52 protein-coding genes and 2 pseudogenes (2 of these 54 cut by a window edge) are annotated in these 57,671 nt (G+C 36.6%); 39 read left to right on the top strand and 15 right to left on the bottom strand.

Features of this window, described 5'->3' with window-relative positions; translation table 11 throughout:
• Together BN1082_RS27305 and BN1082_RS04730 are read right to left on the bottom strand one after the other, a co-directional pair.
• Window positions 1–502, bottom strand: partial view of a hypothetical protein gene (locus tag BN1082_RS27305; RefSeq protein WP_176699649.1) — the 5' portion only. 5 nt of this gene lie to the left of the window's left edge; 502 of the gene's 507 nt are visible here — the first part of the coding sequence; its start codon is at window positions 500–502; its stop codon lies beyond the left edge, outside the window.
• 66 nt (window positions 503–568) lie between these two features.
• Window positions 569–931, bottom strand: coding sequence for a PepSY domain-containing protein (locus BN1082_RS04730; protein WP_090631585.1), 363 nt, complete (start codon window positions 929–931; stop codon window positions 569–571).
• Between the two features lie 182 nt (window positions 932–1,113).
• Here BN1082_RS04730 and BN1082_RS04735 point away from each other — a divergent pair, with 182 nt between their 5' ends.
• From BN1082_RS04735 to BN1082_RS04745, 3 genes are all read left to right on the top strand, one after another.
• The gene (locus BN1082_RS04735; protein ID WP_090631587.1) at window positions 1,114–1,542 is read left to right on the top strand and encodes a hypothetical protein; all 429 of its coding nucleotides are present in this window, start codon (window positions 1,114–1,116) and stop codon (window positions 1,540–1,542) included.
• A 113-nt stretch (window positions 1,543–1,655) separates the two neighbouring features.
• Window positions 1,656–2,984, top strand: coding sequence for a cation:proton antiporter (locus tag BN1082_RS04740; RefSeq protein ID WP_090631589.1), 1,329 nt, complete (start codon window positions 1,656–1,658; stop codon window positions 2,982–2,984).
• 172 nt (window positions 2,985–3,156) lie between these two features.
• Window positions 3,157–3,639, top strand: a complete 483-nt coding sequence (locus BN1082_RS04745) for an exosporium protein C (RefSeq protein WP_090631591.1) — start codon at window positions 3,157–3,159, stop codon at window positions 3,637–3,639.
• 391 nt (window positions 3,640–4,030) lie between these two features.
• Here the strand turns inward: BN1082_RS04745 and BN1082_RS04750 are convergent, their stop codons facing one another.
• The 5 genes from BN1082_RS04750 to BN1082_RS27310 form a co-directional block, all read right to left on the bottom strand.
• Entirely contained in the window at window positions 4,031–5,449 is a 1,419-nt protein-coding gene (locus BN1082_RS04750; RefSeq protein WP_090631594.1) for an amino acid permease, read from the bottom strand.
• A gap of 208 nt (window positions 5,450–5,657) precedes the next feature.
• A complete protein-coding gene (gene htpG, locus BN1082_RS04755; protein ID WP_090631596.1) occupies window positions 5,658–7,538 on the bottom strand; it encodes a molecular chaperone HtpG in 1,881 nt (626 codons plus the stop codon).
• Between the two features lie 408 nt (window positions 7,539–7,946).
• Window positions 7,947–8,144, bottom strand: a complete 198-nt coding sequence (locus BN1082_RS04760) for a C4-dicarboxylate ABC transporter (protein WP_090631598.1) — start codon at window positions 8,142–8,144, stop codon at window positions 7,947–7,949.
• Window positions 8,145–8,601: 457 nt separating this feature from the next.
• Window positions 8,602–10,026, bottom strand: coding sequence for a PAS domain-containing sensor histidine kinase (locus BN1082_RS04765; protein ID WP_176699650.1), 1,425 nt, complete (start codon window positions 10,024–10,026; stop codon window positions 8,602–8,604).
• Between the two features lie 289 nt (window positions 10,027–10,315).
• Window positions 10,316–10,483 carry a hypothetical protein gene (locus tag BN1082_RS27310; protein WP_176699651.1) on the bottom strand — a complete coding sequence of 56 codons (168 nt, stop codon included), beginning with the start codon at window positions 10,481–10,483 and terminating at the stop codon, window positions 10,316–10,318.
• Window positions 10,484–10,731: 248 nt separating this feature from the next.
• Here BN1082_RS27310 and BN1082_RS04770 point away from each other — a divergent pair, with 248 nt between their 5' ends.
• Window positions 10,732–11,043 (top strand): hypothetical protein, encoded by a 312-nt coding sequence (locus BN1082_RS04770; RefSeq protein WP_090631604.1) that lies wholly within the window; start codon window positions 10,732–10,734, stop codon window positions 11,041–11,043.
• A 64-nt stretch (window positions 11,044–11,107) separates the two neighbouring features.
• Here the strand turns inward: BN1082_RS04770 and BN1082_RS04775 are convergent, their stop codons facing one another.
• Complete coding sequence (locus BN1082_RS04775; protein WP_090631606.1) at window positions 11,108–12,316, bottom strand: MFS transporter; 1,209 nt, start codon at window positions 12,314–12,316, stop codon at window positions 11,108–11,110.
• A gap of 254 nt (window positions 12,317–12,570) precedes the next feature.
• On the opposite strand from BN1082_RS04775, the gene tnpA reads away from it, so the two are divergent.
• The 4 genes from tnpA to BN1082_RS04795 all read left to right on the top strand — a co-directional run bounded on the left by tnpA (window position 12,571) and on the right by BN1082_RS04795 (window position 14,958).
• Window positions 12,571–12,963 (top strand): IS200/IS605 family transposase, encoded by a 393-nt coding sequence (gene tnpA, locus BN1082_RS04780; protein ID WP_141650819.1) that lies wholly within the window; start codon window positions 12,571–12,573, stop codon window positions 12,961–12,963.
• Window positions 12,964–12,969: 6 nt separating this feature from the next.
• Entirely contained in the window at window positions 12,970–13,380 is a 411-nt protein-coding gene (locus BN1082_RS04785) for a hypothetical protein (RefSeq protein ID WP_090631611.1), read from the top strand.
• Complete coding sequence (locus tag BN1082_RS04790; protein ID WP_176699652.1) at window positions 13,374–13,697, top strand: zinc ribbon domain-containing protein; 324 nt, start codon at window positions 13,374–13,376, stop codon at window positions 13,695–13,697. Before BN1082_RS04785 ends, BN1082_RS04790 begins: the two co-directional genes overlap by 7 nt.
• 289 nt (window positions 13,698–13,986) lie before the next feature.
• Entirely contained in the window at window positions 13,987–14,958 is a 972-nt protein-coding gene (locus BN1082_RS04795) for an LCP family protein (RefSeq protein ID WP_090631617.1), read from the top strand.
• Window positions 14,959–15,116: 158 nt separating this feature from the next.
• Here BN1082_RS04795 and BN1082_RS04800 read toward each other — a convergent pair whose 3' ends face one another.
• Window positions 15,117–15,977: an SGNH/GDSL hydrolase family protein gene (locus tag BN1082_RS04800; protein ID WP_090631619.1), complete on the bottom strand. Its 861-nt coding sequence runs from the start codon at window positions 15,975–15,977 to the stop codon at window positions 15,117–15,119.
• Window positions 15,978–16,372: 395 nt separating this feature from the next.
• On the opposite strand from BN1082_RS04800, the gene BN1082_RS04805 reads away from it, so the two are divergent.
• The 5 genes from BN1082_RS04805 to BN1082_RS04825 all read left to right on the top strand — a co-directional run bounded on the left by BN1082_RS04805 (window position 16,373) and on the right by BN1082_RS04825 (window position 20,896).
• The gene (locus tag BN1082_RS04805) at window positions 16,373–16,705 is read left to right on the top strand and encodes a CotD family spore coat protein (protein ID WP_425412107.1); all 333 of its coding nucleotides are present in this window, start codon (window positions 16,373–16,375) and stop codon (window positions 16,703–16,705) included.
• 1,182 nt (window positions 16,706–17,887) lie between these two features.
• On the top strand, window positions 17,888–18,529 hold the full coding sequence (locus tag BN1082_RS04810) for a pyridoxamine 5'-phosphate oxidase family protein (RefSeq protein ID WP_090631622.1): 642 nt from the start codon (window positions 17,888–17,890) through the stop codon (window positions 18,527–18,529).
• Between the two features lie 200 nt (window positions 18,530–18,729).
• Complete coding sequence (locus BN1082_RS04815) at window positions 18,730–20,031, top strand: serine hydrolase domain-containing protein (protein ID WP_090631625.1); 1,302 nt, start codon at window positions 18,730–18,732, stop codon at window positions 20,029–20,031.
• Between the two features lie 98 nt (window positions 20,032–20,129).
• Entirely contained in the window at window positions 20,130–20,348 is a 219-nt protein-coding gene (locus BN1082_RS04820) for a PspC domain-containing protein (RefSeq protein WP_090631629.1), read from the top strand.
• A 146-nt stretch (window positions 20,349–20,494) separates the two neighbouring features.
• Window positions 20,495–20,896, top strand: coding sequence for an SRPBCC family protein (locus BN1082_RS04825; protein WP_281176998.1), 402 nt, complete (start codon window positions 20,495–20,497; stop codon window positions 20,894–20,896).
• A 32-nt stretch (window positions 20,897–20,928) separates the two neighbouring features.
• On the opposite strand, the pseudogene BN1082_RS28080 reads toward BN1082_RS04825, so the two are convergent.
• Window positions 20,929–21,081 (bottom strand): annotated as a pseudogene (locus tag BN1082_RS28080) (site-specific integrase); the annotation flags it as partial.
• Between the two features lie 165 nt (window positions 21,082–21,246).
• Between BN1082_RS28080 and BN1082_RS04835 the strand changes: the two are divergent.
• Window positions 21,247–21,906 carry a hypothetical protein gene (locus BN1082_RS04835; RefSeq protein ID WP_245640313.1) on the top strand — a complete coding sequence of 220 codons (660 nt, stop codon included), beginning with the start codon at window positions 21,247–21,249 and terminating at the stop codon, window positions 21,904–21,906.
• 1,045 nt (window positions 21,907–22,951) lie between these two features.
• The gene (locus tag BN1082_RS04840) at window positions 22,952–23,416 is read left to right on the top strand and encodes a GNAT family N-acetyltransferase (protein ID WP_090631637.1); all 465 of its coding nucleotides are present in this window, start codon (window positions 22,952–22,954) and stop codon (window positions 23,414–23,416) included.
• A 696-nt stretch (window positions 23,417–24,112) separates the two neighbouring features.
• On the opposite strand, the gene BN1082_RS04845 is transcribed toward BN1082_RS04840, so the two are convergent.
• Entirely contained in the window at window positions 24,113–24,874 is a 762-nt protein-coding gene (locus BN1082_RS04845; protein WP_090631639.1) for an SDR family NAD(P)-dependent oxidoreductase, read from the bottom strand.
• 272 nt (window positions 24,875–25,146) lie between these two features.
• Here BN1082_RS04845 and BN1082_RS04850 point away from each other — a divergent pair, with 272 nt between their 5' ends.
• The 6 genes from BN1082_RS04850 (at window position 25,147) to BN1082_RS04875 (ending at window position 32,641) form a co-directional block, all read left to right on the top strand.
• Window positions 25,147–25,626, top strand: coding sequence for a DUF6530 family protein (locus BN1082_RS04850; RefSeq protein ID WP_090631642.1), 480 nt, complete (start codon window positions 25,147–25,149; stop codon window positions 25,624–25,626).
• Between the two features lie 28 nt (window positions 25,627–25,654).
• Entirely contained in the window at window positions 25,655–26,011 is a 357-nt protein-coding gene (locus BN1082_RS04855) for a GIY-YIG nuclease family protein (RefSeq protein WP_090631645.1), read from the top strand.
• 197 nt (window positions 26,012–26,208) lie between these two features.
• Window positions 26,209–27,042: a hypothetical protein gene (locus BN1082_RS04860; RefSeq protein ID WP_245640314.1), complete on the top strand. Its 834-nt coding sequence runs from the start codon at window positions 26,209–26,211 to the stop codon at window positions 27,040–27,042.
• A gap of 250 nt (window positions 27,043–27,292) precedes the next feature.
• A complete protein-coding gene (locus BN1082_RS04865) occupies window positions 27,293–30,712 on the top strand; it encodes a BC_2427 family protein (RefSeq protein WP_090631650.1) in 3,420 nt (1,139 codons plus the stop codon).
• Between the two features lie 166 nt (window positions 30,713–30,878).
• A complete protein-coding gene (locus BN1082_RS04870) occupies window positions 30,879–31,652 on the top strand; it encodes a CsxC family protein (protein ID WP_425412124.1) in 774 nt (257 codons plus the stop codon).
• A gap of 191 nt (window positions 31,653–31,843) precedes the next feature.
• Window positions 31,844–32,641: a CsxC family protein gene (locus BN1082_RS04875; protein ID WP_245640315.1), complete on the top strand. Its 798-nt coding sequence runs from the start codon at window positions 31,844–31,846 to the stop codon at window positions 32,639–32,641.
• A gap of 230 nt (window positions 32,642–32,871) precedes the next feature.
• Here the strand turns inward: BN1082_RS04875 and BN1082_RS04880 are convergent, their stop codons facing one another.
• The 4 genes from BN1082_RS04880 to BN1082_RS04895 all read right to left on the bottom strand — a co-directional run bounded on the left by BN1082_RS04880 (window position 32,872) and on the right by BN1082_RS04895 (window position 36,842).
• The gene (locus BN1082_RS04880) at window positions 32,872–33,900 is read right to left on the bottom strand and encodes a YheC/YheD family endospore coat-associated protein (protein WP_090631655.1); all 1,029 of its coding nucleotides are present in this window, start codon (window positions 33,898–33,900) and stop codon (window positions 32,872–32,874) included.
• A 30-nt stretch (window positions 33,901–33,930) separates the two neighbouring features.
• Complete coding sequence (locus tag BN1082_RS04885) at window positions 33,931–34,953, bottom strand: YheC/YheD family endospore coat-associated protein (protein ID WP_090631658.1); 1,023 nt, start codon at window positions 34,951–34,953, stop codon at window positions 33,931–33,933.
• 74 nt (window positions 34,954–35,027) lie between these two features.
• Window positions 35,028–36,308, bottom strand: a complete 1,281-nt coding sequence (locus BN1082_RS04890) for an ATP-grasp domain-containing protein (protein WP_090631661.1) — start codon at window positions 36,306–36,308, stop codon at window positions 35,028–35,030.
• A 237-nt stretch (window positions 36,309–36,545) separates the two neighbouring features.
• Window positions 36,546–36,842 (bottom strand): hypothetical protein, encoded by a 297-nt coding sequence (locus BN1082_RS04895; RefSeq protein ID WP_090631664.1) that lies wholly within the window; start codon window positions 36,840–36,842, stop codon window positions 36,546–36,548.
• 242 nt (window positions 36,843–37,084) lie between these two features.
• On the opposite strand from BN1082_RS04895, the gene BN1082_RS27315 reads away from it, so the two are divergent.
• From BN1082_RS27315 to BN1082_RS04990, 18 genes and pseudogenes are all read left to right on the top strand, one after another.
• Window positions 37,085–37,402 (top strand): hypothetical protein, encoded by a 318-nt coding sequence (locus tag BN1082_RS27315; RefSeq protein ID WP_090631667.1) that lies wholly within the window; start codon window positions 37,085–37,087, stop codon window positions 37,400–37,402.
• A 46-nt stretch (window positions 37,403–37,448) separates the two neighbouring features.
• Window positions 37,449–38,207: a CsxC family protein gene (locus tag BN1082_RS04905; protein ID WP_425412125.1), complete on the top strand. Its 759-nt coding sequence runs from the start codon at window positions 37,449–37,451 to the stop codon at window positions 38,205–38,207.
• A gap of 224 nt (window positions 38,208–38,431) precedes the next feature.
• Window positions 38,432–39,313 carry a CsxC family protein gene (locus tag BN1082_RS04910; RefSeq protein ID WP_483814924.1) on the top strand — a complete coding sequence of 294 codons (882 nt, stop codon included), beginning with the start codon at window positions 38,432–38,434 and terminating at the stop codon, window positions 39,311–39,313.
• 202 nt (window positions 39,314–39,515) lie between these two features.
• Window positions 39,516–40,298, top strand: a complete 783-nt coding sequence (locus tag BN1082_RS04915) for a CsxC family protein (RefSeq protein ID WP_245640316.1) — start codon at window positions 39,516–39,518, stop codon at window positions 40,296–40,298.
• 290 nt (window positions 40,299–40,588) lie between these two features.
• Window positions 40,589–41,065: an arginine repressor gene (locus BN1082_RS04920; protein ID WP_090631675.1), complete on the top strand. Its 477-nt coding sequence runs from the start codon at window positions 40,589–40,591 to the stop codon at window positions 41,063–41,065.
• Between the two features lie 20 nt (window positions 41,066–41,085).
• On the top strand, window positions 41,086–41,787 hold the full coding sequence (locus BN1082_RS04925) for a Crp/Fnr family transcriptional regulator (protein ID WP_090631677.1): 702 nt from the start codon (window positions 41,086–41,088) through the stop codon (window positions 41,785–41,787).
• 694 nt (window positions 41,788–42,481) lie between these two features.
• Window positions 42,482–43,768, top strand: a complete 1,287-nt coding sequence (arcA, locus tag BN1082_RS04935) for an arginine deiminase (RefSeq protein ID WP_090631681.1) — start codon at window positions 42,482–42,484, stop codon at window positions 43,766–43,768.
• Between the two features lie 57 nt (window positions 43,769–43,825).
• On the top strand, window positions 43,826–44,836 hold the full coding sequence (gene argF / locus BN1082_RS04940) for an ornithine carbamoyltransferase (RefSeq protein WP_090631684.1): 1,011 nt from the start codon (window positions 43,826–43,828) through the stop codon (window positions 44,834–44,836).
• A 100-nt stretch (window positions 44,837–44,936) separates the two neighbouring features.
• On the top strand, window positions 44,937–45,896 hold the full coding sequence (gene arcC / locus BN1082_RS04945) for a carbamate kinase (RefSeq protein ID WP_090631686.1): 960 nt from the start codon (window positions 44,937–44,939) through the stop codon (window positions 45,894–45,896).
• A gap of 161 nt (window positions 45,897–46,057) precedes the next feature.
• A pseudogene (locus BN1082_RS28085) lies at window positions 46,058–46,159 on the top strand (hypothetical protein); the annotation flags it as partial.
• Window positions 46,160–46,270: 111 nt separating this feature from the next.
• Window positions 46,271–47,608: a putrescine-ornithine antiporter gene (gene potE / locus BN1082_RS04955; protein WP_090633161.1), complete on the top strand. Its 1,338-nt coding sequence runs from the start codon at window positions 46,271–46,273 to the stop codon at window positions 47,606–47,608.
• Window positions 47,609–48,140: 532 nt separating this feature from the next.
• Entirely contained in the window at window positions 48,141–52,139 is a 3,999-nt protein-coding gene (locus tag BN1082_RS04960) for a carbohydrate-binding protein (RefSeq protein WP_176699653.1), read from the top strand.
• Between the two features lie 114 nt (window positions 52,140–52,253).
• A complete protein-coding gene (locus BN1082_RS04965) occupies window positions 52,254–52,703 on the top strand; it encodes a hypothetical protein (protein WP_090631693.1) in 450 nt (149 codons plus the stop codon).
• A gap of 139 nt (window positions 52,704–52,842) precedes the next feature.
• The gene (locus BN1082_RS04970) at window positions 52,843–53,379 is read left to right on the top strand and encodes an HXXEE domain-containing protein (RefSeq protein WP_090631695.1); all 537 of its coding nucleotides are present in this window, start codon (window positions 52,843–52,845) and stop codon (window positions 53,377–53,379) included.
• A gap of 327 nt (window positions 53,380–53,706) precedes the next feature.
• Window positions 53,707–55,254, top strand: a complete 1,548-nt coding sequence (locus BN1082_RS04975; protein WP_090631697.1) for a spore germination protein — start codon at window positions 53,707–53,709, stop codon at window positions 55,252–55,254.
• A 4-nt stretch (window positions 55,255–55,258) separates the two neighbouring features.
• A complete protein-coding gene (locus BN1082_RS04980) occupies window positions 55,259–56,359 on the top strand; it encodes a GerAB/ArcD/ProY family transporter (protein WP_090631699.1) in 1,101 nt (366 codons plus the stop codon).
• On the top strand, window positions 56,356–57,450 hold the full coding sequence (locus BN1082_RS04985) for a Ger(x)C family spore germination protein (RefSeq protein ID WP_090631703.1): 1,095 nt from the start codon (window positions 56,356–56,358) through the stop codon (window positions 57,448–57,450). The genes BN1082_RS04980 and BN1082_RS04985 overlap by 4 nt, the downstream gene beginning before the upstream one ends.
• 202 nt (window positions 57,451–57,652) lie before the next feature.
• Window positions 57,653–57,671: the beginning of a hypothetical protein gene (locus BN1082_RS04990; RefSeq protein ID WP_090631706.1), read on the top strand. The gene runs 572 nt beyond the window's last position; only the first 19 of its 591 coding nucleotides appear in the window; its start codon is at window positions 57,653–57,655; its stop codon lies off the right edge, out of view.

A 57,671-nucleotide genomic window follows, 5' to 3' on the forward strand; every position in this document is an offset into this window, starting at 1 on the left:
CATTATCATTATTAAACCATTCTTCTTCCCATTCATCTTCCTCATATTCACTACACCATCTATAATTTCTCTTCTTAAATGTTAGAATATAGTTTTTCAACATTTTATACCGAAGAAGCTCTTGCTCTGGAGTTAATGCTCCTGACCATGCATATGTTTCTATTAATGAAACATAATCCTTATAGATTCGATGGTAAATTTGATCAAGACGTCTTTTTTGGGCAGGTGTAAAATGGATGTCTTTTGTACATGTTAAATCGGAATCAATAATCCTTTCCCCATTTTTTGGGGATTCTTTTTCCTCCTCAACATCTATTTTTCCATCTTCTTTATCTTTTTTGGAAAAGTCCGGTTTATCTTGTTTTATACCTTCTCGATTGTTGCTGTATTTTCCCTTCTCTTCCGCTTCTCTATTTTGTTTCAATTGTTCTGCATCAATATAAGTAGATAAAGACGAAAAACAGACGAAAAAAATGATAAACCATACTATTTTCTTTGTCATCCACTTTCTCCTCATATCTCAAGATGAAAAAAATTGCACATCAAAATGATATGCAATTTCAAAATATTAATCATCTAAATGGTCATCATCATGGTGATGATCATCACCATCATGGTGGTGGCCATCACCATGATGCCCTTCTTTTTCAACCTCTAATACTTGTCCTGTCATTGCATCAATTTCAATTTCATAGATAATTCCTGAGCTTTTTACCTTTACCTCGTAAACAGCTCTGCCGTCATCCTCTTCTAATACAACCTTTACGACCTCACCTTTTACTTTTTTCAATGCAATATTTTTTGCTTCATTCTCCGAAATACGTTTATTTCCCGGTTGCATAGGTTGAGCGGCTTTGGCAGCTCCCATATAAAAATTACTACCGAAACTAATTGGGAAAATGAACAAAAGCACTAAGATCCATTTTTTCATCTTTCATCCTCCTTTATCATTTGTTATTTTGTGTAAAAATAAGCAACTTATTCATTTTATTATTCATCTATTGAAGAAACAGACGCAGAAAATTTAGACAAGCTAGGATATCGCCGTTACGATTCTAAATCTTTATGAAAATAATAAAGTAACTTTAATTTTCTGGTTTAGGAGAGCAGGAGATGAAAAACCTATTTGGTTTACTAAGCTTATGTTTCGACAGGTTCTTTAGTCTATTCAGAAAAAGGAAACTAAATAAAGATCCGAGATATAAATATTTAAATTGGGGATTAGGTATAGATGGGCCATTTTTTTTCAGTAAAAAGTTTTCGATAGAAAATAACTCAATCACTATTTTGGGGACACAAATTACCCACGATCAGAAGTGGCCGGTAAAGTATTCAATCGTTAAATTAAGCAAGTTTGGCACTTCTATTCAATACTTTGATAGTGTAATTTTCCATGGAAATCAATCTGATAAAGAGTTCAAGCATACCTTCATAGTTCCCAGCGGTACCGATTATCAGCTGGAAGTTTTTAATTATTGCAGGTATATAACAACTGGAAAGTTTCATGTGATCCAAAATGAGGAATCTAAACATTCTAATTAGCGCCAGGATCTTAGAAAGCTTTATTTAATGATAATAATCAAATTGCCCATGTCCACTGGACAACTCAAGCATACCTTAAAAGGAGAATCACAATTATAAGGGGGGTTTGTGGAATGTTTAGTTTAACAGGAGCTGAAATCAGTCATTTTCTTTTAGCAATGGGCTGTTTGCTAGCAATGGCTCACTTATTGGGATATTTAGCGGAACGTATTTTCATCCCAAGAGTCATTGGCGAAGTTGCTGCTGGTTTGGTACTTGGTCCAACGATACTAGGGCACTTTCTTCCTGATACGTTTAAGTGGTTATTTCTAGGCTTTCCTACTGAGGATAAGTTGTTTGGGCTTCTTTATCAATTTGGATTGCTTTTGTTGATGTTTTGTTCAGGATTAAAATTCCAAACACGCTTTAATAGAGAGGATGCCAAAATCACCACCGCCTTAGTTATTGGTTCAACGATTCCTGCCTTTATCGTAGGCTGGTTTGCTGCCAACCTATTTAACATCACTCCATTAATGGGAACGGCAAATAATCCATTAGCAATAAAAATTATCATTGCAATTTCCATAGCGATTACATCGATCCCTGTTATATCAAAAATTTTTAATGATCTTGGAATTATGCATACTCGCTTTGCAAAAATTGTAGTTGCATGTGCAGGAATCCATGATGTGTTACTTTGGGTTGCTTTAGGATTTGCCACTGCCATTTCCAGCCAAGAGGGTATATTTACTATTGGTACAGCACTTAAAAGTATCGGTGTTTCCTTTGGTTTTATTATTGGAACCTTAGTCCTAGGATACCTACTATTTAAACGAATGACCATCATTAAACAAAACATTTTGTTTCGGTCTAACAATCTGGGATATTTCTTGTTTATCATGTTCATGCTTGCCTCACTCGCAGGCAACCTTCATGTTGAGACGATTTTTGGAGCACTAATTGCAGGAATTGTGGCGAAGGTTGCCCTGCCTAAAGCGGTATCTGAAAGGGTCGATCAAGGGGTATCACATCTTTCTTTTTCTTGGTTAATCCCCATTTACTTTGCAACAGTAGGATTACAATTAGACCTCGTAAGACACTTTGATCCCCTTTTCTTCCTCGCTTATTTAATGTTCGCAACCTTAACACAGACTGTAGCCGTTTATCTCACATCACGAATGGTTAAACAAGATCCATTTACAAGTTTTAACTTAGGATTAGCTATAAATGACCGGGGAGGACCAGGAATCGTGCTTTCTTCGGTAGCCTATACAGCTGGAATTATTAACCAAGAATTTTTCGCCATTCTTGTTATGCTGGCACTCGTGACATCTTGGATTCCAGGAACTTGGTTGCGGATTATTGTAAATAAAGGTTGGAGACTTATGCCCGGGGATGAAAACATGGTTCCACTTAGGAGAAATGATGAAGACAAAATTAAATCCATCAATAAAACACGATAAAGCTGGGGAAACCAGCTTTCTTTGTATTAACCTGCCTACAACTAAAAACAACGAAATTAACTAGTTTAAAATAACGATTTTTACAATTAAATCATAATACTATAAGAGTGTCCAAACACATTTCCATAAATTTCATATTTTATAATATAAAAAGTAAGGAGGTATATTAATAATGCTCAGAATTATTGATTATCAAGCAGTTGAACCAATTAGCAGAGTAAATAATAACAATCCGATCACTATTCCCCAATCTCCAAAAAAGCTGGTTTTAGCAACGATTCGTTTAATGATTCCACGAAGGGATGCACATAAAAACCGTGTTGAATTAATAGCAACAGTTGGTGTTCGGGGTATAACCGGAACATCTCAACTTTTATTTAAGATTTTCCGAGATGGAAAAGAAATTTTCAGAACCCAAGCAGGTGTTGAATCAGACCCTGCCTCGGAGGTAAACTATACCGTCACATTCCAGTCTATCGAGAGTAATCTTGGTCAGGGGACTCACACCTTTCGAGTGACGGTTGAAAATATAACGCCAGGTACTGAAGCAGCTGTCGTTGGACCCATTTCTTTTAGTGGTTTAGCGATAGCGATAGAACAAGAACGGGATCATGATAAAGACCATTCTAGAGACCGCGATAGAGAAAGCAGCTGAAATCGTAATACTAGATTTCGGACCAACAGATTTCGAGATGAAGATCGCAGAAGCTTTTAAAAAATTGGCTGTGTTAAAGGTCATTGTTGATTTTTAAAAATATGTTGATTGAAGCGGAAGGCGCGAGATCCTCGAAAATGCTATCGCATTTCCTTCGTGCGGTGTTGATTCAAGGAGGCTAATTCAACGTCCTGCGGGAGTACGGGGCAAGGGAGACCCCACAGGCGCTTAAGCGCCGAGGAGGCTCCCCGGAACGCCCGCGGATGCTCGCTTCTTGAGCGCAAATCAACAGGCAAGTTTAACACAGTCAAACATTTAACTTTTCAACCTATTTGTAAATTTTAGTACCAAAAAGGGCCTTCTGTGATGTAAATCAGAAGGCCCTAAAAATTTATGCTATTTTTACTTCTTTTGCTTTCTTTATTATAGGTTTTTTCATCACAAATGGGTACAGTACGAGTCCCACCGCAAACAATCCAATTCCTAATAAGAAGGTTTTTATATCAGATGTACCTGTCTTTACTACCCAAATAGAATAAATTAAGGCTAGAGCGGTAATGATACCATCTTTAATTCTAGATCCTTTTATTACATCATACGTTTCTCCTGTAATAATAAGCTTCAAACGATAAAGAGAAGACACCAAGTAAGGGATTAAATAGGCAAGCGTAGCTACCACGACCACGAAATTATAGGCTTGTGTTACTGAACTAGAAATAGTTGAAAATAGAAAAACTTGGGTCATGATATTAGTCAATGTCAAAGAGTTTATTGGACTCCCATTCTTATTGGTTTTAGCAAATAAAGCTGGGAACAAGTCATCCTTAGCTGCCTGATATGGAACCTCTGAACTAACCATAATCCATCCAACCGTTGAACCAAACAAGGAGATTAGAGCCAGCAATGCCATGATCATCCCGCCTTCAGATCCAACTACTTTCGTTAGCGCATCAACAAGTGGTTTTTGTGACATCTTCAACTCTGCCGCTGGAAGTGCCCCCATTGTTAAAAGAGTAATACCGATATAAATTAAGATTGATATGATTAATCCAAGAATTGTCGCCATTTTAACATCCTTTTGCGACCTTGCTCGGTTGGATAACATGACAGCTGATTCAATGCCAATAAATGCCCACAAGGTAATAATTGCTGCAGAATTGACTTGGCTCCCTAACAGAATGGATTGTCCTGTTTTATCAACAAAGGTCACGCCATTTCCAAGATTGGCATAATTAAAAATAAACAAGGTTAATACAATAAACATCGTGAAACCGAGAATCTTAGCAATTGTCGCGATGAAATTCATTTTTCCTGCACTATTATAGCTTTTTGATAAAATAGCCTGTATTCCCCATAACATGACGGTACAAACGATAAATGTAATCAATTTCCCCAATTCTAACGAAAAAGAACCAAAAGTAAGAAGGTTTTTCGTACTTTGCATAATTGGAAAAAAGGTTGATAAATATCCGGCAAATGTAATGATTACCGACGCTGTAGCAGCCCAGTTGGCTGCCCAGTATCCCCATGCCATACTATAACCGGCAACCCTTCCAGCTTTAGGGGATGAAAACATTGCTTGCGCATAGCTTTGTGGCCCAGCCTTCAATTCAGGTTTTCGAACCGATAAATCCCCAAAAACAAGTGCAATGAAGAGCACGCCTAAACCGGTTATCCCCCAAGCCACCATTGAGCCTAAAGGGCTCGATACTTGAGCTAGATTACTCGGTAGCATAAATATACCCCCGCCTACCATATTACCGACAACAAAAGTTGTTAAGATCCACAGTCCCCATTTTTTTGTTCCCATGATGCATTTCCTCTCTTATCTATCATTTCATTTCGTTCTTATATTGTTATTTCTTTGATTAGTATACTATGATATTTTAGTTTGGTAAAGTGATAAATTGATAAAATGTTAAAGTGTTAATTTACAAAACATTCACTATTTTATACATTGCAATTAAGAACAGAAAAAAACCGCACAAGTGAAAAATCACTGTGCGGCTTGTATTGGTTTACACCATTATTTTGCAAATATTATTCGTAAACTCTACCGGATCTTCAATTGGCAACCCTTCGATTAGTAGTGCTTGATTATACAACAAGTTGGTAAATAAATTTAACTTTCCTTTATCTTTTTCAAATGACTCTTTTAATGAGTGGAATACGTCGTGATGAATATTAATTTCCAATACTTTGTCTGCCTTAATATTTTGACTGTTAGGCATGGCGTTAAGTATTTTTTCCATTTCAATGGATACATCGCCGTCAGTCGAAAGGCAAACTGGATGTGTCTTTAATCTTTTTGAAGCTCTTACATCTTTAACTCTGTCTGACAAGATGTCTTTCATAAAATCAAAGAGTTCTTTACTGTCCATGTCTTCGGAAGCAGTGTCATTTTTATTTTCTTCTAAATCAATCCCTAAATCACCACTTGACACTGATTTAAACTCTTTCTCTTTGTAATTCATTAACATTCTAATTGCGAATTCATCGATATCATCAGTAAAATATAATATTTCATATCCTTTATCTGCAACTAGTTCCGTTTGCGGAAGCTTTTCAATTCTATCATATGTTTCACCAGTCGCATAATAAATATATTTTTGATCTTCAGCCATTCTCGATACATATTCGTCTAACGTAACCATTTTCTTTTCTTTGGAGGAGTAGAACATTAACAAGTCCTGCAATTCCTCTTTATGTGCTCCGAAGTCACTGTATACCCCATATTTTAATTGTCTGCCAAAGGATTTATAGAAGCCTTCGTATTTTTCTCTTTCATTTTTTACCAAACTTTGCAATTCACTCTTTATTTTCTTTCCAATGTTTTTGGCGATTAACTTCAATTGGCGGTCATGCTGTAAAATTTCTCTTGAAATATTGAGCGACAAGTCTTCTGAATCAACCATACCTTTGACAAAACTAAAATAGTCAGGTAAAAGGTCTGAACATCTGTTCATGATTAATACACCATTAGAATAAAGCTCTAGTCCCTTTTCATATTCAGGTGAATAAAAATCAAACGGGATATTCTCCGGAATATATAAAATGGCATTATATCTCACAGCTCCATCCACACTAATATGGATATGTTTGATAGGCTTGTCAAATCCGTAATGCTTTTCCGAATAAAAATTCTCATAGTCTTCTGGTGTCAGCTCATTTTTATTCTTTCTCCATATTGGAACCATGCTATTGATAGTTTGTTCTTCTAGAACATTTTCATATTCATTTTCGCTGCCTTCTTTCAGCTTACTGTCTGTGACATCCATTTTAATTGGGTAGCGAATAAAATCGGAATATTTTTTAATGATTGCTTTTAAACGATATTCGTCCAAATACTCGTCATAATTTTCATCCTCAGTATTCTCTTTGATTGTTAGGATGATCTCTGTACCAACGGAATCTTTTTCGCATGGCGTAATCGTGTACCCATCAACACCCTTTGATTCCCACTTATAAGCCTCATGGCTGTTTAAAGCCTTGCTAACTACTGTCACAACATCTGCTATCATAAAGGCAGAATAAAATCCAACCCCAAATTGGCCAATAATATCATGACCATCCTTGAGTTCATTTTCAGTTTTGAAAGCTAATGAACCACTTTTGGCAATCGTACCAAGGTTTGTTTCAAGTTCTTCCTTTGTCATTCCTATTCCGGTGTCAAGAATCTTTAATGTTCTGTTTTCTTTGTCTGCGACTATTTTTATGTAGTATTGGTCCTTATCAAAGATTAGAGTATCGTCCGATAAGGTTTTGTAATAAATTTTATCAATCGCATCACTCGCATTTGAAATTAACTCTCTTAAAAAAATCTCTTTATGCGTATAAATCGAGTTAATCATCATTTCCAAAAGTCTTTTCGATTCTGCCTGAAACTGTTTCGTTTCCATTTATCAATTTCTCCTTTCAAATTGAATCTGCCAAAACGTCTGCAAACTATTAGCACTCTCGAACTTCGAGTGCTAACATTATTTTTAATACCATATAATTTTTATTTCGTCAATATCCTTAGAAGGTAAGTAACGTTCAACTATTTATCGTTGGCGAATCCATTTCAGTAGCCCCTATTCAATTTTCAAAAACAAAAACCGCACAAGTGAATAAATCACTGAGCGGTTTTTGTTTTTTATACGATTCTTTTAAGAATACGTATACATTTAGCTTTTTGAAAAGCAATATTCGAAGAATGTGGAGAAAATGGTAGCACGAAGAATCTGAAAGAAGAAAAAGGTTAGAAGGTATAGAGACCTTTAAAGGTTAAACTCCTGAAAATTTTAGGAACCATATTCATTCCGCTGCTAACTAAAAAATTGAACTAGCAAGACAATTACACCAATTACCACTGCAACCCAACCTAAAACCTTTTGCGGACTACCTAAAGTGATTAGTCCAAGAATGATACCGATGGCACCTAACCAGACAGGGGCAACAAAAAAGCCGACTACACCAACAACAATTGCTATCCAACCAAGTATTTTACCTGTCAAATCGCTCATTTGTAACAGCTCCTTTCTAAATATTATAAAGTTGTTAACTTTACATTAACATATTATGCTAGGTTCAATAAGAATACCACTCCTTTAAGTAAGAACGTTTATAGAGTACTTTACTTATTTTTTCAGGCTGTGTTAAACTTGCCTGTTGATTTGCGCTCAAGAAGCGAGCATCCACGGGCGTTCCGGGGAGCCTCCTCGGCGCTTAAGCGCCTGTGGGGTCTCCCCTTGCCCCGTACTCCCGCAGGACGTTGAATTAGCATCCTTGAATCAACACCGCACGAAGGAAATGCGATAGCATTTTCGAGGATCTCGCGCCTTCCGCCCCAATCAACATAGTTTCAAAAATCAACAATGACCTTTAACACAGCCTTTTTTTAAGATAAAAAATAACAACAAATAAGGCTAATACACCTTTTTTGTTGTTATGGATAAGAAATTCCTCATTTTTTTTGTAACATTAACGTGTAAGAGGTAAAGTAACCTCTATTTTCGTTCCATTATTTTCGCTTGAGATATGAATGGTACCGTTATGTTTTTCAATAATTTTCATACTAATCATAAGGCCAAGCCCAGTTCCCTTTTCTTTTGTTGTAAAGAATGGCTGGCCAATCCGTTGTAAATTCTCTTCTGTTATTCCACAACCCTGGTCGATAAAGCGAATCTGCATTTGATTGGATTCGGTTGTATCTACCTCTACAGTAATCTTTCCACCATTATGCATTGCTTCAATGGAATTCTTGAGAATGTTAATAAAAACCTGTTTTAATTGATTTTCATCACATAATAATGTTTGTAAATTGGATAAATAGGTAATTTCTACTTCAATATTGTTCATTATAGCTTGCGTATCAATTAACGCTTTGACTTGATCAAAGATTTGCTTGATATTCTTTTTTTCAAATTTAAGTGCATGGGGCTTTGATAAAATTAATAATTCACCAAGAATTAGTTCAATTCTGTTCATTTCAGAATTTATAATATCAAAATACGTTTTTTGGGTGTCCTGCTCAGCTTCTATTAGTTGTAGAAAACCTTTAATTGCTGTCAGTGGATTTCTTATTTCATGGGCAATCCCAGCCGCAAGTTGACCAGCAACAGATAGCTTTTCAGATTGTAGAAGCAATGCCTCTGTCCTTTTCTTTTCAGTAACATCCCTTATTACACTAATAATTTCAGACACGACATTTTGATCATTTAAGATTGGCTTACAAAGCGCTTCCACCCAAATGTAATGGCCATTACAATGTTTCAAACGGAAAGTAATTCGCCCATTACCATGACCTGAACTAACAATCTCTTTATTATTTTCATAGTCATTGAGGTCATCAAGATGGATTAATTCCTTAACCGATTTCCCAATTAACTCGTCCGGAGTAAACCCAATTATCTCCTTTGAGTAAGAAGAAACGTAAAGAAATTCCCCATTAGGAGTAGACTTGGTAATTAAATCCAAGGAATTTTCCATAAGAAGCTGATAAAGCGCTTCATTTTCTCTTAACTTTTTTCGTTTTTGTTTTATTTCAGTAATATCTTTTGCAATCCCATAAACCCCAACAATATCATCGTTTATGACAATAGGATAATTAGTAATATTTAAATCCCGAAGCTCACCTATTTTTTGAATGATTTGACAATCAAAATTTTGCAGTTTTCCTTCTAAAGATTTGTAAAAAAGGGAAAGTGCTCTATCAAGATGCTCCAATGTCATTACTTTCATATAAGTCAGTTTTGAAAATTCCATCGAAGGGTAACCAAATAGGATCTCACAAGCTGGATTTAAGGGAATAAAATAACCATCTAAATCCATTGCATAAATTGCGTCTGAATCACATGCAAACAGGGATTTATAATGTTGCAGGCTATCCTTTAAAAGTTTGTCCAACAACATTCGTTTTTTTCTTTTGATAGTATAAGTAGAACTATTCAACTCAATATAAGTTTCTTTCATATGTCCTCAATTCCTTGCTATCAACTTCTCATTCTCTTATCTATATTAATATTAAATCAAATCTGATAAATTTCCAATAAATTCTTAAAATTGTCGAAAAAACTTATCCAAAATCAATTTCTATATTACAGATTTCAATCAGCGAAATCAATTTCAAAATATAATTAATCGTCAGTTTTATACTTTTCCTTATGTAAAAAAGAAAAAGCGCACTTAGCGCTTGTTAGTTTCCTTTATGGTATGTGCTTAAGTCTGTATTATCTTTTCCATATTGATGACCCTTTTCCGAACTCTCTCTCATTTTCTTATCCTTCCATTGATCGTAAGTCATTCCATAAGAACCCTCATCATTTAAGTATTTAATATAATCAAAGCCTAACGGATGTATCACATAATCCACCTCCCATGTTTATTATATATGTATGCGCTTTCAATGTTTTTACCAATAAAAAAACGCCCCATTTGAATGAGAAAGTTCCCAAGATTTCAATAATAATTAAGATTGGTTTTTTACATTTTCGAGCGAAAAAAATGAATTTTTCTTGATTTTTTTCAAATTTATGTTAATCTAATTATAATTTTTATAATATTCGTTATTTTCTGAATTGTTATCTTGAATTTTTTATTGGAGTTGATTAAATGTATAATTCTGAAAGCGATGTCGTTAAAACAAATTTTTGTCAAAGCTGTGGAAGGATGACCCATTCCTACGAGGAGACAGATTTTAGCAAAAAGACAGGAATTGCCTATGTCATTTTAGGCTGGTTTTTCTTTGCCGTCTCACTCCTTTTTATTCCAATCCTATTTGGGGCAGTAGCATTTTGCATGGGATTTTTAACTTATAGTGCGAGGAGCAAAACCCACGGTGTAATCTTAATGTTTTTTGCTGCAATGGGGTTGTTGCTTGGTTCAATGTTTAGCTTTATAGTGGCGGGAACGATGTTTATTTAACACAAAAAACCCTAAGGGAAACCAATAATTGGTTCTTGCCCTTAGGGTTTTTACTTTTTGAAAGTTATTCTCCAGATACAGCTTTTCTATTCATTGCACTGTTTAAATAATTGGCCTTCTTAAAAGCCATTCCCATTGCAGCTAAAAGTAAAATACCAGTTACAACAAATACAACTTTTACTGGGAAAGTTCCTCCAATATAGCCGCCAATCATTGGACCTATCATTCCGCCTATTTGGTTGGCGGTTTGGTTTAACCCAAAAGCTCTTCCACGAAAATCATCCGCAGTCGACTTCACAACAAGGCCATTTAAAGCTGGGTAAACTGCACAGAAAAATATTCCATAAATAAAGCGAATAATCGAGAATCCCCAAATATGGTTGAATAAAATTTGAACCAATGTTCCAATCCCGCCGCCCATTAACCCTACGGCTAGAACTTTCTGAAATCCTACCTTGTCTGCCTTCTTCCCCCAGTACGGTGCAAATAATGCACTGGCAATTCCCGGGAGTGAGAAAACAATACCAGCTAAAAATGAAGCTTTATCGGCAGAACCACCCAATTTTACAATATATAACGGAAGAACAGGTTCAATCGTCATGACAGAACAGCTTGTTATCATTGCTAATACAAGGACCAGCATTAAGGAACGATTTGTCCATGCCACTCTAAAATCATTTCTAATAGAGCCACGCTCTTTACTTGGAGTAAAATTTTCCTCTTTCACCCAAATAATAACCAAAATGGTTGCTATGCAAACGATAATTCCTGCACAGGCAAACGCCCATCTATTTCCTACAAGATCAGCAATTCCCCCTCCAAGTAATGGTCCAATGATCCCTCCTGAAGCTGAAGCAGTAGAGATCATGGACAAGGCATATCCAACTTTATCATTTGGAGTGTTTGTTCCAATCAAAGCGATAGATCCAGGGATAAATCCACTTAATAATCCTTGCAGGATCCGTAATACTAAAATCTGATAAGGATTCGTGACAAATGCCATTAGTGTATAAATTATAAAAAGAACAAAACCAGCCCGAATAATCATTGGCTTTCTTCCATATTGATCTGCTACCCTTCCCCAAAATGGTGCAGATATTGCCCCTGCAAAAAAAGCGGCGCTAAATAACAATCCTGACCACATTTCCGTATGTTGGTGGACACCAATTTTTATTAGAAAAAGAGGCAAAAAAGGGATTACCATAGAAAAACTTGCGGATGTAAAAAAAACACCAATCCAAAGCACCAATAAATTTCGTTTCCATACCATCATACTTTTCTCTCTCCAAAGGTATCATCAGCCTTTTAACCAATGATTATATTATTAATTGACATCATAACATAGAGTTAATTTATTTTCATTCTCGAAATATTAGTTATATAAAGTAATTTATCCCCTTTTCCAAAATGACCATAATTCAAACTAGCCCGCAAGCCCCCGCCTTCAGGCGTGGGGATAGGGCATTTTTTATCAAAAGTAGTTGATTAGATTTAGTTATATGGTATAATTTAACTATGAAAAGTTATATGAAGTACAAGTCAAATAACAATGTCGTTTATTCCTGCAAGTATCATATTGTATGGTGTTCAAAGTATCGGAGGAATGTTTTAGTTGAAGGAGTAGATGATAGACTCGAATCTATTCTTTTTGAAGTAGCCAATGGGGTGAAAGCGGAGATTATCGAATTAGAAGTCATGCCCGACCACGTTCAACTTTTAGTCGAGGTAGACCCTCAATTTGGTATCAACAAATTGGTTCGCCATTTAAAAGGGGTTTCTTCCCGTATTCTTCGCAAAGAATTTCCTTGGCTAAAAAGCCGTATTCCTTCTCTTTGGACAAACAGTTATTTTGTTTCCACCGTTGGTGGAACTACTTTGGATGTAGTGAAACAATACATTGAAAATCAGAAAGGAGTTTAAAAGGATATGTCAGAAGAAGAAAAACGAGAATCCACCCCTACTTTTACCGCTACGATTCGCTTAAAAACCCCTCCTAAACAAGTAAAACATCTTCTGATGCTATCCGATTGTGCAAGGCAATTGTATAATGCTTGTTTAGGAGAAGGGATAAAACGACTTCACCGCCTTCAACACACGACCCTCTACCGAGAAACAGTTCAACTCCCTAAAACAAAGAAGTTTAAAGCCCAGCGGTGTTATCAATTTAAATTTTTAAATGAAACCTTTGGATTTAAAGATTCGGCTATACAATCTTTTGGAATTAAAACGAAGAATGATTCAAAGTTTATAGTCGAACATCTTGGTACGCATGTTTGCCAAAAAATAGCGACAAGAGCGTGGGAAGAAAAGCCCCGAGTATGTTTGTCAAAATGTTAAAGCGGAAAATGATGGCTTATGGCGGAACCGTACAGGAATTTTTCACTTACTCTACCAAACTATCTCAAACCTGTTTATGTGGAACAATAAAGAAAAAGCGATTGAAGGACAGATGGCATGACTGTGAATGCGGAATCCAGGCCCAACGAGATTTGTTTAGTGCTTTTTTAGCTAAACACGTTACCAAGTCCCATAAGTTATCGTTAAAAGAAGCCAACAAGGATTGGGATAAAATCAAACCCTTGTTAGAAACTTGCGTCAGTGATTTAAAAGAAATGAAGAAAGAACGGAAATTAATTTCTACGTTTGGAGTCTAAAATAATGAACAACGGTGTAGACACGCTCCGTGGGTCAATAAGCTGTGAGATGGAAGGAAATCCAACCACACGAACGAAGTTCGTCAGAACGGTTTCGACCTAAAAAGTTTCATTTGGCAAAGGTGATGCCAAGCCTCTTTCTTTTCGCATTAGGTTTGGAGAGCCAAAGTTGGTATGAAATAGAACCCCCTGCCTTCAGGCATGGGGAGTGTCAGAGTTATCTCATATAGGAGTAAAATATTGCATATAATCAAGCTATAGTTAAATCAAAAGATGTAATGGAGGAATTATGAGAAGTAAAAAGAAAAGTAAATGGAAAGTTATTGGTTACAGTCTTTTAGGATTGTTTATTGTTATAGTGGCTGCAATTGGATTTGAATACTATCAGCTTCAGCCACACACTCACTTTAAAAACGTACCTGTTGTTGCTGGGAATGCTGATAAGACAAAACAGCAAAGCAACTCAAAACAGCAAAGCAACACGAATGCTCCTGAATTTAATATTTTACTCATGGGATCAGATGCAAGACCAGGTGAAACGATTGGGCATTCCGACACCATGATGTTGATGCATGTTGATTTAGGGAAAAATCAAATAAACGCCGTAAGCATACCGCGTGATACACGTGTTCATTTAGATGGTTATGGGTATACAAAGTTAACAAGTGCCCAGTATATTTTACAGGCAGATAAAGGGCCTAAGGAAGGAATCAAAGAAGCAGTAAAAGTAATTAGTGACTTTACAGGAGTTCCGATTAATTATTATGTAGAAACCAATTTCGAAGGCCTTCAAGGAGCGGTCGATGCACTTGGTGGTATCGAAATGTATGTACCAACGGATGTAACAATCAATAATCAAGTGATTTATCCCGGTACGCACCACTTTGACGGTCAAATGGTATTAGCTCTTGCCCGGGAGCGCCATTCGCTTGCAAATGGGGATTATGGAAGGCAGCAGGAACAATTAGAGGCTTTAAAGGGGATTGCCAAAGCGGCAATAAGCCCTAGTAACATTACCAAACTACCTTCACTTGTCAATTCCTTATCAAAATATATAATTGATACGAATATGTCAACGTCGGATATGGCAAGTTTAGGTCTTGCATTGAAAGACTTTGATGCTAACAAACAATTACATTACGAACAACTCCCAGGAACTGACAAAAGTATGTACGATGATATTCTCAAAGCCAATAATGATGAAATCATCATTGATCCGGATCAAATGAAAAGTATCATAGATAAAAATTTTCAGAACTAAGAGGCTTCTAGTTTCAATCTATAAAAAGACGTAACATTTAGATATACTTTCATGTCTAAATGTTACGTCTTTTATATTACTCGTTATACACCACTTAGAATCATTCGGGTGCTGGGCTCGAATGTAACTTTGTTTTGTCTTTTGTTCTAAATGTGATATTAAAATTTCAAATTCTGCTTTTGATTAAGGTAATCGTTTAGAAGACCAAACCATATTTCATAACCGGTATCGTTAGGGTGGAGACCATCAAAAAGAGTATCTTTAAGTTCTAAATTTTTTTCTTTCAATTTGCTTTGATACCCATTAAATATATCTACATATTCCCAATTATTAGAAGTAATAAGGGCGCTTGATTGTTTCACATATTCATCATAAGTTATACCGGTTTTATTTTTTCCAATTGTCTTAGTACTTGGATTTGGAGACTGTATGATTATTCTTGTGTTTGGTAATGATTTTTTAATTGTAGTAACACTCTCACTAATATTGTTTAATGTTTTTTTCACGGGAACATTTTGCTCATAGTCACTCAAAAGAGCCGTCTCAAATATAACTAAGTCAGGTTTTTGAGAAATCAGTAAATCAACTTTATTATCTGTAATTAGTTTCTCAGTTGAATACGCAATAAAGCCATCGTTATTAATGGTTAAATTTTGCACATTTCGTTGAAGAAGGTCTTTATTTAAATTACTTTTCAATCTGCCTCCCCAGGAATTTTCAACCTTACTTGCTCCTGTTCCTTCAGTTGCGCTACTTCCTAATAGGGATATGGTAACAGATCCATTTTTTAAATAAACATATTGCAAATAATCGATAACTGACAATGGCTTTCCATCAGGAGTTAACGATTTAATTTTATTTTGTTTTTCCATTTCTTTTTCTTTTTCCAAGTCTTTTTGGTAAGCAATTTTGCTTGCTTTTGCTTTAGTTGAAATTTTATTGTTATAGGATTTATTGCCTATTATTAAAACACTGATAAAACATATCGCCAAACCTGTTACTAAAATCTTACCCTTCAAAATATATACCCTCCTAGAAAATAGCAATATATTAAAATAATACTACTTTTTCAAGAGGATTTCGACATGACTTTTGAATAATTAAGTAAATGGTACCATTAATTACATGATCGTTGTGTTAATTGGGACCATTCCTCTTTAAATAATTAGCTTTCAGGTAATATTTATCCTAAATAATTCGTTTTTACCAATTATGTAGTCATATACCAATCATTCATTATAAATAAACTCAACAATAGCGAATTCATATAATCCCGATATCGATTCAACAGTTCAATAAAAGCCTCATGGATAAGCATTTTAATAAATACAAAAATAGGTACTAAACTAGTCCCAAAAAACTGAATTTACATAGACTGATAATGGTTATAGACAAATATTAAAGGAGGATATTTATGGATAATAGACAATGGGGTAATCCTTATTATGGTGGAGGTATGGGTATGGGATGTCCCCCGCCCCCTCAATACTGTCCACCTCAAGTGTTACCAACTCAATACGATCCACCACTCTTTTCACCAACGCAGCAATATGTAAAACCAGTTCTTTCCAACGAAGTAGTAACACATATTCACCCGTCACATACCACTACAGTCAACCAACACATGATTCATCATAAACACTATTTTCCGCACACAGAATCCTGTGTAAATGAATGCTGTGAAACACATACGATGTGCGGCATGCCAGTCAACCCTTGTTGTCCACAAATGCCATTTGGTTACTAGCCATTAGCCCCCCATAAGGGAGAAGATTGTTAGCACATTCTAAACAATTTCATATACTATAAAAGTTCCTTGATACATCTTCTCCTTAGGTACCCTTTGGGTACCTTTTTAATCTGATTACGGTCACCAAGAGCTCTTTGGTGACCTATTTTCTGTTTTATCTCTGTTTTCGGTCATCAAGAGGGCTCTTTGGTGACCTGTTTTCAGCTTTATCTCTGATTACGGTCACCAAGAACCCTCTTTGGTGACCTGTTTTCAGCTTTATCTCTGATTACGGTCACCAAGAACCCTCTTTGGTGACCTGTTTTCTGTTTTATCTCTGTTTTCGGTCATCAAGAGGGCTCTTTGGTGACCTGTTTTCAGCTTTATCTCTGATTACGGTCACCAAGAGTCCTCTTTGGTGACCTGTTTTCAGCTTTATCTCTGATTACGGTCATCAAGAGGGCTCTTTGGTGACCTGTTTTCTGTTTTTTCTCTGATTACGGTCATCAAGAGGGCTCTTTGATGACCTGTTTTTTGTTTTTTCTCTGATTACGGTCATCAAGAGCTCTCTTTAGTGATTGATTCTGACAATTTTATCTTTCTATTTCTTATCGAAATAACAGGTATATCCATTCTTGCTTATTTTCAGATCTCGACAATTATTTACCACCTTATGAAGGGGGAAAACCTTGAGGGATAAGGGGCTCGATTCGATTTATTCAAACGTTTATTTAAAAGGGAAAGAGCACGAAAAGAGGCGGAGAATGTCTTGGATTGATTTTTATTAGAGAATAGGGGCGAATCCTTGGATTTTTCAAGACATCTTTCAACCATTTTTTCATGCGTTAGGGTCAAATTTTCGTTGCCATAGAGGGAATTCTAGCTGTTTTAAACAAATGTTTGATTGAACAGGAAAACCCCCGAAAGGAGTAGAAAAATAGGCTGCTTTGGCAGATAAAAACCCAATAAGTGGGTTCATGACGAATAGCCCAGATGAATACCGCATCAAATGACAATTCATGCAGCTGTTTTTGGCCAAAAAGGCTGATTTGATAAGGCTGACAGAAGAACTAAACAAACGTCTGATTGAAAAGTTTATGTTTTAGTTTCTTTAAATTTCGAACAATTTTGAATAATGGTAGTAGAACAAACTTTAATATTGTATTATGGGTATATATTCCAATATTAAAAGGTGATGAAATGAGTACAAAGTTTAAAGAGATTATCTCTACAAAAGAAGAATTTGAAGAGTTCCGTTCATTTATTGGAGAACCAAGCCAAAGAGCAGCTAATAAAGTAATTCCTTTTATCGATGAGCATTGCAGAGACTTTATTTCCAAGTCACCGTTTTTGTCCTTGGCAACTTCTAATTCAGAAGGGCAATGTGACGTATCACCAAGAGGAGATGCCCCCGGGTTTGTGACAGTTCTTGATGAACAACATTTGTTTATTCCCGAACGTCCGGGAAATCGAAGAATGGACTCTGTCCAAAACATTATTACCAACCCTAATATCGGTCTCCTCTTTTTCATACCTGGATTAGGAGAAACTTTGAGAATAAATGGAAAAGCTTATATTTGCCGTGATCCAGAGCTTCTTGAAAAGAGCATTGTAAATGGTCGAGCCCCTTTATTTGGTATAGGAGTAGAGGTAAAGGAGTGTTATGTACACTGTGCTAAAGCCTTTATACGCTCAGAATTGTGGAACCCTGATTCATGGTTAGCTAAAGAGGCTCTTCCTTCTGCTCCTCAAATGTTGGTTGCTCACACTAAAATACCTAATGTTACTGCTGATCAAGTAGCAAAGGAATTACAAGAAGGCTATACAAATCGGCTTTATTGAAAAATGTAGCGATTATTCAAAAAGAATGGTCGCTATTTTTTTCAAGTAGCATAGCGGGGGTAATGATAAGCCGTGTGATGACCCAAGTGTCCAACTTAGCACTTCAAGAAAAGTTCAAAAAATGAGTGAAAAAACCAGTTGCCGTGCTTGGCTGCGTCTCTATTTGAACTAAGGAAAATTTTAAGGAGGAACCGCCTAACTTGAAAGTAGAGGATTGTATAAATCAATGGATCGAAGCCAATGAACGAAATGGTTATTTGAATGGCTCCATATTAATTGCTGCAAATGGGAAGATTCTTTTAAACAAAGGTTTTGGGATGGCAAATTGGGAGCATGCGGTACGTAATAAACCTGAGACTAAATTCCGTATCGCCTCACTTACAAAGGCTTTCACTGCGTTTGGAATATTTCAATTACATGAGAAGGGGAAATTGAATATCAACGATTGCGTTGGTAAGTACCTTCCTCAATATCCAAATGGTGAAAAAATAACGATTTATCACTGCTTAACGAACACCTCTGGAATTCCTAATTACACAAGTTTTCCTGATTTTTGGGATCGTACGATGAGGCTTCCTTCCACTTTAAATCAGCTAATCGCCTCATTTAAAGAGATCAACTTAAACTTTGAGCCCGGAACAAGATTTGAATACTCAAACTCTGGGTACGCGTTGCTTACGGCTATTATCGAAACTGTTTCAGGCATGTCTTATGCTGAGTACATACGAGAACAAATATGCCATCCGTTGGGAATGTATCATACCGGCTGTGATGATGGAATGACGGTGGTTCCTAACTTAGCCTCAGGTTATTCGTTTTGGGAAGCCCCTATTCACGCAGCGCACGCAGACTTATCATTTCCATTAGGTGCCTATGGCCTTTATTCCACAACCGAGGATTTATTACTATGGGATCAGGCATTACAATCATCCAAGCTGCTAAATAAAGAACTAGTGGAGAAAATGTTTACGCCAACTCTCGGTTCATACGCTTGTGGTTGGATGGTTTCAGAAATGCTAGGCAGAAAATGCGTCCATCATTTTGGAGATATCAGCGGTTTTTCCTGTGATTTTCTCAGATTTGTAGATGATCAAGTGACCATTATCTTCCTTAGCAACATGAATGTTACACCTGTAACTCATATGACTAGAGAAATCGCTACACTCATTTTTGAAAAAAATGAATCATTACCACTTCCTGCTGTTCCGATCCACTTTACCAACGGAGAACGTTTTGCTGGGAAGTATGTCATAGAAAATGAGCAAAACAAAGTTCTAGACATCTCTGTAAAGAATGGCGACCTCTATGTAACAGTTTCCAAGATGTACGGTGCACTCTATAAATTTAAGCTCGTCCCCGTTCGCCACGAGCCAGCAAAGACTACTTTTATAACTGAAATGGTGAACGAACAACTCATCTTCCATTATTCACTGTCAGGTGATCTAGAATATGTGGAGTACATAGATTGTTCTGGGGAAAAATACAGGGGCTTTAAGGGGTAAAAAAGAGCAAGATTTTGAGAGTGTTAATTGGACGAACAAAATTTTTACAAAAAACCGTATACAAAAGTTGTTAATAAAAATACTGGAGTTGTTTTTTTATGAAAGATATTAAATTGGTCCGGTCTCGTTCGGATCAAATGCTGTCAGGTGTATTAGGAGGTCTAGCCCCTTTACTCAAAATTGATGTTACTATTCTTCGTTTAGTTTTTGCTTTAATAACATTTTTCACAGGAATAATGCCAGGCACTATTGTATACATCATATGTGCATGTATTATTCCAATTGAACCAAAAGCAAAAGATCCTGGAAAATGGTAATGAAAAGGTCAGAGTAGAAAAAGGTTAGGATGTTTACATTAAACCTTATTGCAGTAGGACTGAATGGGGCTGAAATAAATGTGTGATAAATTGTTCAATGAACCACCTACATTAGAAGGGGTAAGGAGGAGAAAGGAATAGCTACTATTCGTAAAGAAATCGTAATTGAAGCTAATGCTGAACAAGTATGGGACGCAGTGAGTGATATCGGTGCTGTACATCAACGGTTTGTGCCAGGGTATACTTTGGATACCCAGTTAGAAGGTAATGATAGAATTCTATATTTCCCACATGGAGGAGTAGTACGTGAACGGATTGTTTCGATTGATGACGAAACATATCGGTTCGCTTATGCAGTTATTGAAGGAAGTAATCCCTCCTTAATTCATCATCATGCTTCTTTTCAAGTTTTTGCAAAGGATGAGAACGAAAGTATACTCGTCTGGATCACTGATTTTCTACCAAAGCATACAGAGCCTGAAATGAAAATCCGCATTGATCGAGCAGCTCAAGTAATAAAGCAGACTATTGAGAATGAAGTAAAATAGTAAACTTTTAAAAAAAATAATATCGAGCCATATTAAAGAAGGTCTTTCATCAGTTTACTGAACTCGTGGGAGGCCTTTTTTTCCATATTGGCGGTCATATGAGCGTAAATATTTATGGTTGTGTTAATGTCTGTAGGTCCTAAACGCTGCTGAGGCTCCTTTACTCCTACACCAGCTTCAACCAAAAATAGAATTCCTCAAGAAAGGGGCAATCTGCTCTTTCTTTGTCTCGTATCGCTGGGCGATATAGATTGCAAATAAATCTAAAAACCTTCATAATTTAATAGAAAAGGAGGCCCGATATGCGAAGCGATATACAAACGAATGAACGAGCTTTTTCTTCTAAGGAAGTGGCAGAAGAAGTGGGGATTGCAACACCCACTGTTCGAAAGTATGGCCAAATCTTGGAGCGGAATGGATATGAGTTTTTAAAAGATGGCGATCGGCGTATTTTTGTTCAATCAGACATCGGAGCGCTTATAGCGTTACGCGATACGGACAAGCCACTAGACGATACAGCTAAAGGCCTTGTGAATCAACAACAGGAAAGATTAGAAGAATCCAATAAAACAGAGATTGCGATACCCGATACATATGAAAATTTACCCCAAGACCCCAATCAATTAAAAGAGATTTTAATGTTTTTAGTCAATGAACTCGCAGCAACGCGTGAAATGAATGTCCAACTGACAAATGATATGTCTGATCTTAAAATAACGGTTTCTCGGCTCAAGCAAGATCATCATGTTATAAGTTCTAGTATTGGAAATTCAACTCAAAAAACACATGCTAAAATTGAAAAATTAACAGAACAACAAAATACCAATTACGAAACATTGCTGCAACTAGAAAAACAAAAAAGTGAACTCTTACAAAAGGAAATACAAAATATGCGGGACGAACAGAAAAAAGAATGGAGTTCACAAAATGATTTTAATAAACGATTAGAAGAAGCGATACAAAAGCCTAAAGAAAAACGGGGAGGGCTTTTCTCTATATTCCGAAAATAAAGTGGTTGAGATCCTCAATTCAAAACAAGAGTCATCCTTTACAGAGTTCCACAAGAAAGGGGCGTATCAACCCTTTTTTTGATTCGTATCGGTTGGCGATATAACTTGCAAATAAATCCCCAGAACCATCATCTTTATGAAAGGGGATTCCGATAAGCGATATGATATACATCGGAATGAATGAGCATTCTCTTACAAGGAAGTGGAAAAAGGAGGAGGGGCTCAACACGCGCTGTCAGAGAGTACGGACAAAACTTAGGGTGAAATGGTATTTGTGTTTTAAAAGATGAAGATTGGCTTATCATTGTTCAATCAGATATCGAAGCGCTTATAGCGTTACGCGATACGGACAAGCCACTAGACGATTCACTAAAAACCTTGTGTATCTACAAAAAAGAAAGATTAGAAGTACCAATGAAACATAGATTGCGATACCCGATACACATGAAAATATACCCCTCGACCCTATTCCCTCTTTACGATATTTAAGTAGTAAATTAGAGTTAATGATTATTTAAACCTTAAGAAACCAAATAAAAAGGAGAAATTCCTTTGTTCTGAATATTAGGATTCACTATTTTTCAAATTTCAACAAATTCCCGGGAAATATCTACAAATTATGCGTAGATATCGACAAAAATTAGAAGCATTTAAATAACTATAAACTCAGATTCATTTTTTGTGAAATTGCAAATGGTGTCAGGTGATTATATAGGTAACTATAAAAAAAGAAACAAATAGTCCTTCTCTATTATATTCCATTAAAGGGCGCTTTTTTTAGAAAGAAGCGTCTTTTTGAGATGCCCCTACACATTAAGGAATTAGATTTGTTAAGGTAAAAAAAGATTGTAAAGATTTTCACTTAAACGAACGGGGAGCTTTGCTTTAAGATTGGGCTGCTATAAAAGGCATCTTGTCTTATTGTACTGAAAGAAGGAAGAAAAAGTTTTATAAAAGTTAAAATACTCGTAACGGGTAGTATTCATCGAGTTATTACAGGAAGACATCACATAAAGTAGTAAACAAAACTTAAGGAGGTATTGTAGTGAACCAACAAAGGATCATAATTACTCAGTATAATCCCATGTACGCTGAACAAACAGTGGATATGTGGCGAGATAGTAAGGAGCATGCTATTGGTCAGAAAGAAATTCACAGTTTTGAAAATCACGTTTATTTTTTAAATCATATATTGCCTGAACAGTTTCAAATAGATTTAGCGTTAATTGATGAAAAAGTAGTTGGAATGATTGCCTATAATGAAAGGGAAATTAGCCAACTTTATATTCATATAGATTATCAAAGAATCGGTATAGGTCAAAAATTACTAGATAAAGTAAAAGCACAATCAAGTGGGAGATTAACATTATACACATTTGAAGTAAATGAAAATGCACAACGATTTTATGAGAAGCATGGATTTAAAATCATTGGTAGAGGACATGAAAATGAAGAAAATTTACCTGATATTCAATATGAATGGATATACAAAAAAACTGTAAATAATTAGGAGTTAAAACTCTTCACTTTTCTATTAAAAGAAATCCGGCTTCGACAATTATTTTCTTCTTTTGAAGGGAAAAAAACTTTATTGATAAGTAGTATGGCTCGATTTAATCAAACGTTTGATTAAAAGGGAAAAAGCCAGAAATGAGTTGAAAATATCTTGGATTCATTTTTATTAGAGAATAGTGGCGAATCCGTATGATTTTCCAGACAACTTTCAGCCATTTCTTCATGCTGTCGAGTCAGACTTTCGTTACCATAAAGGGAATTCTACCTGTTTTAATCAAACGTTTAATTAATCATGAAAACCCATGAAATGAGTAGAAAGATAGTTTATTTTGGCAAATAAAAACCCTTCCAAGAAAAATAAACCCATTATCATATTTAGCATAATCGTTAATGGTATTTTGTTTCTAACATTGTTGGCTATTATTTATCTATCGCTAATAGCAATAGGTATTTCAGGATAGGAGCTTGGAAATGTTCGCTAAGCAAATACACCACCAAAAAAAGCCAATTTCCTTTAAGGAATCGACTTTTAATTTGTCTATTTTAAGTTAAAGCTCCCGTTTATGTACTTTGTTTCTCAAACTCCATTTTTATTTAGCCAATAAAATGTCTAACAATGGTTTTAATCACTTTTACCAGCAACGAGATGTATCTCGGTAACGACGGTGTGCTGTTAGGCAATCCTTCCGGTTTAGTCCATGATTGAGCCACAGGTCAGGTTCGCAATGGTTCCGGTCATCGCGCTGGCCCGATCAGAGGCCATGAAGACCGCTGCATTGGCAACCTCGACTAGTGTTGGGAGACGTCCTAGCACGGTTCCATTTTCCATGTAAGTCCTCACTTCGTCAGCATCCGTATTCCACGTCTCCGGAATGGCATCGGATCGCAAACATGCGACGCGGATTCCCTGCGGACCAAGCTCACCCGCCAAGCTACGAGAGAGTGCTTCGATAGCGGCGCATGCTGTTCCGAAGCCTCCAGTCAAATGGTATTTGTGGTCACGACCGGACAGTCCTGCCGAGGATGAAGAGAGAGTTAGGATGACGCCAGATTTCTGTAGTATCATATGCCGAGCCGCTGCAGTTGCAGTAAGGAAGTTCGTTTTAACGCCCGTCAGGATTGGAAGAGTAAAGTCTTCGCATGGCATCTGAATAAGCGGGGTTCCCAGGATGCCTTGAATCCAGATCGCGTTGAAAGAGATATCTATACTGCCTGCCTTCTGTACAATCGTATCGAGATGCTGCTCGATAACTTGTGAATCGAGGGCATCGACTTGAGCCACCTCAGCTGCTCCTCCTTCGTTAATAATTTCCCTAGCCACCTTATTAAGAGTATCCAGAGTTCGACCAGCGAGAAATACCTTAGCCCCGTCCCGAGCGAAAGCACGGGCAACGGCTCCTCCGATTGAGCCAGCAGCACCGTAAATGACTGCATTCTTGTTTTTCAATAACATTTGTATCCCTCCTTTATGTCAATATTTTATAAAATTCAAATAATTAATGCAATATTTTAAATATTTCATAAAAATATATTAATGGTCATAATTGTGTTCTATATTTTTGTAAGAATAATTATTACAAACTTCTATAAGTGTGGTTTAAAGTTAAAGATTTACACAAAATGGTATTTGTGCTTTTTAAGATAAATTGACATATCATTTAAGAAATGTTAAATTCTGGTTAGTAATTCAGTAATTTACTAAATTACTGAATAGGGGGCTAAATAATGAAAATACCGACTATTTTAAAACATAAACCCGTTATTGTATCTGAGAATTATGAAAATGTAGATGGCAGAAATGCTTATCATACCGATGCAAAAGGACTTTCATTAGGATTGGCACAATGGAATGATCGGGGAAAAGTAGATATTTCCGCTAAAGTATGGAGACACACAGGGGAAAAATGGTCAAGACAGTCTGAAGAATTACCATTTCACCGTGTCATTGACCTTGCCATTCTAATTTGTAGAGCAAAACTTCATTTTCAAGATGCTTACCGTTATGAAAAGCTGTATGATTCCGAAAACCCTATTATAGATAGAGTAGGGCTGCAAGGAGATGCTATGACGGTGGCTGTATGTACGGAAAATGAAAAAATTAACGAGGATATTAAATTATTCAGCCAAGCTCTAAGTGATGATGATGAGCTTATTGGTGAACGATTGCGTGTTCTATCAAGAACCTTAAAAGAGATGGGATATTAAGCAATAGACCCCAAAGGGAGAGAGAACGGTGGATAAGAGCAGGCGTAAGGAATTAAAAGAGGAATTTAAGCAAAATAAGACCTATATGGGCATATATCAAATTAAAAACAAGGTTAACGGAAAAATTTATGTTGATAGCAGTCCTAACTTAAAAAACAAGTGGCTAACACTGAAAATGCAACTTGAAACGGGGAGATTCGCAAATTCCCAGTTGCAAAAAGATTGGAGTCAATTAGGGGAAGATGCATTCGTCTACGAGGTACTAGAGAAGAAGGAAGTTGAGGAAGATATAGACAAACGCTGGCATCTTAAGCAAATGGCAAAGCAGTGGATAGAGAAATTGCAACCTTATGGAGACAGAGGATATAATAAGCCGGCAAATTAAAGCACTTCAGTGCTTTTTATTTATTTTTTTGTGAATGATTTTACTTAAACGATCGGGTGTTTATCTCCAATAAGACAACATAAATGATCTCCCATAATCGTGAGCTTTTCTTAAATATCATTGCAGCATGATAAGAGGAAACACTGGTTCTTCACGTATACTCCGTTCTCCCATAAACTGAGAGTGGGGTGTTGAATGTGTTACTACGGAATCAAATGGACCCAGCCGCATATCATCAAAAATATTTTCGTCCATCTAGTTTACCAGCTTTAAATTTGAGATTTACAACTTGGGATTTTTTCCAACCATATTATGAAAAAACTCACGACCACATTCATGTACCTGCGGAATTGACTAAAACCCCTGAAGATACCCTTCTTAATTATTTTAGCATTTTGCGCGAAGCTGAAAACATGGGAGGGAGAAGCTGCGGAACGGTTGGTCATGCTCGAATTCCATTTCCACTTGCCTACAATTTTTTATCAGAGGAGTATAAAGAAAAATTAAGCTATGCAGCCTATTTTAATTCGTTTGCTGGGATTGGGCATACGAGTTTGATCAAGCTATGTCGTGTGCCGGATGGAAAACGGGGAATACGTTTTTTCTATGAAATTGAAACAATTGAAGGGTTTAAGGGCAAGAGAGCTGAGTATTTTGGCTATTCTTACGGATTTATTCAGCTTGTTCACGAACAAGAAGGTTACCGAATTACAGATTTGCAGCAGTTTCCTGAGGATTTCCTATGCGCACCGTACCATCTGTGGCAACATGATGGGGAAGCAGTTGTCGATGTGAAATATGGATATTGGTGCAAGTTGATTCAGAAAAGATACCCAACGATAAAAAATGGTTATGTTAAAAATATTTATTTTCACGGTAACGATGGTTCTGATTATTATTTTATATTCTTTACATTAACAAATGGAACTGATGTAGAAATCGCTCAATTTCGCAAAGTAGGCGATGAAAAGTGGAAACAAGTGAAAATGAAGCCAGAAGAAGAGTGTTTAACTGAAAAAGAGGTTCGATAAAGTATATACTTTTTTTGTTTCACTAAAGGGGTACAAGAGTTAAAGGTCCAGCTGCCATTTTTGATTATTGAATAAAATAATTTAGAGAGAATCCTTACAGGCACGGGGGTTCTCTTTTTTACTGTATTCAGCAGTTATATCGTCTTCATATACCTGTAATTGATTTTGAAAATTGGAATTGTTCGGGCGCAAAAGTAAAAATAATGCATAAATAAATATAGTGATTATTGTTTGGGTTGGAAGTGAAATAATGAAGACTCCATGGATTAACTATAGAAAGATGCATGAAATATGTGCTAATCAGATGATTGTTTTTAAATCTCCACCAGTTCAAAATATATCTATAGCTCTGAATTTCATAAGTATAAATGGAGTAGGTACAGAAACAGATAAGAATATTAGTGAATTAGATACTACGCCAATCTTTGATAATGTAAATGCAACAAACAATCCACAAGAAGATATTGATGTAAACAACGTGCCTGAACAACACGAAAAAAGTCATACTGACAGTATACTTGATCTCTTTAAATCATCTGATGGTATAGATTCTAACCATGTTTCCAAGGTAGATGATGAAACTGATAATGGTTTAAACCTATCTGATTCCACTGATTATAAGCATAATTTTAAAACAAAATCTGCTGATGAAACAAATAATACTGCTCAGAAAGATTTTTTTGGTCTTCATCATCCTTCAGAATCTGACTTTATGCATCAAATGAAGAATCTTCATGAAAAAGAAGAGGTGGATGAACCCCATCCAGCTGAAGAAACGAAGGATACAGCACAAACAGATTTTACTTTTGACCATCATCATCCTTCAGAATCTGACTTTATGCATCAAATGAAGAATCTTCATGAAAAAGAAGAGGTGGATGAACCCCATCCAGCTGAAGAAACGAAGAATACAGTACAAACAGATTTTACTTTTGACCATCATCATCCTTCAGAATCTGACTTTATGAATGAAAAGAAGGATTATCATGAAAAAGAAGAGGTGGATGAACCCCATCTTGCTGATGAACCGAAAGATACAGTACAAACAGATTTTTTTGGACATCAGTATCCTTCTGAACCAGACTATATGAATGAAAAGAAGGCTTTTCATGATAAAGAAGAGGTGTTTGAAACCCGTCCTGCTGATAAAAAGAATAAAACATCTCAAATAGATTCTGCAGTTAACCTTCAGCATCCATCTGAATCTGACCTTATGAATGAAAAGAAGGATCATCATGATAAAGAAGAGGTGTTTGAAGCCCGTCCTGCTGATGAAACGAATGATACAGCTCAAATAGAATCTGCAGTTGACCATCATCATCCATCTGAATCTGACTTTATGAATGAAAAGAAGGATTTCCATGAAAAAGAAGAGGTGTTTGAAGCCCGTCCTGCTGATAAAAAGAATAAAACATCTCAAATAGATTCTGCAGTTAACCTTCAGCATCCTTCTGAATCTGACCTTATGAATGAAAAGAAGGATCATCATGATAAAGAAGAGGTGTTTGAAGCCCGTCCTGCTGATGAAACGAATGATACAGCTCAAATAGAATCTACAGTTGACCATCAGCATCCATCTGAATCTGCAGTTGACCATCATCATCCTTCTAAACCAGACTATATGAATGAAAAGAAGGATTATCATGATAAAGAAGAGGTGGCTGAAACCCGTCCTGCTGATAAAAAGAATAAAACATCTCAAATAGAATCTGCAGTTGACCATCAGCATCCATCTGAATCTGACTTTATAAATGAAAAGAAGGATCATCATGATAAAGAAGAGGTAGTTGAAGCCCGTCTTGCTGATAAAAAGAATAAAACATCTCAAATAGAATCTGCAGTTGACCATCAGCATCCATCTGAATCTGACCTTATGAATGAAAAGAAGGATTATCATGATAAAGAAGAGGTGTTTGAAGCCCGTCCTGCTGAAGAAACGAATGATACAGCTCATATAGAATCTGCAGTTGACCTTCATCATCCATCTGAATCTGACTTTATGAATGAAAAGAAGGCTTTTCATGATAAAGAAGAGGTGTTTGAAGCCCGTCCTGCTGAAGAAACGAATGATACACTTCAAATAGATTCTGCAGTTGACCTTCAGCATCCATCTGAATCTGACTTTATGAATGAAAAGAAGGATCATCATAATAAAGAAGAGGTAGTTGAAACCCGTCCTGCTGAAGAAACGAATGATACACTTCAAATAGATTCTGCAGTTGACCATCATCAGCCTTCAGAATCTGACTTTATGAATGAAAAGAAGGCTTTTCATGATAAAGAAGAGGTGTTTGAAGCCCGTCCTGCTGAAGAAACGAATGATACAGCTCATATAGAATCTGTAGTTGACCTTCATCATCCATCTGAATCTGACTTTATGAATGAAAAGAAGGATTTTCATGATAAAGAAAAGGTGTTTGAACCCCGTCCTGCTGATGAAACGAATAATACAGCTCAAATAGAATCTGCAGTTGACCTTCATCATCCATTTGGATCGGACTTTATGAATGAAAAGAAGGATCATCATGATAAAGAAGAGGTAGTTGAACCCCGTCCTGCTGATGAAACGAATGATACACCTCAAACAGATTCTGCAGTTGACCATCAGCAACCTTCAGAATCTGACCTTATGAATGAAATGAAGGATCATCAAGATAAAGAAGAGGTGTTTGAACCCCAGCCCGCTGAGGAAACGAATGATACACCTCAAATAGATTCTGCAGTTGACCATCATCAACCTTCAGAATCTAACTTTATGCATCAAATGAAGGATCTTCATGAAAAAGAAGAGGTGGATGAACCCCAACCAGCTAAAGAAACGAAGGATAAAGCACAACCAGATTTTGCTTTTGACTATCAGCAACCTTCTGAAACTGACTTATTGAATGAAAAGAAGGATCTTCTTGATAATGAAGAGATGGATGAAACCGACCCTACTGGTTATACGAGTGGATTTAAAAATGGTCAAGGAAAAGTATATTTTATGACTAAAAAAAGTCCATTCTCCATTCATGTAGAAATTGATGATTTTCTACATGCTCCTATCTGTGGCGATGTAGTTCAAAATAAATTTGAATTTCTTGACTTAAACAATAAACAAACCCCTGAATTTGATACAAAACTAATTAATACTACAGCTTATTATCCTGAACAGCCTGATTGTCGTTTGGTTTGCTCTAAAATTCATGAATTTGTATTTTTAACTTATGATCAAAATGAAGGTAAGAATAACAAAGGTAATCATTATAAATCAGTTGGCGTTCCTATGCATGGCTCACTATTTACGGAAGCAGAAGAATCAAATAATAATTCTTATATGCATATTAGGGTTCCAGTTGTATTAGGGGAGTACAAAATAGAGATATGTTTGGAAGAAAATGTTACGTTTAAAGAAGAAGTTAAGGGGATTAAAGGAGTTTCTAAAGAGGTAGTAATAAGCAATTTTAGATTAGTACCTACTGTATTATCACAATCATTAAATAATGGGACGCGTACAATATTAAAAGGAATTTTATTTATTGAAGGATATATTGATCAGAAAATTGAGTATACTGCATTTCCCAATAAAATTACGGAGTCCTTAACTCCTTTAAACCAATTAAATCAGAAAATGTCAGTGGAATTAATGATTCATATCCTACAAGTCCAACAAGTCCGAGTCAAAAGATAACTTATTTATGATTTACGCTCAAAATACCTCGTTTTTGTAAAAATGTGTTAATGGCTATTATACTTGTCCAATTCTTTTACAAGACTACTGAATATTATACTAATGTAAAAAGCGCTTTTTACAAAAAATATAATGAAATGAGGTAATTTTTTTGAGTAATGATAATATGCAAGCAAATCAAGCCATGGACCCCCCTGGTCCTTGTTCAGTAGATACAACACCATTAACACCTTTTACGAGTGCAAATACCGCAACAGTAGCTGGACCAATTGTTAATAGGATTAAAGTTCCTGTTGTTCTAGCAGAGCCAACAATCCAAATTCCGCTTGAGACAACGATTACCCTTACGCCTGCAGCAACTGAAATTAAAAGAGTCAAAAAAAATGTATTTCTGGATCAGGTGAAAATTGTTCCGGTTGCACCATTTACACGTATTGACGGTACTGACTTTTTTAGCTTTTCAAGAGCTAAATTATTTATAGCAGGGCATATTCGAAAAGATATTGAATTTACTACGGCTGGGACTACGGTTGGGGCATGTACTGTAACGCTTCAAGATAGAGTTGTCGATATTCCATTCACTGGATTTACAGAACTTAGTGTAGCGGCTGGAACGCTTATTAATTTACCAATCCTCGGTATCAATGAAACTTCCGAGTCTAGTTTCCTTAGTGATGCAAACAACTTAAATGCTCGCTTGGATAAATTTTTCTTCAACAATCTTGTCAAATTCAATGAACAGCCATTTGGTGAGTTAGTAGCCGCAAACTTCTTTGAACTTGATTTTGCGACACCGGAACCAGCACCTGAGGCAGCTTTTAGCACGTTGACTGAAAAACTCGTCCTAGAACTTACTGTAAAAGTATTACAAACTCAGCAACTTGCAGTTACTTTAACTACAGTCGTTCCTAATCTTCCTGGACTTACTCCTCCAATGTAATGCATATGTAAGAAAAAAGGATCTGTTTCTTTGAAACAGATCCTTTTTGTTCTTCTGTTCAAATGCCTATTTTCCCAAATATGTGTGAATGTCCTATTATAAATACCCATTCTTTAAGACAAACGCGGAATACATTAACAATGTAAATAGGAGTGTATTTCTAAATATTATAAAGAAATGAGGTTATCTTTATGGGGAGTAATCAATCAGAACATCATGATCATTCAGAGCATGATCATGAGCCAGAACACCCTCCGGTCCCCGGAGGTCCATGTCCAGTAGAACCAAAAGAATTAGTGCCATTAACGAATTCAGGTACCAATCTATTTGTTGGGCCGGCTGTTACGACAACGATTAAAGTTCCTGTTGTAACAGCAGAGCCAACGCTGCAAATCGTGGTAGAGTCAACTATTAAACTTCATCCTGCAGCAACAGAAATTAAAAGAGTGAAAAAAAATGTATTTCTCAATCAAGTGAAACTTGTTCCGGTTGCATTTACACGGATTGACAACACAGACTTTTTTAACGTGACAAGAGGTAAATTATTTGTATCAGGGCATATTCGAAAAAATATTGAATTTGCTTCGCATGAATGTAAAGGAACTCTTCAAGATCGAATTGTCGATACTCCATTTACTGGTTTTACAGACATTACAGCTTTCACTAATCCTCCAATCATAGGGATTGCTGAAACTGCTGAGGCTAATTTCCTTAATGAGAAAACCAATTTAGATGCTCGTTTGGATAAATTTTTCTTTCAAAATCTGGTCAAATACAATGAACAGCCATTCGGTGAGTTAGTAGCCGCAAACTTCTTTGAACTTGATTTTTCACCAACTATGGTATCTCCTGAGGGAACTTTTAGTACATTGCGTGAAAAAATAGTTCTAGACCTTACTCTAAAAGTGTTACAAGTTCAGCAAATTCGATTTACAGCAAGTCCAGTAGTTCCTGTGCTTACTGGTCTTACTCCTCCAGTAACTCCTTGAGTCTTTTAGCTACCCTTTCTTTTCTATGGGAAACGTTATTCTTAAGGGAGGTAGAATGACCATACTGCAGCATTTCAATATATATAAGAATTTATGTAGTTTTTTACACTATGTATGATGTTGAAAAAAGAGGTTCATGGATGGGGGAAGACGATTTGGAAAAACAAAGCATGTTGATTATTAAATATAGTGGAGCATGATTTTTCATGCTCCTTTACTTAGTTTCCGATTTAATGTTTATTTGATTCAGCTAAATATTTCGCATACAGAATCGTATTTTTAGCTACATCTAATTCAACATTAAATATATTAGGTGGACCGGGTCTCCAATTTACTTCAAAAAGCCATAGTTTTTGGTTTGGATCTATTCCGACGTCAATTCCTAATTCATCCAATTCAATGTCATATAAAGAATCAAAATGATTTGAAAAACTTATCGCAAACTGTTCAAGATACCTTTGAATATCGTACCAGGAGTCACCAAATTCTGTTTTTAAAAAAATTTCCAGGTAAGTACTATAACCACCACTACCCATATTAGATGTTATGGTCCCCAGACGCCCTATCCTTGGATAAATTGAAGTAATAACCCATTTTCCTTCTCCATTTTTTTGTACATGCAATCGGAAATCAAAAACTTGACCAGATTTTGTTTGACTTGAAATAAACTGTTGTACTACATAATCTTGTTCTAGTATTTTATGGGATATCAAGTTTAACAATTCTTTTTCATAAATAGAGGATACTAATCCCGCATCATTAATTTTGTAATGATCTACTCCATCTTTTTCAATAAAAATAACGCTCTCACCTTGATGTCCAGTTATCGGTTTGATAATAACTTTTTTATAACGTTTGATCATGTCATAAAAAATCTGAACGTTAGTTAATTTATAAAAAGGAATAAGGTATGGTTTAAATTCTTTTGCCCGTTTAATTCTGTTATATACACTTATTTTGTCCCCAATTGAATGACTTGTAAACGGAATCCTATCAAACAAATAATCAACGATTTGCTCAGCTTGATCACCTACAGGATAACTTGCATTATAAATGACATCAGGGAAAGGGAATTCCTTGTCAATCCACTGGCCATTTTCATAGGCTTTCCCTAAAATTTTTTGCTGTTTTATATTTACCTTCCCTGGGGTAAAGTAAAAAAAGTTTACACCTTCTAATTTGGCTACAGCGGCATAAGCATAGGCTTTTTTTACATTACTTGGATCTGTACGATGATGAAGCATGCCAATTAGCGTCATGATACTTCTTTCCACCTCTCCAAATTCTGTTTAATGTTTATTTGTATCAGCTAAATATTTAGCATATAGAATCGTATTTTTAGCTACATCTAATTCAAGATGATATATAACAGGTGAACCTGGTCTCCAATTGACCTCAAAAAGCCATAGTTTTTCATTTGCATCAATTCCGACGTCAATTCCTAATTCATCTAATTCAATATCATATAAAGAATCAAAATGGTTTGAAAACCTTATCGCAAACTTTTCAAGATCCCTTCGAATATCATACCAGGAGTCACCAAACTCTATTTTTAAAAAAGTATCCAAGTAAGTACTATAACTACCCATATTAGATGTTATGACCCCTAATTGCCCTATCCTTGGATAAATAGAAGTAATAACCCATTTTCCTTCTCCATTTTTTTGTACATGCAATCGGAAATTAAAAACATGACCAGTTTTTGTTTTACTTGAAATAAACTTTTGAACTAGGTAATCTTGATCTTGTATTATATGGGATATCAAGTTTAACAATTGTTTTTCATTAATAGATGATACTAATCCTGCATCATTAATTTTGTAATGATCTACTCCATCTTTTTCAATAAAAACAACGCCTACACCTTGATGTCCAGTTAGCGGTTTAATAATAACTTTTTCATAGCGTTTGATTATGTCAAAAAACATCTGAACATCAGTTACTTCATAAAAAGGAATAAGGTATGGTTCAAATTTTTCTGCCCGTTTAATTCTGTTATATACGTCTAATTTGTCTCCAATTGAATGACTTGTAAACGGAATCCTATCGGATAAATAATCAACGATTTGCTCAGCTTTCTCATTTACAGGATAACTTGCATTATAAATGGCATCAGGAAAGGGAAATTCCTTTTCAATCCACTGGCCATTTTCATAGACTTTCCCTAAAATTTTTTGCTGTTTTATATTTACCTTTCCTGGGGTAAAGTAAAAAAAGTTTACACCTTCTGCTTTGGCTACAGCGGCATAAGCATAGGCTTTTTTTACATTACTTGGATCTGCACGATGATGAAGCATGCCTATTAGCGTCATGATATTTCTATTTCACCTCTCATTAAATTTCTCTTCTAAATGAAAAGAATAGATAGAGTAATAGTCATGATTAATCACCACATACTATTGAATGGGATCAAGTTTTTAGAATAATAGTCATGATTTATCTCCCCATATTTTTGAATGGGATCAAGAATGAAACGTACCTCGCTGGCTGCTTCCTTGGCAATTCTTTTCGCTTCTTCTTTCACATCTGAGGATGCCAAAATATATCCACAACGATCTCCCATTGATAAAGGCGGTCCTAATATCGTTCCTTTTCGGGGTTTTATATACACTTCTTCTACACCGGGATATTGAGAGCTGCGATTTTTCCCTGTCACCTCAATTAATTTTCCTGTAGCATCAACAGTTAAATAATGTGCATATACATACTTACTATGTTTTTTAGTGAGGTTTGGCTTATTTCCTAACATTAATTGAATTGTTTCCTCTACCAAATTAATCCCATATCCGACTTCAATGATTCGATTCATCGCACCACCTGCGATTCTTGGGTTGATTTCAACTAATTTCCATGATCCTTGTACTAAGCGCATTTCAAGGTGACAGGCACCGTTGTTCATTTGAAAAGCTTTTAAGATGGAACTTACTGCCTCAAGGATTTTATCGTATAAACTTTGATCAATTTCTGCTAGTAAACCATATCCGGTTACAATAAAGCGTTGAGTAAACGTAATCTCTTGTTCGATTATTGCGATAATATGAACTTTTCCATTGCGTACTAAAACCTCAATCAAATATTGGGGTCCTGTTAGATACTCCTCTACCAAAATCTGGTTATTATTATTTAGTAATTTTTGTATTGCTAGCTTTAATTGTTTCTTGTCATTTGCCAACAGAACATCTCTTGATCCGGCAGATACGGGAGATTTTACAATAAGAGGTAAATAGCTCTTTTGTTTATGGATAAAGTTCTCTAATGAATCATCTGGTGTATATATTGCATAATGAGGTGAACTTGAAAGGTCTTTGAGAAGCTCACGTGTTAAAACTTTATTTTCCATTTTTAAAATTGGACCAGCAGAAATACCACTTGAACAAAATTCTTCTGATAAAGCTGATGCTTCATGAACAAATGGATCTACAAAACTCAAAATACATTTTATTTGTTTGCCTTGTTTTTGTAACTTGATGATATTTTCTTTTAATTTGTCGTAAACGAATAATTCCACTAGAATCATTTGATGGACATCGGGAAATTCTATTCTTTGGTCAATGAAATGTTGTTTTTTCGTTAATAACACTGTAAAAAAGCCGAGTCGTTCTGCTGCTTTGATTGCTTCTCTACTTGATCCAGATTTGTTGGCTTCAATAAATACAATTGTTTGCATAAGCTTTGTCACCCTTTCTTTGTGATTTTTATGGAGGATTTAGCTTTAACGCTTTTGATGAAGTGAAAAAGCAAATAACTTTCCTTTTCAATATATTGTCGTAAGACAAGAATGGTCTGGACAAATACCATAATTCTTAAGACTAAAAAATTTGTAAAAATGAAAAGAGCGTCTGCAATATATGCAAAACGCTCTTTAAAAGTATTATAATGGGTGGTTTGCCTAGAATGCTGCTATTCACTCCTTCTTAAATGGTTTTGGTGAATCAATCCACTTACCATCTTTTGTTGGACTCATTACATAATATCTTGCGGTACACAATCTTGCTTCTACATATTCCATTGGATTATGTGTGACAATTTCACCTTCGAGTCTTTCCTTTTCCATTTTAGCAAACATTGATAAAGCCCTGGCGGTTAAATCTAAAGCTCGTTTTAGTCTATAAACATCATTAAAATAATCTTTGTCCATAGCGTGATATGAAATTTCATCTGCTTTTCCGATGATTTCTTTAAGTCTTTGATAGTCGGTCAATCTAACCACCTCCCACTAAATATTATTGAATAGTGATTTTCTTTATTACTACTTACTCCTCAGAACTCACGCACCATTTTTAAAACTCTAGAAAAATACTTAGTAATATTGTATGGGCATTTGTTCTAAATGTTCATCCCAAGTGCATCGTTAAAAACATAATGAACAAGTGAAAGAGATAAGTTAGCCGTCTGCTCAGTATTGCTAAGGTGTTGGAGTATATAAAGGAACGGGATTAGCGATTGGATGTGGAATTCATTTCGGATATCACTGAAACGAAGCGGTTTTTGACGGAAATTATGCGGGATGAAAATGCAGATATGAAGGACCGGCTAAAGGCATCGGAGTATATTGCCAAGACCAAAGGGGCTTTTTTTGAGAAAAAAGAGCTGCAGGGTACTTTCAACAATAAGATAAAATTTGGTTTTGTTGATCCAACTTTAGCAGAGGATCTTTGTAAAAATATGCTAATGACTATTATACTTGTCCAATACTTTAACATGAATACTGAATACTATACCCATGTAAAATACACTTTTACAAAAAATATAAAGAAATGAGGTAATTTTTTTGGGAAGTAATGATAATATTCAAGCAAATCAAGCCATGGACCCCCCTGGTCCTTGTTCAGTAACACCAACACCATTAACACCTTTTACGAGTGCAAATACCGCAACAGTAGCTGGACCAACTGTTAGGAGGATTAAAGTTCCTGTTGTACTAGCAGAGCCAACAATCCAAATTCCGATTGAGACAACGATTACCCTTACTCCTGCAGCAACTGAAATTAAAAGAGTCAAAAAGAATGTATTTCTAGATCAAGTGAAACTTGTTCCGGTTGCACCATTTACACGTGTTGACGGTACTGACTTTTTTACCTTTCAAAGAGCTAAATTATTTATAGCAGGGCATATTCGAAAAGATATTGAATTTACTACGGCTGGGACTACGCCTGGGGCATGTACTGTATCGCTTACAGATACAGTTGTCGATATTCCATTCACTGGATTTACAGAACTTACAGCAGGAGAGGGTGGAACGCTCATTAATCTACCAATCTTAGGTATTAATGAAAGTTCCGAGTCTAGTTTCCTTAGTGATACAAACAACTTAAATGCTCGCTTGGATAAATTTTTCTTCAATAATCTTGTCAAATTCAATGAACAGCCATTTGGTGAGTTAGTAGCCGCAAACTTCTTTGAACTTGATTTTGCGACACCGGAACCAGCACCTGAGGCAACTTTTTCCACGTTGACTGAAAAACTCGTCCTAGAACTTACTGTAAAAGTATTACAAACTCAGCAACTTACCATTACTGCAACTTCAGTCGTTCCTAATCTTCCTGGACTTACTCCTCCAGTTTAATGAATGTTCTTCAGCAAATGTAAGAAATTACCCATAGTATGATGCAGGAAATATGTTCTAAACAGATGATCGAGTGCTTAATTCCTTAAAATAAATAAATCAGAAAATGGCAGTGGAATTAATGATTCATATCCTACAAGTCCAACAAGTCCGAGTCAAAAGATAACTTATTTATGATTTTATCTCAAAAAACCCATTTATTTAAAAAAATGTAAACAACTATTATACATGTCCAATTCTTTTACAAGAATACAGAATATTATACCAGTGTAAAAAGGGCTGTTACAAAAAATATAAGAAATGAGGTAATTTTTTTGGGATGTAATGATAATATTCAAGCAAATCAAGCCATGGACCCCCCTGGTCCTTGTTCAGTAACACCAACACCATTAACACCATTTACGAGTGCAAATACCGCAACAGTAGCTGGACCAATTGTTCATAGGATTAAAGTTCCTGTTGTTCTAGCAGAGCCAACAATCCAAATTCCGCTTGAGACAACGATTGCGCTTGGAGCTATGGCAACGGAAATTAAAAGAGTCAAGAAAAATGTATTTCTGGATCAAGTGAAAATTGTTCCGGAAGCACCATTTACACGTGTTGACGGCACTGACTTTTTTACCTTTCAAAGAGCGAAACTATTTATTGCAGGGCATATCCGCAAAAATATTGAATTTACTACGGCTGGGGCTACGGTTGGCGCATGTACTGTATCGCTTTCAGATAGAGTTGTCGATATTCCATTCACCGGCTTTACAGAACTTAGTGTAGCGGCTGGAACGCTTATTAATCGACCAATCCTCGGTATCAATGAAACTTCCGAGTCTAGTTTCCTTAGTGATACAAACAACTTAAATGCTCGCTTGGATAAATTTTTCTTCAACAATCTTGTCAAATTCAATGAACAGCCATTCGGTGAGTTAGTAGCGGCAAACTTCTTTGAACTTGATTTTGCGACACCGGAACCAGCAGCTGAGGGAACTTTCAGCACGTTGACTGAAAAACTCGTACTAGAACTTACTGTAAAAGTATTACAAACACAGCAACTTGCAGTTGCTTTAACTACAGTCGTTCCTAATCTTCCTGGACTTACTCCTCCAATGTAATGGATGTTCTTCAGTATATGTAAGAAAAAAGGTTCTGTTTCTTGTAAACAGAGCCCTTTTGTACTTCGTTCAAATGCCTATTTTCTCAAATATGTGTGAATGTCCCATTATACATACCCATTCTCTAAGACAAATGTGGAATACCTTAAAAATGTAAGTAGGAGTGTATTTCGAAATATTATAAAGAAATGGGGTTATCTTTATGGGTAGTCATCAACCAGAGCATGAGTGTCATGAGCCAGATCATACACCGGTCCCCGGAGGTCCATGTCCAGTAGAACCGACAAGATTAGTGCCATTTACGAATTCAGGTACCGATCTATTTGTTGGGCCGGCTGTTACGACAACGATTAAAGTTCCTGTTGTAACAGCAGAGCCAACGATTCAAATTGTGGTAGAGACAGATATTAAACTTCATCCTGCAGCAACAGAAATTAAAAGAGTGAAAAAAAATGTATTTCTTAATCAAGTGAAACTTGTTCCTGTTGCATTTACACGGATTGACAACACTGACTTTTTTAATGTGACAAGAGGGAAATTATTTGTAGCAGGACATATTCGAAAAAATCTTGAATTTGTTTCGCATGAATGTAAAGGAGAGGTTCAAGATCGAATTGTAGATATTCCATTTACTGGTTTTACAGACATTACAGCTTTCACCAATCCTCCAATCATCGGGATTGCTGAAACTGCTGAGGCTAATTTCCTTAATGAGACAACCAACTTAGATGCTCGTTTGGATAAATTTTTCTTTCAAAATCTGGTCAAATTTAATGAACAGCCATTCGGTGAGTTAGTAGCCGCCAACTTCTTTGAACTAGATTTTTCACCAATTATGGCATCTCCTGAGGGAAAATTTAAAACGTTGCGTGAAAAAATAGTACTAGAGCTTACTCTAAAAGTGTTACAAGTTCAGCAAATTCGATTTTCTGCCAGCCCAGTAGTTCCTAGGCTTACTGGGCTTACTCCTCCCACAAGTCCGTAATCAAGAATAAGGACTCTGTTTTTTTAAGCAGAGTCCTTTTACTATGCGCACGGCATAGGGAATCTCTTTTTTACTTTATTCAGCAGTTAAAATTCGAATAATATTTGTTGATAATTGAACCAGCATCCCAATCATTTCTCTTAGTTCATGTGATGTCAGGCACCTAAAAAGTTACCTAAAATGGTAAATATTTTTAAATTGTTTGAAATATGTTCACATTTTGTATATTTCAGTCATCATTATTTTGATATATCATTTTAATGAAAATACATTGAAAGCGAGCTTGGAATATGAATAAAGAGATGAGGCTGCAGCAAATTAAACAACTGATTTCAGAACAAGAGGTAAAAACTCAGGAAGAACTGCAGCATTTACTTTTTAAAAAAGGGTTAACCGTGACACAAGCAACGATTTCACGAGATATACATACATTAAAGCTTATTAAAGTGCAAACAAAAGATGGAAGCCTTAAATATAGCTCTAAGATTGAGGAAGAAAATCTCATTTCAGATAAACTAAATTCAAATAAACTAAGGCGTAAACTAATGGAAGACCTTGTTAGCCTTGAGGTTATTGAATATTTTGTTCTCTTGAAAACATTACCAGGGAATGCTCATTCTTTTGGAGCGCTTTTAGATTCACTGGAACTCGAGGGTAAAGCAGGCACCATTTGCGGAAATGATACGTGCTTAATTATATGCCGCTCCAGAGAAAGCGCCACCAGAATCAAAGAACAAATGGAAGGTTTTATAAATGATCTAGACTAGCTTAGAAAGGTGATGCTTTTATGCTTAACTCAACTGCGATAAAAATGGACGTCCTTTCAGATTTACAGCAATTTGATATTTTAAGATGCATTCCTGCTAAAACACTACAAAAATATCTTCCTTTCTTTTATTTTCGGATCTACAAGAAAAATCAGCGTATATTTATGGAAGGCGATCCGCGTGATAAAATCTTTTTCCTGCTCGATGGGTATGTGATGTACGAAAGCGGCAGTGAAGAGGGCAGCATGCTCTATCTCGATATAGTGAAACCCAATCAAATGTTAGCTTATGGGGGGATCTTTACAGAAAGATACTATAAAAATACGGCCATTGCTGCTACCGATATAATGGTCTATTTTGTTCCATCACATGTATTTGAGGAAATGCTTAATATAAATGCGAAGGCGTTAAAGCATGTGATTTCCAAGCTTTCAATCATTCTTTCACTTCATCAAAAGAGGGTACAGCAAATTCTCATTCCTAATGCACAAGAACGTGTTTTGCACACTTTGCAATATTTGATGGATGATCTAGGTGTGAAGGAAGGTAAGGAATTTGTGATCCCGTGCCCGCTTACTGCTTTAACGATTTCCAAAATATCTGGTACAACAAGAGAAACCGTCAGCCTGGTTATGAACCAATTAAAAAAAGAAGAAATTATATCCGTTAACGCAAAGAGAATTCGCTTCCATAAGCCGAATTACTTTAAAGAAATCAATTAAATTGCAAGAAAAAATGACCTTGGTAAATCGAGTGAGTAATCAGCTTTCAAAGCTGGTAAAAGATTTGCCTATCGAATCGTAGAAGATAAAAAGAAATGCTTTAAAGAGGGTGTCCCAAAACTTTTAGGGGCACCCCCTTTTTTTATGGTCTGTTAAACTTTGTCTGGTGATTTCCGCTCTAGTGGCGGTCCGGTGAGCCTCCTCGGCGCTATTGCGCCTGCGGGGTCTCCCCTGCCCCGTACTCCCGCAGGACATTGAATTACATCCTTGAATCCGCCCACGCACGAAGGAAATGCGATAGCATTTTCGAGGAGTCGAGCGCCCTCCGCTCCAATCACCATAGCGGAAAAATTATCATGAACTTTGTACATATAGTGGTGCCTGACACCTTTTGGGACAGCCTCTATTTTTTTACCTATGCGAAGGTTTAACCCTAACCTGACGGATAATTCTCTGAATTTTAGAACTTAATCTGTGAACTTTATTTGACATGCATTTGATATGCATAAATCCTGTCCTGAGCAGCCTGAAATTAATAAAATTGTACAAAAATATACAAACCGACCTATAGAAACGACAAAAAAACGTAATGATTTTAACAAATTATTTGTTAAGCATTTCACAAATTGGATGATTCATATCGCCTAATATATAGGTGTAGCAAGAAAAGTTCACTTAAAGGGGGAAAGGAAAAATGAGCAGTATAGCGGAGATCGCTTCTGAGAGAGAAATAAACCATAAATTAAAGCACCCCATCCATGTTACATCAGAAATCGGTACTTTAAGAACAGTTTTATTAAAACGCCCTGGTAAAGAAGTTGAAAATCTAGTACCTGAATATCTACAACGTCTTTTATTTGATGATATTCCTTATTTGCCAATCATCCAAAGAGAGCATGACTACTTTGCCGAGACATTAAAAAATAGAGGCATAGAAGTTCTATACCTCGAAAAATTAGCTGCTGAGACATTAAGTAACCCAGAACTAAAAAAACAATTTGTTGATGATATTTTAAGAGAAAGCCGAGCCAATGTCAATGGCGCAGCAAAAATATTGAGAGAATACCTGTTATCTTTTTCTTCTATGGAAATGGTAGATAAAATCATGAGTGGTGTCCTTAAAAAAGAAATAGAAGAAAGTAAAAAAACACATTTGTATGAATTAATGGATGATCAATATCCATTCTACTTAGATCCAATGCCAAACCTCTATTTTACTAGAGACCCGGCAGCAAGCATTGGGAACGGGCTGACCATTAATAGTATGCGTGAACCGGCTCGCCGTCGTGAATCATTATTTATGCAATATATTATTAAGCACCATCCGCGGTTTGCAGATCATGATGTTCCGGTTTGGCTAGACCGTGATTATGAGTTCTCGATTGAAGGCGGAGATGAGCTTATTTTAAGTGATGAAGTCATCGCCATCGGTGTTTCGGCTCGTACATCAGCAAGAGCGATTGAAAGGCTGGCCTTAAATCTTTTCAAAAAGAATAGCTCCTTTAAAAAGGTACTTGCCGTTGAAATCCCTAAATGCCGCGCGTTTATGCATTTAGATACGGTATTTACCATGGTGGACTATGATAAATTTACGATTCACCCTGGGATTCAAGGTCCTCAAGGAGATATGAATGTCTATATTCTTGAAAAGGGTGAAGATGACGAACACGTCAATATCTCACATCGTTCCAACCTCCAAGAAGCTTTAAAAGAAGCGCTTGGGCTTAGTGAACTGGTTCTTATTCCATGCGGCGGTGGCGATGAAATAGCTTCTTCCCGTGAGCAGTGGAATGATGGCTCTAATACACTAGCGATTGCACCAGGAGTCGTTGTAACGTACGACAGAAACTATATTTCTAATGAATTATTGCGTCAGCACGGTATTGAGGTAGTAGAAATCTTAAGCTCCGAATTATCTCGTGGCCGTGGGGGCCCTCGCTGCATGAGTATGCCGATTGTACGTGAGAACATTAGGAAATAATGATTTGACCACACACTATTGAAAAAAATACAAACTTAACTAAAGGAGAGAATAGATATGTTAGCAACTGCACCTAAATTACATGGAAAAAGTTTTCTTTGCGAAAAGGATTTTACAAAAGAAGAGTTCGTATATTTTATCGATTTAGCAATGAAGTTAAAAGATGAAAAGAAAAATGGGATTCCACACCGTCATTTAGAAGGTAAAAATATTGCCCTATTATTTGAAAAACCATCTACTCGCACACGCTGCTCCTTTACAGTAGCTTGTATTGATCTTGGTGCACATCCAGAGTATCTAGGCAAAGATGACATTCAATTAGGTAAAAAGGAATCCGTAGAAGACACAGCAAAAGTTTTGGGACGCATGTTTGACGGAATCGAATTCCGCGGCTTCGAGCACAAAAAAGTTGAAATGTTGGCAGAGCATTCTGGTGTACCAGTATGGAACGGATTAACAGACACATGGCATCCAACTCAAACACTTGCTGACTTCTTAACAGTTAGAGAAAATTTCGGAAGACTTGAAGGAATTAAATTCGTATACGTTGGCGACGGACGCAACAATGTTGCAAACAGCTTGCTTGTAGGCGGAGCACTTGTTGGTATGGATGTTCGGATTTGTTCACCAGAATCACTATTCCCAGAAAAAGAAATCGTGGAATTGGCAAAAGAACTTGCAGAAAAATCAGGAGGCAAGGTTACCATTACCAGCAATGTGGATGAAGGTGTTGCCGGAGCTGACGTGATTTACACAGACGTATGGGTTTCTATGGGAGAAGAAGATAAGTTTGCAGAAAGAATCGCTCTCCTTTCTCCATATCAAGTAAATATGGAAATGGTTAAAAAGACAGGAAATGACAAAATGATCTTCTTACACTGCCTGCCTGCTTTCCATGACCTTGAAACAAAATCCGGAAAAGAAACCTATGAAAAATTTGGTCTCTCTGAAATGGAAGTAACTGATGAAGTATTCCGCAGTGCTCAGTCAAAGGTATTTGATCAAGCAGAAAACAGAATGCACACAATTAAGGCAATTATGGCCGCAACTCTTGGGAATTTAGATTAAGAGTTTACTAGAAGGAGAAGGAGTTTTTTCTCCCTTCTCCTTCTTTTCTTTCCAATAAAAGAAAATGGCTAATGGAAAGAAGAATAGGAGGATAAAGCATATGAAAAAGAAAGTTGTTATCGCATTAGGTGGCAACGCCATTCAGTCAGGAGATGCTTCAGCTGTAGCCCAGCAACAGGCTCTTGAAACAACAGCAAAACAATTGGTCGATTTTATCGAACAAGGTATGGATATAATCATTTCTCATGGGAACGGACCACAAGTAGGAAATATTTTACTACAGCAGGCAGCCGCAGATTCTATTAAAAATCCTGCTATGCCGCTTGATACTTGTGGCGCGATGAGCCAGGGAATGATTGGCTATTGGATGCAAAATGCAATGGAAAAAGCATTGAGTGAACGTGGAATTATAAAAAATGTAGTAACGGTCGTTACTCGCGTTTTGGTTGACAAAAATGACCCTGCATTTGTTAATCCAACAAAGCCAATCGGACCTTTCTACAGCGAAGATGAAGCGCAAAGAATAATGGAAGAAACCCATACATGTTTTAAAGAAGATGCTGGCCGCGGCTGGAGAAGGGTTGTTGCATCACCTAAACCAGTTAGCATTATGGAGCATTCCGTTATTAATTCCCTCGTTGAACAAGGAAACATTGTTATTTCGACAGGGGGCGGCGGAATCCCGGTTATTGAAACTGAAAATGGTTTGACCGGGGTAGAAGCTGTAATCGATAAAGACTTTGCATCTCAAAAACTTGCCGAGCTTGTTGATGCAGATGCGCTAATTATTTTAACAGGGGTTGATAATGTTTACATTGATTTTAACAAGCCAACTCAAAAGAAATTAGAAGATGTAACAGTTGCCGAAATTAAATCTTATATCGAATCAGGGCACTTTGCTGCAGGAAGCATGCTTCCTAAAGTGGAAGCTGCGGTCAGCTTTGCAGAGACAAGTCCTGGTCGTAAAACAATCATTACCTCACTCGAAAAAGCTTTTAACGCTATTGTTGGAAAAGCTGGGACTGTCGTTTCCCTCCAAGGTGCAGAGGTTCTAGTCTAATTCATTTCAAAACCTCTTTGAAGCCTTCTTCGAAGAGGTTTTTTTCTGAATCGGCTATCTTTGCGACTATTTTTTATTTGACTTGGCGTAGATACGGTATAAACAATTCTTCCCAATGATGAAGGATTGCACCCCGTTATTACTAGATTTAACACCGGAAGATCCCGGGATTTTTTTTCACCCAGTCCGTTCATAAACAGCCAGCAGGATTTTCCCAATCGTCACAAATTCATAAGAAGAACCGCCAAATCAAAGGTCAAGACCGTTATGTTGATAATAAACGCTTCAATAGCGCCTATGTGATGTATGCGTTTACGAGTCAGTATAACGTTAAAAAATTTGAACTTTACTATATTAAAACGGAGTTGTTAATTATGAGTCAAAAAAAGACGAAAATGAATGCTTTACAGTTAACCATATTAACGGCTGTAAATATGATGGGCTCTGGGATCATAATGCTTCCAACAAACTTAGCACAAGTAGGAACAATGTCTATTCTTTCCTGGTTAGTGACTGCACTGGGATCTGTAGCATTGGCATATGGATTTGCCCAATGTGGGATCTACAGCCGTAAAGGCGGGGGCATGGGTGGATATTCCGAGTATGCTTTTGGTAAAGCCGGCAGCTTTATGGCCAACTATACGTATAGTTTGTCCTTGCTTGTTAGTAACGTAGCGATTGCTATAACTGCCGTAGGTTATGCAACAGTATTTTTAGGTGTGACACTTTCTCCTATTAATGTTTGTATTTGGACAATCATTTTATTATGGGTTACCACAGTTCTTAATTTTGGCGGTGCCCAAATTACCGGAAGAATTGGTTCAGTGACTGTATGGGGAGTCATTATCCCTGTAGTGGCTGTTAGTATTATTGGTTGGTTTTGGTTTGATGGTCACCGTTATGTAACATCATGGAATCCACATCATTATTCGCTCTTTTCAGGAATTGGAAAATCAATTTCCATTACTTTATGGGCTTTCTTAGGACTTGAATCTGCATCTGCGAATATGGATGCCGTTGAAAATCCGGAAAAGAATGTTCCGATTGCCGTGCTTGGCGGTACTTTGGGAGCTGCTGTGGTTTATATTCTGTCAACAAACGTTATTGCCGGTATTGTTCCTAACGCGCATTTGGTAGAATCAAATGCTCCATTTGGTTTAGCATTTGCAACCATGTTTAACCCGGTTGTCGGTAAAGTGGTTATGGCCTTAATGGTTATTTCTTGCATAGGTTCTTTATTAGGCTGGCAGTTTACAATCGCCCAAGTATTCAAGAGCTCTGCTACAGAAGGATATTACCCTAAAGTATTTACGAAAATAACAAAAACCGAAACTCCGATTGTTGGAATGGTGATTCTTTGTATCGTTCAAACTTTATTAGCATTGATGACAATCAGCCCGTCCTTAAATAAACAATTTAATACTTTAGTTAACTTGGCCGTCGTAACCAACATGATTCCATACTTATTATCTATGTCTGCCATAATGGTTATGCAAAAAATTGCCAAAGTACCGGCTAAAAAGGCGAATATCAGTAACTTTGTAGCCGTAATTGCATCCCTTTACAGCCTATATGCTCTTTATGGCTCAGGTTTAGAAGCAATGACTTACGGCTCAATTGCTACCTTCGCTGGCTGGATATTGTACGGCTTTATTTCATACCGTTTTGACATGGAGAAAAATTCTGCATTAGTTAGCAATAAAGCTTCATAAAATAAACGGAATGATGTTCTTTCAAAGATAATATTAATAGAAGAAATATAAAAGATGATTGGAAAAGGGGCAGCAAATCGTAACGATTTGGATGTCCCTTTTTAATTGTTCTTAAAGGATTTCTTATACAATAGATGGCCTTTTGGTATACCAAATACGCTTTTCTTGTTTACTACTAAAAGAAAAAACTCTCCTCTAAAATGAAGAGAGCAGATATTAATATCTTCTTATTCTACTAACTTAATCAGGTTAAAAAAGATGTTCATATCCATAGTCAAATCCATTGTGATTTTTTTATGAAATTACCAAAAGTCTGCACTTTTATGAATTCCTTTATATCCACGATTTGTTATCTCCTCACGAATACAACGGTAACCTTCTTAGACAAATTCAACAGCAGAGGAAACAAAAAATACAAATAAAAGGATATATTTCTAACTTTACAATACGTTTACAGCTCGCGGACAAGAATTTTACAATCGGTTGGTACAATTGAAATACTATCGATAGAAAAAAATCAAGGGAGATGTTTATGGTTACCTTAGCAAAATTTTACAAGATATTTTTTTCATTCATCCTGATAGTTTCATATCTACTCAGCAGCAGTGTTGGCTATATGGCGGTGCATGCAGCAAGTGATGGATATAGTTTAATAGAAGCCGAAAACTTTAGTTCCAAGTCGGGTTCCTACCTTAAAGTCGAAGCCTGCCCAGATGGTGGACAAAGTGTGGGAGGTACTAATGACAACCAGTATTTAGAATATAATAGTATTGATTTTGGTAGTGGAGTTAATGGTGCTACCAAATTTAGTGCAAGACTTTCAGTAAAGGGATCAAATGCAGGCGGTAATATTGAAATCAGGCTTGATAGTCCGACAGGTCCTTTAGCGGGAACACTTACTGTCTCTGCTACGGCTGCAGACAATTGGAATGTCTATCAGACTCAATCCACCGATATCGCCAATGTTACTGGAGTTCATGATGTATACCTTGTATTCAAGGTAGCAGCGGGAAAAACATATGTAGCCAACCTCAACTGGTTTCAGTTTTCAAAAACGTTGAACAGCATTGACATTACAAAACAGCCAACAAAGAAAGTTTACAGTATTGGAGAGAGCCTTGATACCACGGGTATGGTAGTCACCGGCACCTACATAGATGGTACGACAAGGGTGGAGGAAGTCAGATCTTCCGATGTAAGCGGGTTTAACAGTTCAACTGCAGTGGCCAGCCAGACACTGACCGTCAATGTACGTGGTAAGACAGCAACCTACAACATAGCGGTCGATGGTAAAAGCGCGTACACTCTAACAGAAGCCGAAAACTTTAGTTCCAAGTCGGGTGATTACCTTAAAGTCGAAGCCTGCCCAGATGGTGGACAAAGTGTGGGAGGTACAAATGACAACCAGTATTTAGTATATAATAAAATTGACTTTGGCAGCGGTGTTAATGGCGCTACCAAATTTAGTGCAAGACTTTCAGTAAAGGGATCAAATGCAGGCGGTAATATTGAAATCAGGCTTGACAGTCCGACAGGTCCTTTAGCGGGAACACTTACTGTCTCTGCTACAGCAGCAGACAACTGGAATGTCTATCAGACTCAATCTACCGATATCGCCAATGTTACTGGAATTCATGATGTATACCTTGTACTCAAGGTAGCGGCGGGAAAAACATATGTAGCCAACCTCAACTGGTTTCAATTTTCAAAAACGTTGAACAGCATTAGCATTACAAAACCACCAGCAAAGACAGTTTACCGTATTGGAGAGAGCCTTGATACCACGGGTATGGTGGTCACCGGTACCTACATAGACGGTACGACAAGGGTGGAGGAAGTCAGATCTTCCGATGTAAGTGGCTTCAACAGTTCAACTGCAGCAGCCGCCCAGAAGCTGACCATCAATGTACGTGGTAAGACAGCAACTTTTACAGTAGATATAAAGCCGAGGAATCTAACAAGCATCACAGCACCTGCAGCGATTACAGGAGTGATAAACGGAACAGCGCCAACAGCGGTGGCACTTGGATTGCCTAGCACAGTAGTAATGGTAACCGATGATGGAAATGTGAATGCACCTGTAACATGGAATATAGCTGCCTCAGGATACGACCCGTCCGTGAAGACCGAGCAGAGTTTCAAGGTAACAGGAACAGTAGATCAGCCTTCAGACGTAACAAATCCGAACAATGTAGCATTGTCAACAAGCATCAATGTGACTGTTCTTGCTTCGACAACCCCAGATAGGGATACAAGTTATAAATTCAGCTTTATGTCCATTTCTGATACACATGCAAATACACCAGGTGATTTCGCTGATGTCTCACTTAACAATGCATTGCAGGACGCAATTGGTAATAATGTACAAAACGTTAGCGTTGTTGGAGATCTTACCGATTACGGAACAGATGCAGAATATAATTTATTTATGAACAGAATGAATAAATATCCTCAACTTAATGCCAACTATGTTTTAGGGAACCATGATGTAAGGTGGTTGCAGGGAGGATATGATACTGCTAAAAGCAGATTTTTGACACATACAGGTATGCCAAATACTTATTATGATAAGTGGATAAACGGATACCATTTCATCTATTTGGCAACAGAGACTGATGATAAAGACAGTGCATATCTTTCAGATACCCAACTTCAGTGGTTAAATGATAAGTTGGCAGAGGGTGCAAGTAAAGATAAACCGATATTTTTATTCCTTCATCAGCCACTAGATAACACTGTATATCAGGAATATCCGTGGGATCCTTATCAAAGTGATGCGGTACAGGATCAAAAATTAGAGGACATTATTGGAAAATATCCTCAAAGCTTATTAATAACGGGACATATACATTATCCTCTCACGTTACCGGGTACTTTTTATAACAAGCAGTACTTTTCAATGGTAAGAGATGGAGCTGTTAAGGATTCAGGTCAAGGCTTGATTGTTGATGTTTATGCCGACAGGGTTGTGCTAAATGGAAGAGACTTCAACACAAAGAGTACGGTAACTAAGTGGACCATCAATAATTATACAGCCGATGCACTTGCAGCGGATAAGCAAGCGCCTACCGCACCAACTAATGTCACAACGAAAGTATTAACAGACAAGATGGTAAATCTGTCATGGGATGTAGCTACTGATAATTTTAAGGGTAATGTAGGTGTTACAGGTTACGATATTTATAATGGTGATACTCTAATTGGGTCAACAACAGGGCGTACGAACTTTAAAGTAACAGGATTGACTCCAAATACGACATATCAATTTACTGTAAAAGCTAAGGATGAAGCAGGAAATATTTCAGAGTCTAGTAGTCCATTAAAAGTTACTACTTTAGGCTACGATCCTGCTCCGGTAAATTTGGCTCTGAACAAGACGGTTACATCCAACGGAAGTATAGCAGGATACGAACCTTCCAAGGCAGTAGATGGATCAGCTGCAAGTGGCAGTAAGTGGTCTTCGAATACTAACGGGGACAAATGGCTAATGGTTGATCTTGGAGAAAATTATGACATATCCAGATGGGTAGTAAAGCATGCTGGAGAAGGCGGAGAGACCTTATCCCTGAATACAAAAAATTATAAGCTTCAAGGAAGTCTAGATGGAACTGTCTGGAGTGACCTGGATTCAGTAGAAGGAAACGTTTCGAACAGCACGGACAGGTATATACCGAAAACCAACGTAAGGTATGTAAGGCTTTATATTACTACGCCGCAAAATGCTAATGAAACGGGAACTGCAAATATTTATGAATTTGAGGTCTATGGGCGAAGCGCCGATGTTCAACCGCCAGTTACAACGGTAACGACAGATGGGGTTACTGGTGACGGCGCTTGGAACTCACGAGATGTGAATGTGAAGTTCACTGCAGAGGACGATCCTAATGGAACTGGTGTAAATCGCATCGAGACAAGGGTAGACGGCGGTGATTGGACAAACAAAACTGAATTAACGCTGACTACTGATGGTATGCACAGTATAGAGTATCGAGCCATAGATAACGCTGGCAATGTGGAAGCAGTGAAACATCTTGCCATTGGTATCGATAAGACTGCTCCGGAAATCTCGGTATCCGTACCAGGGGATGGGAGCATATATGAAAATTCCAGTGATCTGACACCTGAGTTTGCATTGGCCGACAACTTATCAGGTGTTGACAACAGTAAAACGATGGTGACTCTTGATACGAATTTTTACAAAATCGGAACGACGATCCCGCTGTATACGTTGCCGCTTGGTCCTCATACCCTTGTTATATCCTCAATTGACCAAGCCGGCAATATGGGGAGTAAAACTGTTCACTTTCAGACAGTGGCCAGCATTGATTCCTTAAAGGCGTTGGTGACGCGCTTTGTCGATACGAAATGGATCGATAATGCCGGAATTTCCAATAGCCTGCAGGCCAAATTGGCAAACAACGATTTGAACAGTTTTGTGAATGAAGTAAATGCACAAAACGGGAAACACATTTCAAGTGTAGCTGCAACCTATTTGCTGCGAGACGCTCAATATGTTTTGTCACAACAATAGTGCATTTTTGAAAAGATAGAGGAAACCGATTCAAGCATGGCTAGAGTTATAAACAAACAGACGACCAATTGTATGGTCGTCTGTTTGTTTATTAGGGGTAGAGGGAGCTAAACAGTGGTTATACCGTTATGGAAAAACAATCATCTTATTCGTGAGTTTTCAATTATTGGTTCAATGAACGAGGAGATGAGAGAATTATCGGAAATGAATTCTGTTCCAGCTTTAATTCAAGCGGGTCATTTATATTCCGATTTTTTATCTTGTAATAAAAGTTTTTTGTCATTTATTTGGTCCCCTGAAATGGTACAGAACAAAGATGTAAGTGGAAAAGTTGTTGACATTATTCATTCAATGTCTGAACATATCACCATGCATCTGACAAGGGCAGTTTCTGGTCCTGTTGAAAAACAGAAGATTGAATTGGCTACTTCAATGTTTCTTTCAACCTTATTTACCCATTTTTTTGTTGGAGAAAGAATATCAGATGAACACACTCATGAAAATGATAACTATATCGAGGATTTAGTAAATCTTATATTAAAAGGACTAGATAATTCCAATTAAGAATACTAAATTTTTTTTGAATAATATTGAGTGTTTACTCAGTGGGTAAAGCAGAACTGTTGAATTTTGGTAATCTATGTCACAAGAGGTAAGTCTATTATTGTTAATAGTTATGAAGGATATAAAGAGGTGATGAAAAATGACAGATATGCAAGTTCTTATTTGGCTTTTCCCTTTACTTTTTATGTTCCATGATTTTGAAGAAATAATTTTCATGCGAGCATGGATAGGCAAAAATAAAAGTAATTTAAGTGAAAGGTTTCCTGTATTATCAAAAAAGTTATTGCCTCATTTTGAAAATATGACAACATCTGCCTTCGCTTTAGGGGTAGCGGAAGAATTCATTTTAATTAGTATAATTACGATCGTTTCCTATATGACAAATTGGTATAGTTTATGGATCGGTTCATTTATTGCCTTTACTTTGCATTTGTTAATACATTGTTTTCAAGCACTGATAGTGAGGAAATATATACCTGTTATTGTTACAAGTGTTATTTGTTTGCCTATTTGTATTTATATTATTAAGCAAATAATTCAGATTGCCTCGTTAAATACTATCATTTTGTACTCTATTTTGTGCTTTATTATTATGGTAATCAATTTATTTGTCATTCATAAGGTTATGGCTATATTTAGCAAATGGATAGTCCGATATGAGCATCAAAGTAAATAAATGAACAATATTCATATTATATGTTATAAAGAATATTTTCTTGAACAAGTAACGAATGCGATTGCTCAATTAGGGTAGTCGCTATTTGTGTTAACGGCTTAGTTGAAACTGATAATTGGGGTGAACTTCACATGTAACCCCCATTTCTTCTTCAACGGAAAAGTCGAATAAATTCAGGTGCTTTTATGTAAGATTTTTGCATCACTTTAAAAATCTTCAAAGAACTTCTATTTCTTATTCTTTTATAGAAAGGATGTGACATAATTTTCTATTTGGAAATCCATAATAGAAATAGATTAAAACAGATATAGGAAGGATCCAGGGTGCATGTTTTATTTACTAAAGGTTTTAAAAGACTTATACAACTCAGGTAATAAACAAGAAAGTAACAATGCTCATATTTCTAATAAAAACAATGAAGATATTGTGCTATCCCCTGATGTATCCATAAATATCAAGTATATTCAGCGACGGTTTTATGAGTCTCCTGATTTGGTCATCCGGCGCTTTCAGATTAAAGCGACTCAATCCGAAGCGGCTTTAGTGTATTTTTCTGGATTATCCGATAAAAATTCAATTCAACATAATGTTTTACAGCCCTTGATACACGGCACCACCGACTATATCACAGTGTTGCCTGTCACAGTGGGGAAGACGAAAGTTGTCGAAGTCTGGAGTCAGGTTGAACAGGCGATCTTAAATGGAAATAGTGTTTTATTTATTAACGGGCAAATAACAGGATATCAATTAGATACAAAAGGTGGTCCAAAAATTGACATAAAAGAGCCTCATATCGAGATATCCTTAAAGGGAACACACCAGAGCTTTGTAGAATCTGATAGTCAGAATATTGCTCTTATACGAAGATACATCCCTCAACAGGAACTCATTTTGAAAGAGATGACGGTTGGTATACGAGGGAAGACGAAGGTTACTATTTTATATTTAAAAGATGTGGCATCCAAAGAAGTGCTAAAAGAATTGGAATCGAGAATTGAAAAAATAGACGTTGATGCCATTATTAATACAGGTGAACTTTTAGAGTTCATTGAAGATAATCCATATTCACCTTTTCCACAATTTATATTAACTGAAAGGCCAGATACGACTGTATCCCATATTCTCCAAGGGCGATTTGCAGTTGTTGTGGATCGTTCTCCCTTTGTTTTGATTGCTCCTTCCGGTTTCACCTCCTTTTTTCAGGCGGTGGATGATTATAGTACACGATGGCTAGTTGCCTCCTTCATTCGTATACTTCGTTTTGTAGCTTTTATGATTGCTTTATTTCTTCCAGCAACCTATGTTGCGTTAATATCATTTAATTTTGAAGTTATTCCGATACAGCTTTACCTTTCAATTGCCGAATCAAGGACCCAAGTTCCATTTTCACCGGTAATGGAAGCATTTCTCATGGAGTTGACTTTGGAAATGATGCGTGAAGGAGCTGTCCGTTTGCCTACTCCAATCGGGCAAACGGTTGGTATTGTGGGAGGCATTATTATTGGACAAGCTGCCGTTCAAGCCGGTATTGTGAGCAATATTATGATTATTGTGGTAGCTGTAACTGCCATTGCTTCTTTCATTATTCCTAATTATGACATGGGCTCAGCGATTAGATTACTTCGATTCCCCATGATGCTATTGGCTGCCTTCTTCGGCTTTGTCGGAATTGTCATCGGCTCAATGACTTTGGTTGCACATTTCGTTAGTCTTGAATCTTTGGGAATACCGTATGGAAGCCCATTGGCTCCTTTTCGATTTTCCGACATGAAAGATACCTTTATTCGATTGCCTTTATGGAAAATGAATAAACGGCCTAAAGGTGCAAGGGCGATTCAATCTACTCGGCAAGGGGAAAGTCGTAAAAAAAGGTGAAACGATGAAAAAGTATGCCTACAACGAAATTACATTGATGCAGTATATTTTCTTGATTAACGGCACCCAGGTAGCGACGGGAATTTTCTCCCTCCCCCGATTGCTTGCAGAAAAAGCAGGTCCGGATGGCTGGATTTCTATTCTCTTAGGCGGTTTCTTATCTATTGTGGCTAGTATTTTTATTGTGAAGACATGTGAACGGTATCCAGATGACACACTATATGAATTATCTATCCGTTTTTTCGGGAAAGTAATCGGAAAGATCATTATTCTTATTTACATGATTTATTTTATTTTTTATGGATGGTCAATTTTTGTTAATTCCATTCTTTATATTAAGGGATGGCTTCTTCCTAGAACGCCGGATTACTTGATTATGATATTGTTTTCGATTCCTACTTATTTAGTTGCACGTAACGGAATCCGTGTTATTGGGCGATACAATGAGTTGTTTTTTTATTTGATGATTTGGATTCTTTTTCTTTTCTTCATTCCGTTTAAAGATGCCCATTGGTTGAATTTTCTTCCTATTCTAAGGGATGGATGGAAACCTGTGCTATCAGCTGTCCCTTCTAGTATTTTTTCTTTTATAGGATTTGATATTGCGTTCTTCTTGCACCCCTTTCTGCAAAAAAAGCAGCATGCAGTAAAAGGCGTTGTAATTGCTAATCTCCTTACCATGTCGTTTTACTTATTTTTAACGATTAGCTGTTATGCCTATTTTAGTCCTGACGGAATTACAGAATTTAATCAACCGGTATTGAGTTTGCTGAAAACCATAGAATTTCGTTTTTTAGAACGTTTTGATATGGTGGTTTTGGCAGTTTATCTGCCTATAATCTCAACTTCTTGGATTCCTATCATGTACTTTGCAGCATTTTGCTCTAGTCAACTTTTGAACAAACAAAATCATAGTTCTCATATCGTCGTGTTTTTATTGTTATATATTGGATTGATTTTTTGGATGCACCCTACATGGATACAATTGGGATCTTACCAAAATATAGCTGCGAAAAGCGGGGTACTGTCGGCTTATATATTTCCTGTATTTCTTTGGATTTATAGTTGGGGATTTAAAAAGTATCATCGGAGGAAGATACATTGAAAAGCAAATTACTATACTGCCTCTGTATACTTACAATACTAACAACTGGGTGTTCTGACCAAATATTTGTAGAAGATGTTTCCCTAACCCTAATACTTGGAGTAGATTTAGATGAAAAAGGGCACTTGGTTGTCTACATGTCTAGCCCTGTTTTTAGTAGACAAGCAAAAACAAAAAGAGACATATCCACTGTCAGATCCCATACAATTCGCGGCTCCAGAGAAGATCTTAATACCACTGTGATGGGATTAGCATCAGGAAGTAAAACACAAATTATCTTAGTTGGAAAACGGTTACTTAAACAAAAACATTGGACACGTTATCTGGATCCATTTTATCGGGATCCGAAAAATACTGTTACACCAAAAATTGTTGCAGTAGATGATTCTGTAAAGGAATTAATTTACTTTAACCCACAAGACAAACCAGTACTTCCATTTTATTTAACAAAATTAATTGATTCAGCAGCCGAACGAAATATTACAGTCAAAACCAATCTTCAGGAATTTCATGAGCAGATTTCGAGCAAAGCAATAACAGCCAGTATTTGTAGACTGAAAAAAACGAATAAGGTGTGGGTAACAGGTAGTGTTTTATTGGATGATACGGGCAAGTATAAATTAAGTATCACACCAAGAGAAACCCTAATAATGCGTATTTTACAACGCGGAAACGTTGGGGAATTCCCCTTCACTATTTCAATTCCTATACAACCACATGATCGAAAGGAACATTGGTTAAGTTTTTCGACGATTGATAAGAAGGTAAAGACCAAAGTTATGTATGATCATGGTTATATCTTCGATGTAAATATAAAATTGAGAGTTGGTATAAATGAACGACTTTTTCCTGTAAGTGACCCGAAAATCTTGGAAAAGGGTATCGAAACGACATTAAAAAAGGAATTCGACGGGCTCATCAAAAAAATACAAACTGCTGAGATTGATCCTTTTGGGTTTGGAATGTACGCACGAGCATACACCTACCCTGAATGGAAAAAGGTACAAAATCATTGGGGAGAAACCTTCTCAAATGCTAAAGTAAATGTGAAGGTAAATGTAATAGTATCCGGGTCTGGAACCGTTAAATAACTTAAAGTGAGTGGCTTTGCTACTGCGAACATGTAAAGCTTTATTGATAAGACCAACTTAATTGCTAGATTCGAAAAAATAACGAATAAGATCAGTTATTTAGAAAAAACACACATTATTGGGAAACTCAGCAGTAGAAGAAGGAAAAGTACCATATTTAATGGAATATATTGTATATATACTGGTGAAAGGAGTAAATTGTGTGATTGATAAAAGACGAA

Origin of the sequence: Neobacillus massiliamazoniensis (assembly GCF_001048695.1) — a bacterium.
In the GTDB taxonomy this organism is placed as follows: domain Bacteria; phylum Bacillota; class Bacilli; order Bacillales; family Cytobacillaceae; genus Neobacillus; species Neobacillus massiliamazoniensis.

Bases quoted from the DNA above. Each gene is read 5' to 3' on its own strand.
- BN1082_RS04920 (WP_090631675.1), top strand. From the start codon at position 40,589: ATGAATAAAGAGATGAGGCTGCAGCAAATTAAACAACTGATTTCAGAA.
- argF (WP_090631684.1), top strand. From the start codon at position 43,826: ATGTTAGCAACTGCACCTAAATTACATGGAAAAAGTTTTCTTTGCGAA.
- BN1082_RS04745 (WP_090631591.1), top strand. From the start codon at position 3,157: ATGCTCAGAATTATTGATTATCAAGCAGTTGAACCAATTAGCAGAGTA.
- tnpA (WP_141650819.1), top strand. From the start codon at position 12,571: ATGAAGTACAAGTCAAATAACAATGTCGTTTATTCCTGCAAGTATCAT.
- BN1082_RS04975 (WP_090631697.1), top strand. From the start codon at position 53,707: ATGTTTTATTTACTAAAGGTTTTAAAAGACTTATACAACTCAGGTAAT.
- BN1082_RS04735 (WP_090631587.1), top strand. From the start codon at position 1,114: ATGAAAAACCTATTTGGTTTACTAAGCTTATGTTTCGACAGGTTCTTT.
- BN1082_RS04810 (WP_090631622.1), top strand. From the start codon at position 17,888: ATGAGTACAAAGTTTAAAGAGATTATCTCTACAAAAGAAGAATTTGAA.
- BN1082_RS04785 (WP_090631611.1), top strand. From the start codon at position 12,970: ATGTCAGAAGAAGAAAAACGAGAATCCACCCCTACTTTTACCGCTACG.
- BN1082_RS04890 (WP_090631661.1), bottom strand. From the start codon at position 36,308: ATGCAAACAATTGTATTTATTGAAGCCAACAAATCTGGATCAAGTAGA.
- BN1082_RS04740 (WP_090631589.1), top strand. From the start codon at position 1,656: ATGTTTAGTTTAACAGGAGCTGAAATCAGTCATTTTCTTTTAGCAATG.
- BN1082_RS04980 (WP_090631699.1), top strand. From the start codon at position 55,259: ATGAAAAAGTATGCCTACAACGAAATTACATTGATGCAGTATATTTTC.
- BN1082_RS04925 (WP_090631677.1), top strand. From the start codon at position 41,086: ATGCTTAACTCAACTGCGATAAAAATGGACGTCCTTTCAGATTTACAG.
- BN1082_RS04805 (WP_425412107.1), top strand. From the start codon at position 16,373: ATGGATAATAGACAATGGGGTAATCCTTATTATGGTGGAGGTATGGGT.
- BN1082_RS04960 (WP_176699653.1), top strand. From the start codon at position 48,141: ATGGTTACCTTAGCAAAATTTTACAAGATATTTTTTTCATTCATCCTG.
- htpG (WP_090631596.1), bottom strand. From the start codon at position 7,538: ATGGAAACGAAACAGTTTCAGGCAGAATCGAAAAGACTTTTGGAAATG.
- BN1082_RS04845 (WP_090631639.1), bottom strand. From the start codon at position 24,874: ATGTTATTGAAAAACAAGAATGCAGTCATTTACGGTGCTGCTGGCTCA.
- BN1082_RS04865 (WP_090631650.1), top strand. From the start codon at position 27,293: ATGAAGACTCCATGGATTAACTATAGAAAGATGCATGAAATATGTGCT.
- BN1082_RS04875 (WP_245640315.1), top strand. From the start codon at position 31,844: ATGGGGAGTAATCAATCAGAACATCATGATCATTCAGAGCATGATCAT.
- BN1082_RS04775 (WP_090631606.1), bottom strand. From the start codon at position 12,316: ATGATGGTATGGAAACGAAATTTATTGGTGCTTTGGATTGGTGTTTTT.
- BN1082_RS04850 (WP_090631642.1), top strand. From the start codon at position 25,147: ATGAAAATACCGACTATTTTAAAACATAAACCCGTTATTGTATCTGAG.
- BN1082_RS04770 (WP_090631604.1), top strand. From the start codon at position 10,732: ATGTATAATTCTGAAAGCGATGTCGTTAAAACAAATTTTTGTCAAAGC.
- arcA (WP_090631681.1), top strand. From the start codon at position 42,482: ATGAGCAGTATAGCGGAGATCGCTTCTGAGAGAGAAATAAACCATAAA.
- BN1082_RS04915 (WP_245640316.1), top strand. From the start codon at position 39,516: ATGGGTAGTCATCAACCAGAGCATGAGTGTCATGAGCCAGATCATACA.
- BN1082_RS04750 (WP_090631594.1), bottom strand. From the start codon at position 5,449: ATGGGAACAAAAAAATGGGGACTGTGGATCTTAACAACTTTTGTTGTC.
- BN1082_RS04870 (WP_425412124.1), top strand. From the start codon at position 30,879: ATGCAAGCAAATCAAGCCATGGACCCCCCTGGTCCTTGTTCAGTAGAT.
- BN1082_RS04880 (WP_090631655.1), bottom strand. From the start codon at position 33,900: ATGACGCTAATTGGCATGCTTCATCATCGTACAGATCCAAGTAATGTA.
- BN1082_RS04760 (WP_090631598.1), bottom strand. From the start codon at position 8,144: ATGAGCGATTTGACAGGTAAAATACTTGGTTGGATAGCAATTGTTGTT.
- BN1082_RS04970 (WP_090631695.1), top strand. From the start codon at position 52,843: ATGACAGATATGCAAGTTCTTATTTGGCTTTTCCCTTTACTTTTTATG.
- arcC (WP_090631686.1), top strand. From the start codon at position 44,937: ATGAAAAAGAAAGTTGTTATCGCATTAGGTGGCAACGCCATTCAGTCA.
- potE (WP_090633161.1), top strand. From the start codon at position 46,271: ATGAGTCAAAAAAAGACGAAAATGAATGCTTTACAGTTAACCATATTA.
- BN1082_RS04790 (WP_176699652.1), top strand. From the start codon at position 13,374: ATGTTAAAGCGGAAAATGATGGCTTATGGCGGAACCGTACAGGAATTT.
- BN1082_RS04885 (WP_090631658.1), bottom strand. From the start codon at position 34,953: ATGACGCTAATAGGCATGCTTCATCATCGTGCAGATCCAAGTAATGTA.
- BN1082_RS04795 (WP_090631617.1), top strand. From the start codon at position 13,987: ATGAGAAGTAAAAAGAAAAGTAAATGGAAAGTTATTGGTTACAGTCTT.
- BN1082_RS04905 (WP_425412125.1), top strand. From the start codon at position 37,449: ATGGACCCCCCTGGTCCTTGTTCAGTAACACCAACACCATTAACACCT.
- BN1082_RS04820 (WP_090631629.1), top strand. From the start codon at position 20,130: ATGAAAGATATTAAATTGGTCCGGTCTCGTTCGGATCAAATGCTGTCA.
- BN1082_RS04730 (WP_090631585.1), bottom strand. From the start codon at position 931: ATGAAAAAATGGATCTTAGTGCTTTTGTTCATTTTCCCAATTAGTTTC.